The following is a 56,675-nucleotide window of genomic DNA, read 5'->3' on the forward strand; positions in this document are numbered from 1 at the left end:
GGCCACCGACGTGACGCTGCGCTTCCTTGCCCACACCGGCCTGATCGATGCGCCCCAGGACGCCGCGCCCCCGCCCGTGCCCCAGCGCTACCGCCTGCTTGAAGTGCACATGGTGAAGTCTGAAGACTTCCGCTTCGCCCGCCCGGTCATTGGCTTCGAGACCTTCGACAAAGGCGAGTTGATAGCCACGAACGGCGCCGAGGAAATTCGGTCGCCGTGTGACCACTGCACGATCTTCATGCCCACGCGCATGCCGATCGTTGGCCGCGAAGCGGTCTATTTGACGGTCCCCATCTAAACGCTGGCAGCCGCATCCCTGGGCGCGTCTGGGATATCCGTCTTAGGTATCCGACTTAGATATCCGGAATCAGGCGCTTGCCCAGGCTCACGACCTCGTCCAGTTGAAAGCCCAGGCTCTTGTAGAAGCCCTGCACGCCCAGGTTGCCCGAACGGATCAGCAGATTGATCTTCGGGCAGCCCATGGCGAGCAAGCGAGCTTCAAGGGCATGCATCAGCACCGTGGCGTAGCCTCGCCGCTGATGCGCCGGCGACACCGCCAGGTAATTCACCCAGCCGCGATGCCCGTCATAGCCGCCCATCACCGTCGCGACGATGGCGCCGTCAATCCTGCCCACCAAAAACAGATCGGCTTGCACAGTCGCTTTGCGCGCGATGTCCTTGACCGGATCGTTCCAGGGGCGCGTCAACCCGCAGTCGCGCCATAACTGGATCAGGGCGGCCTCATCGGCGGGGTGATAGGGCTGGATGGCCAATGCTTGAATAGTCATGCTTCGTTCCTGTAGCGAGGAAAACGAAGGCCTGGCGAACCGTCTCGTGCGTATCAAGGCAGGCAATCTGCACACCACAGACCCTGCAAACAAAAAGGCCACGAGAGGTATCGTGGCCTTCAAGGGAGAGCGCCGCAAACGCGGCGCCTTGACGTGACTAGCCACTCAACATAAGCGTCGAGTGACTCGTCGGTTGCCTGCCCGGCATGCGGGAGAAAAATGCAGTGCGTTCATGCGGGCCAGCATACACGAGGCCCTTGCGCGCAATCAAGGTGGATTCAGCGCAGCTCCGGCGCGGGCAAGGTCCCTTCCATCACCACCACCGCGTGACCCGCCACGCCAGCCCATACACCATCGGCGCGGGGTTCGGCATGCGCCAGCAACAGGCTGGCCCGGCCCATGTCCACCCCCTGCCCGACGCGCAATTCCAACTTCCCGCGCCCGCGCAACGCTGCGCGCAGCGCCGTGACGGCCGCCGTGGCGCTGCCGGTGGCGGGGTCTTCCGTCATGCGGCCGGTGAACATCCGCGCCTGGATATCGGTCGGGGAGTCGACCGTGTTGCCGCTGGTGTCAGTGGTGTAGACGTAGATCGACTTCGCCCCATCCAACGGCAACAGCGCCGCGTAGCCGTTCGAATCCGGCGACGCACGACGCAAAGCGTCGCGGCTGGCCAACTGCGCCACCAGGAATATCAAACCCACCGACACCACCTGCGGCGCATGCTCGGACATCTCGATGTCGGACGGCTCCAATTTCAGCGCACGCGCCAGGTCCGCGGCCGAGACTTCGCTGGCGCGTGACAACGGTTGTGGCGCTTGCAGCTCCACGCTTTCCACGCCCTTGGCGCCCGACCGCAGGGCGATGCGCACCAGGCCCGCAGCCTCTTCAAACACAAAGGCGTCCGGCGCCGGGCGCCCCGCCGCGACCATTTCGCGCGCCAGCACCACTGCGGTACCCACATTCGGATGCCCCGCGAACGGCACCTCGCGATCAGGCGTGAAGATCCGCACCCAGGCCGTATTGGCGCGATCTTTCGGCGGCAGTACGAAGCTGGTTTCCGAGTAATTGAATTCGCGGGCAATGCGCTGCATCTGCGCACCATCCAGCCCCTCGGCGTCCAGCACGACAGCCAGAGGGTTGCCGCAATAGGTCTGCGTGGTGAATACATCGGCCGTCACGTAGCGGTAGCGCATCAAAGGTCTCTCGTAGGCATGTGAATGGCAAGAGTATGCGCGCCGGTGCAAGGGTTGCGACAGGCACAGAAAGCCACGACTTTCGCCATAACAGCGCGGCGCGCGCGCAGGTCGAGTACCCTGTCCTCCTGGGCCGTCCTCGCGGCCCGAAGCGCGCTTTACTCCTGCAAGGAATGCACCATGGAAAACCCTTTTGGCGACGCCGACGAACCCGTTATCGGCCACCGGCAATACCTCATCTTGATCGCGGCGTCCAAAGACAACGCCTCTCTCGCCCAAAAGCAGCTTGAAAACCTGAAGAAGCACGTGGATGAACGCGCCGCGCCGCTATGGATCGACGCCAAGGGTATAGGCGTTTTGCTGACGACGGATATGGTGGCCTCGGAAATCTGGCGCGCCATGTTCCAGAAGGAACCGGGCCAAGACCTTGGCGATACGCGCAACATGCTGGTGCTGGAACTAGGCAAGGATTGGGCAGCACGCCGGGACGACAAGATCGAACACTGGCTGGCCTCGCACGTCGGAACCCCACTGGCGCCGATGCCGCGCGGCGCGGGCAAGAAGCGCTGATGCCTGATGCGCTGAAGCCTAGGCCGTGGCCGAGGCCGAGGCGCTAAAGCCTACAGGGTTAAAACCTGAAACGCTGAAGCCTGTAGCGCGCGCTCAGGCCTGATTGGCGATGCGATGGATGAACGCCAAGATCTCGAAGGTCAATTCGGCCGGCAGGTCCAAGCTGGGCAAATGGGCCGTGCCGGACAAGGCTTGACCGGTGCCGTTCGCCAGCATCGTCGCCACCTGACGGCTTCGTGCCTGAATATGTGGAAAATCGCAGTCACCCCACATCACCAGCGCCGGCTTGCGGATCTCATTTAAACGCCCGTAGGTGGGCAAATCATCTAGGCTTACTCCACCATACGGCGACTGCAATATGGCGGCATTCATTTCAAGAAAGCGCTGACGTGCAGCGCCCGCTACGCGCCCTTCCGGTTCACAAGGCCCGTCCAGGAACAACCGCGCCTTCAACATGTTCATGCGATCTTTGTCGCCGTCGGCCTCGGCCTGCTTCAGCACCGCCATCAGTGCTTTGACGTTGGCCGGAAACTCCGGCTCGGGCGCGCCTGGCACCGTCGGTGCAATCAACACCAGCCCCCGCACGCGGGAAGGATGTAGCAGCGCAGCGTCCAGCGCCACCCGCGCCCCCTGCGAGCATCCAACCAAGATCACCGGCTTGCCGTCCGCCAACGCATCAATCACCGCCATCAAATCCGCAACCGCCGAATAGTCTTCTGCCACGGCATGCGTCTTCCCATAGCCACGCCGGTCATACGCAATGCCCTTGTTGCCGGCCGCAATGCCCGACATCTGCACATCCCACATGCGGCGGTCGCAAATGGCGGCGTGCAAGAACACGACCGGGTCGCCGCTACCCTCCGCTTCCGCAAAAAGCGTCGCACCCCCGCAAGGGATTTGATGTTGTGTACGCATGGCTCACGCAACCACGGCGGGATCGCCCGCCGTATCGGCTGTTTGCGGCACGGACTCGCGATAGGCCACCGCGCACATTACCGTCACGATTACAAGCATGCCGATGCTGATCAGCATGCCGGCTACGCTGAACCCAACGCCAGACGTCGTCGGGTAACGCGCCACGTCCGCCACCATGGTCTTGGTAAAGCCCACGAACACAAGCAAGACAAACAGCGCAGTGACCAAGGGCCAACGCTTGAAACGCATGGCATCGCGCATTGCCTTGAAGCCGTATTCACCCGCCGCAACGGCACGCACCCAACTCAACGCCACCACCGCGCCACCATACACAAACGGTATCCAAAGCAAGCCCAGCACAATGAACAGCGCGATGAAGAATCCGGCATCGCCCACGCCATTCATCGCGAAGTAAAGCAATATTGGGATATCAGCGGACGCCCGCAATAACGCGCCCACCACGACCACAAAGAGCACCAGCAAAGCCAGATGCTTGGCCTCGGCGTTGCTGCCTCGCGCAAGCTGTGACGCGGCAGTATCCCGGCCAACAAGCATCCCCAGCCAGGCAAAGGTCACCCGCGCCAACGCCAGCAGGTTCACCATGGCCAGCAGTAGAAACACAAACTGCATCGTGCCCGCGGAGTTGGACAACAGCAACGCGAAAGGCAGCGTAACGATGAACGCGGCCAATGACCCAGGCGCGGTCGCCATCATTCGACGGCCTTGTTGACGGATGGCTTTGAAGGTCAACGCGATGAACTGAGTTCCAGCGAGTTTGCTAGCCACAGGCTTGCCTTTGGGGGACTGAGATGGAGCGATACGTTACACCAGAGTCCGTGATTTTCGTTGGGATTCAATGGTGGCTCCAACTGACGCAGGGAAACCGGTCAGTCAATGGGATTCATGTGCGTCGACCGCATCGTTGCCATGGTCAGAAAGCTGGGCATCAAACCACTTGTGCAACGCACCTACCAGGGGCGCTTCTTTCGCTGTGTATGTCAGTTGCGCTCCACCTTTGAGGTCTTGGTAGGCAATGTCGAGTTGCCCAGGGCTGGCGGCCTTCAGTTCAGCCAATCCCGGCATGTTTTGACCATGGATGTGACTCGGACCCGAGAAGTCTCCCTTCAAGAACTGCGCTTGGATCTCCTGCAAATGCTGCCGAATCCGCGCCACTTGATCAGCGTCTGACGCATCCTTCGCCACCACTCGTTGAACGCCGCCGTCCGCATTCTTGATGAAAATATGGGTAGTGGCTGACAAGCTGAAAGGCATCACATCTTTGCCCCGCTCGGAAACCTCTGTCTGACGCTGCGCGTCAGCCTTCACTTTCATGTGAGCGGCATGGTCCATCGGGGAATGATCCATCGGCGACGAATCGGTGTTCTGCGCTTGAGCAAAACCAATCAAGGCAGAAAAAGCGAGTGCCACGGCAATTAGCTTTCGCATTCTTGATCTCCGGGTAGTTGTCGCAATGCTGAGCAAGCGGTATTACACGCACCAATGATCACACGCACCAATGATCACCCGCCTGCGTTGACGGTATTGCGCCGACAACAGTAGAGCAACGTACCCGGAATGCGCCAACAATGAGAAAGGGGGTTAGTGATTTTCATCACTAACCCCCTTAGGGTATTGCTGGTCGGGACGGCGGGATTCGAACTCGCGACCCCTTGCACCCCATGCAAGTGCGCTACCAGGCTGCGCTACGCCCCGAAAGAAAAAGAGTATAGCAGAACAAAAAATTGTTTGCACGGATTGGTGCAAAAAAAGTGCTGAATACTCAAAAAAATTTGCGCCTCATGTTCGTCGCTTGCATCAGCTACATACCAGACGGCGCATGACGCGCAAAGGCACTGCGATGTGCAACGCGCGCTGCTGGATCAGCGGCGCGCGTTGCGGATGTTGCGTACTGTCGGAAGATCTTTGACGACGATGACGCGGTAGATCAGCTCAGCGCTCAGACCGCGGTGCCAACGTTGCTGTTGCTTGCGGTGTTGGCGGAGCTGGTCGCGTTCGCAGGCAAGCCCAAAGCATCGGCCAACATCGTCGAGACGTTGGCGAGTTCGTTGCGCAAGCCTTGCATTTCGGCACCGGACAAGCGCACCGCTGCGTCTTGATCGTGCGGCATGTCGCGCGCGTCGCCCAAGCGATTGCGTGCGCCGCTGATGGTGAAGCCTTGTTCATACAGCAAGGAACGGATGCGGCGGATCAGCAGCACTTCGTGGTGCTGATAGTAGCGGCGGTTGCCGCGCCGCTTGACCGGCTTGAGCTGGGTGAATTCCTGCTCCCAGTACCGCAAGACATGAGGCTTGACGCCGCACAGCTCGCTGACTTCACCAATGGTGAAGTAACGCTTGGCGGGAATGGGCGGTAGCGTAACGGTGGATTCAGTACGTGTCATAAGCGAATTTTATGCCGCGAGTAAGCCGGGTGCCGATAACAATTACCGACAAAGCGTATCACTCCGCGGCGTCGGGTGCAGCAGGGGTGGCCTGCTCCACCACGCTCTTGAGTTTTTGACTCGCGTGGAACGTAACCACGCGGCGTGCGGCGATGGGAATGGTCTCGCCGGTCTTGGGGTTGCGGCCCGGGCGCGGCGGTTTGTCGCGCACCTGGAAATTGCCAAAACCCGAGAGCTTGACGGAATCTCCGCGCGCAAGAGCGTCGCGGATTTCCTCGAAGAAGGTATCGACAATGTCCTTGGCTTCGCGCTTGTTCAGGCCGACCCGCTCAAAGAGCAGTTCGGCAAGCTCAGCCTTGGTCAGGGTGCGTGGCTCGGCAGCAAGCATACTGTTCCCCATGGTTCATGTACGCTGGCGCGCGCCGTGGGCACTGACCAATGCATCCTTGATGCGGGACAGGCAATCCGCCACACGAGCTTCGTCCAGGGTGACTTCAGTGTCCTGTAGCCAGAAACGGAAAGCAAGGCTTTTCTCCGTGACGGGCTCGCCGGCATGGGCCTTCTCTCGCCACACATCGAACACGCGCGCGTCCTGCACAACGGCCAGTTGGGCATCGGCCTTAACGGCTGCGAACACGGTGTCCAGCATCGATTGCGTAGAGACGGATGCGTCGACCCACAGTGCCAGATCGCGCACCACCACCGGCTGACGCGAGAGCTCGCGCACTTGGGGCAGCTCACCTTCAGACAGCGCGTCCACGTCCAGCTCAAACACGACAGGTGCATGCGCCAAGTCGGCTTGTTGCGCCCAACGCGGATGCAGTTCGCCGATCCAGCCCACTTGCTTGCCGTCCAGTTCGATGCGGGCACTGCGGCCCGGATGCAGTGCCGGATGGGCGGCGGCTTCGAAACGCAAGCGGCGGCCGCGTGCGCCGAATAGCGCCTCGACATCCATCTTCACGTCAAAGAAATCGACTTGGCGCGTGGCAATGCCCCACTGCTCTTCAACGGCCGGGCCCCAGGCAGCGCCCGACAAACGCATCGGCTGGCGCACACCTGCAACTTCCAGGGGACCATCTTGCGCGTCGGCGTCGCGCATGAAGACGCGGCCCAGTTCGAACACACGAACGCGCGACTGCTTGCGGTTGGCGTTGTGGCGGATGTTGGCGACCAAACCGCCGATCAGGCTTGAACGCATGACCGACAAATGGCTGGCAATCGGGTTCACCAGGCGCACGGGCGTGTCGTTGCCGGCGTAGTCGCGTTCCCAGTCGGCTTCGACGAAGCTGTAGTTGACGACTTCCTGGTAATCCTGCGCGGCGGTCAGGCGGCGCAGCGCGTGCGCGCCGCGATGCACTTCGGGCTGCGAGAACATTTTGGCGCGGGCCATCGGCGGCACGTCGGGAATGCTTTCGAAACCGTAGATGCGAGCCACTTCCTCGATCAGGTCTTCCTCGATCTCAAGATCGAATCGGTACGACGGAGGATTGACGATGAAGTCATCGCCTTCGACGGTGAATTCCAGACCCAGGCTGGCGAAAATCTTCGCGACCTGCTCCTGCGTGACGGGCACGCCCAGCACGCGGTGGCAACGCGCCAGGCGCATGCGCACCGGCGGACGCGCGGGCAGGTTGACGATCTGATCGTCCAAGGGGCCGACTTGGCCACCGCAGATATCAACGATCAGGCGCGTGATGAATTCAATGTGTTCGGGGATGCTGGCGTAGTCCACGCCACGCTCGAAGCGATGGCTGGCTTCTGAGCTGAACTTGTAGCGGCGCGCGCGGCCGGCGATGGCTTGCGGCCACCAGAACGCGGCTTCCAGATAGATGTTCTGCGTGTCCAGCGTCACGGAGGTGGCTTCGCCGCCCATGATGCCGGCCAGGCTTTCCACCTGATCACCAGCGACGACGACGCCCACCTTCGGGTCCAGCGCGACGGTCTGGCCGTTCAACAGTTCCAGCGTTTCACCTTCGCGCGCCCAGCGCACGGAGATGTCGCCGCCGATCTTGTCCAGATCGAACACGTGCGACGGACGGCCCAGCTCAAGCATCACGTAGTTCGAGATGTCGACCAAGGCCGACAGCGAACGTTGGCCGGCACGCTCCAGGCGCGACTTCATCCAGTCGGGCGTTGCAGCGCGGGCGTTCACGCCGCGGATCACGCGACCGCCGAAACGGCCGCACAGATCAGGGGCTTCAATCTTGACGGGCAGGCGCTCATCAAGCTGCACGGGCACGGCAACGGCCGTGGGCACGGATAGCGGAGCCCCCGTCAGCGCGGCCACTTCACGCGCCACGCCAAGGATCGACAGACAGTCGGCGCGGTTGGGCGTGAGCTTGAGCGTGAAGAGCGTGTCGTCCAGATCGAGCGCTTCGCGGATGGACTGGCCGGGCACCATGTCAGCGGGCAGTTCCAACAGGCCGGCGTGGTCTTGCGACAAGCCCAGCTCGCGGGCCGAGCACAGCATGCCCGACGATTGCACGCCGCGCATTTTCGCGACGCCGATCTTCATGCCGCCGGGCAGTTCTGCGCCCACGCGGGCCAGCGGCACCTTCAGGCCGGCAGCCGCGTTCGGTGCACCGCACACGATTTGCAGGCGTTCGCCAGAGCCATCGTCCACTTGGCAGACGCGCAGCTTGTCGGCGTCGGGATGCGGAGCGATCTCAACGATGTGGCCCACGACCACGCCGGTAAAGGGCGGTGCGGCAGGCGCGGTGTCTTCGACTTCCAGGCCGGCCATGGTAAGCCGGTGCGCGAGTTCGTCGGTTGCGATCGGAGGGTTGACCAGCGTACGCAGCCAGGATTCGGGAAATTGCATGATCAGCCGTCTGTTATTCGTTGAACTGGCGCAGGAAGCGCAAATCGCCTTCGTAGAACTGGCGCAGGTCGTTGACGCCGTAGCGCAACATCGTCAGGCGCTCAAGTCCGGAGCCGAAGGCAAAGCCGATGTAACGCTCGGGATCCAGGCCGAAGTTGCGCACCACTTCGGGGTGTACCTGGCCCGAGCCGGAAATTTCCAGCCAGCGGCCACGGTTGGGACCCGAGGTGAACATCATGTCGATTTCGGCGGACGGTTCCGTGAACGGGAAGAACGACGGACGGAAACGCACGACGAGATCATCGCTTTCAAAGAAGCAACGCAGGAAATCGGTGTACACGCCTTTCAGATCGGCAAACGAGATGTCCTCGGCGATCCAGAGCCCTTCCACCTGGTGGAACATGGGCGAGTGCGTGGCGTCGCTGTCGACGCGATAGGTGCGCCCAGGTGCGATCACCTTGATGGGCGGCTTGTGCATGCGGGCGTAGCGCACCTGCATGGGGCTGGTGTGCGTGCGCAGCAGCAGCGGCAGGCCGTCGGCGTCGTTCATGTCGACGTAGAACGTGTCCTGCATGGAACGCGCCGGATGGTCCAGCGGGTTGTTCAATGCGGTGAAATTGGTCCAGTCGTTTTCCACTTCGGGGCCGTCGGCCACGTCGAAGCCAATGGAACGGAAGATGGCTTCCACACGTTCCCAGGTCCGGATCACCGGATGGATGCCTCCAGGCGCGCGACCACGGCCCGGCAGGGTGACGTCAATGGTTTCTGAGGCCAGTCGGGCATCCAGTTCCGCCTGCGCCAATGCGGCGCGGCGCGAATTCAAGAGCTCTTCGACTTGTTGCTTGGCCTGATTGATCCGGGCGCCCATCTCGCGCTTCTGCTCGGGATCGAGCTTGCCCAGGCCTTTCAGCAGCACCGTCAGTGCGCCTTCCTTACCCAGGAATCGAGCCTTTGCGTTCTCAAGCGCGGCGGCATCCGTAGCCGCGGCGAACCGTTCTTGCGCCTGGGAGACCAGGTCGTCAACCAATAGAGTCATGAAATCCAGCCTTCAAAACGCAAACGGGGCTATTACAGCCCCGTTTGCAGCGATGCGCGATGAGTTAAAGCGCGCGATCAGGCAGCCAAGGCAGCCTTGGCTTGTTGCACGATGGCGGCAAAGCCGGCCTTGTCGCGCACGGCCAGGTCGGACAGAACCTTACGGTCCAGTTCGATCGAAGCCTTCTTCAGACCAGCGATGAACACGCTGTAGCTGACGCCATGTTCGCGGACAGCAGCGTTGATACGCGTGATCCACAGAGCACGGAACGTGCGCTTCTTGTTACGGCGGTCGCGGTAGGCGTATTGGCCAGCGCGCATGACTGCTTGCTTGGCAATACGGAACACATTACCGCGGCGGCCACGGTAACCCTTGGCGGCGGCAATGACTTTTTTGTGACGTGCGCGGGCAGTTACGCCGCGTTTGACGCGAGGCATATTAGATCTCCCTTATCAAGCGAAAGGCATCATGGCCTTGACGGAGGCCACGTTGGATTCATGAACGGCCGTCGAGCCGCGCAATTGACGCTTGGCCTTCGTGGTCTTCTTGGTCAGAATGTGGCGCTTGAACGCCTGACCGCGCTTGATGGAGCCGCTGCCGCGAACCTTAAAGCGCTTGGAAGCGCTTTTCTTGGTTTTCATCTTGGGCATGATGATTCCCTAAACTTAAACTCGTAGTTGATTTGACATGACGCGAGGTGCTTGACGCAGGTGGCTGACAGCCCAAAGGCTGGTACCGACACAACGGCAAAACTTGTAGACCTGTTGCCACTTCTTGGGGGTACTGCTGGGGTACTGCTGGGGTTCTACTGATGCACTGCTACCGGCAACGCCTGACCTACAGCGCTGCCGCTTGCCCGGAATTTCTCCCAGGGCTTCCTTCCTGGAACTTGGCAAACAAGCAGCCCAGATCCGGGAAAGCCTTTGATTATATGGTGATTTCCGGGCGGTTGTCGAGCCGAAATACGGAATAACCCGAGGCGGGTGCTCAGCCCGGCTTCCAAGCAACCTTACAAACCCGGCCGGCGGTACTGAACCGCCTGCGCGACATGGCTGGCACCCAGCACGTCCGCCCCCTCCAGATCGGCGACCGTACGGGCAACCCGCAATGCGCGGTGCAAGGCTCGGCCGGACCCGGACAGACGACGCATGGCCTGGAACAGCAGCGCCTGGGCGTCTGCCTGCATCACGCAGTACTGATCAAGCTCCGCGCCGCTCAACGCGGCGTTCAGCTTGCCCTGGCGGTCTTGCTGGCGCTGACGACATCGCCGCACGCGCTCGGAGACATGGCTCGAGGCCTCTCCCGCCGGCCCCGCCATCGACTCGGGATCCGACGGCGGCAGCGCGACATGCAAGTCGATACGGTCCAGTAGTGGCCCCGATATCTTGCCTACATAACGAGCGACCTGGTCCGGCCGGCATACGCAGGCCCGCACGGGATGTCCGCGCCAACCGCAGGGGCAGGGATTCATCGCGGCGATCAGTTGAAAACGCGCCGGAAACTGCGCGGCGTGCAACGCCCGGGCGATAACCACCCTGCCCGCCTCCAGCGGCTCACGCAGCGCCTCCAGGGTACGGCGGCTGTACTCGGGCAATTCGTCCAGGAACAGCACGCCATTGTGCGCCAGGCTGATCTCGCCGGGGCGCGGCCGGCTTCCCCCTCCCACCAGGGCGGCAACGGATGCGGAATGGTGCGGCGCGCGAAACGGCGGCTCGCCCATCAGGGTCTGCGGCAAGCCCGCCAAGGCGGCGACGGCCGCCGCCTCAAGCGCCTGTGACCGGCTCAATGGCGGCAGCAGCCCCGGCAAACGCGCCGCCAGCATGCTTTTACCGGCCCCCGGCGGGCCTACCATCAGCAAACTGTGCCCGCCTGCGGCGGCCACTTCCAACGCCCGCCTGGCGACAGCCTGCCCTCGCACATCCGACAGGCATGGCCCGGGTGGCGCTTGTGGCCATGCCTTCGGGATGGCGTCGGGCAGCAATTGCGCGCCCGAGGCATGCGCGGCGACATCGGCCAAACTGCGCGCTGACAAGACACGCAAGTCTGGCACCCAGGCGGCCTGTTCGGCGCTGCCCGCCGGCAAAATCAGCGTAGCGCCGGGAGCATCGCGAGCCACGCTCAACGCAATGACCAATGGCGCGGCAACCGGCACCAACGCGCCCGTCAGCGATAGCTCGCCCGCGAACACCAGATCCGCCAGCGATTGATCAGCCGCAGGCGGCTTGCCCGCCACGTCGCCACCGGCGGGCGCGGCCAGTTGGCCAGACGCCAGCAACAAGCCCAATGCGATGGGCAGATCAAAGCGCCCCGATTCCTTCGGAATGTCAGCCGGCGACAAATTGACCGTGATTCGTCCCGAAGGAAAATCGAATCCGCTGTTCAGAATCGCGGCACGCACGCGCTCGCGGCTTTCGCGCACTTCCGTGTCCGCAAGCCCCACGACGTTGAAGCTGGGCAGCCCAGGGCCCAAATGGGTTTCGACCCGGACGGCGTGAGCATGCATGCCGCTAAGCGCGCGGCTGGCAAGTACGGCAAGCGTCAAGACAGTCTCCGTGTATGCAAGACCGTCAGTATCGGCAATTCCGCCCGCGGGCCGCAGGCCCAGCGGGACAATGATGTCCCTTATCAAGACTGCATTGCCGCCAAAGCAAAACGACCGCACAGGGCGGTCGTTTTACTGCAAGCCGGCGAACCGGCTGGCGATGAATCACTTGTCCAATGCGGACAAACGCGATTCCATCTGCTGCACCTGAGCCGAAAGTTGATCAACGCGAGCGCGCGTACGGGCCAACAAATCAGCTTGCACGTCGAACTCTTCGCGGGTGACCAGATCCAGCTTCGAAAACGCCTGCGTCATCATCGCGCGCACGTTGCGCTCTACATCCGCGGCCGGGCTGCGGGCGATCAGGTCGGAAATATTCTTCTGGATGTCTTCCATCCACTGGGTGCGATTGTTCATGGCGGCCTCTCGTGTTCTTGATGGCTCAAGTGTAGTGCTTTGGCAGCCCGTCGCAGGCAGGCAGCGAAACGCCAGGCAAAAAAAAGGGCGGGCCGCATGCGGTGACCGCCCATCAAAGCACAGGAGAAAACCGGGCTGCCATGGCGGCAACCCCCTACCAACATCGTTACGGGCAACCCGCCTGGCTTATCGACTACGCGAATAAGTCAGACGACTGCTTGCACTGCACCAACAATTGCGACTTATTCTTCAAAGCGTTCCACCGACCACAACGCGCCTGGCGCCGGGCTTGCTCACCAATTTAGGTGAGCTTTTGTTGATTCTTCGTCAGGTGATGCTTCGCAACAAGCTGATGCGTGTAAACCCTGGTATCACGCATGACCGTAATTTTGGGCGCTTGAGAGCACGCATCGGCCCCCGTTTTTCGCACCGTCGCACCCCCTGCGGCCCCGGCCCGCATAGCTGCGCGCCACATCGCCGCTTGTCGCACAGCCAGCCCAATGAATGCAAATCGCCATACAAACGGCTACGGGCGCAGCATTAACTGGCTACAAATACCGAGTCTGAAACATATTTGGTTGCACACCCTGGGATCCCCACGTTACGCACCAAATTGAGGCCGCCTCATGGTGCACGACGCCCCATATTGGTGCAGTCAGGCACAACTCGAGCGCCTGCACCCCGTATTCCGCGCACCAGGAAACATGGCATGGATATTGCTTGATAGTCGTAGCCAACGTGCAACCAAGAGAGGAAATGCCATGAAACTCATCATCGCCATCATCAAGCCCTTCAAGCTCGACGAAGTGCGGGTGGCTCTATCCGGGATCGGCGTCCAGGGCCTGACTGTTACCGAAGTAAAGGGTTTTGGCCGTCAAAAGGGCCATACCGAGCTGTATCGCGGCGCGGAATACGCCGTCGACTTCCTGCCAAAGCTGCGCGTCGAAGCGGCCGTGCCTGACCACCTTGTCGATCAAGTCATCGAAGCGATCGAGCAAGCTGCTCGTACCGGCAAGATCGGCGACGGCAAGATCTTTGCCGCGCCCCTGGAACAAGTTATCCGTATCCGCACGGGTGAAGCTGGCGAAGCTGCGCTGTAAATAAATAAATAAAGACTCATTGGAGCCTGAAAATGGATAAAGCAGATATCTCCTGGTTGCTCGTCTCTACCCTACTCGTATTGATGATGGCCGTACCCGGTCTGGCGATGTTCTATGGCGGCCTGGTACGCAGCAAGAACGTGTTGTCTGTGTTGCTGCAAGTGCTGTGCACGTTCGTGCTGGGCCTGGTTCTCTGGTTCATCTACGGTTATTCGCTTGCCTTCACCGAGGGCAACGCCTTCTTCGGCGGCCTGTCGCGCGCCTTCTTCTCTGGCATGTTCAACCCGGCAGATGGCTCCTACGCCATGTCGAACAGCCTGACCGAGCTGCTGTTCGCCTCGTTCCAGGCTACGTTCGCCGGCATCACCTGCGCACTGATCGTGGGCAGCTTCGCCGAACGCGCCCGCTTCTCGGCGGTGCTGGTATTCACGGTGATCTGGTTCACGTTCGCCTACGTGCCGATCGCCCACATGGTGTGGTTCGCTTCCGAAACGGCGCCTGGCCTGCTGAACGCCAAGGGCGCGCTGGACTTCGCCGGCGGCACCGTGGTGCACATCAACGCCGGTGTGGCTGGCCTGGTGGGCGCCTATGTAGTGGGCAAGCGCGTGGGCTACGGCCGCGAAGCGATGCAGCCGCACAACCTGCCGATGACCTTCGTGGGCGCCGCCCTGCTGTGGGTGGGCTGGTTCGGCTTCAACGCGGGTTCGGCCTTGGCCGCCAATGAGAACGCCACCCTGGCCTTCTTCAACACCATGATCGCCACCGCGGGCGCCGTCCTGGCCTGGCTGTTCACGGAATGGGCCGTCAAGGGCAAGCCCTCGATGCTGGGCGCCGCCTCTGGCGCTATCGCCGGCCTGGTGGGCATCACCCCCGCAGCCGGCCTGGTTGGCCCGGTGGGCGCACTGATCATCGGTGTTGTCGCCGGCGTGGTCTGCGTCTGGGGTGTGAATGGCCTGAAGCGCCTGCTGCGTGCCGATGACGCGCTGGATGTGTTCGGCGTGCACGGCGTGGGCGGTATCGTCGGCGCCCTGCTGACCGGCGTGTTCAACGCGCAAGTCCTCGGTGGCCCCGGCCTGGCCGAACCCGGCATGATCGCCCACCAATTGTGGGTCCAGCTGGAAGGCGTGCTGCTGACCATCGTCTGGTCCGGCGTGGTGGCGTGGATTGCCTACAAGATCGCCAACGCCCTGTGCGGCCTGCGTGTGCCGGAAGATCAGGAACGCGAAGGCCTGGACGTGACGAGCCACGGCGAATCGGCTTATCACAGCTAAATCGGTATGGCGGGCCCGCGGCACTTGTTGCAGCGGGCCTTGCAGGAAAGCGGCGCCGGGGTTTAAACCCGGCGCCGTTTTTCATTGCGGATATCGACGGGCCTGCAAAACGCCTCGCAAGAAAAACGCCCCATCACGGGGCGTTCGGCGTAAGGCGATTCAGGCAGGGATCAGACCGGATCCAGTGCATCCAGGTCGACAGGCAAGGCGCGGTTCAGCGCCGTGGCCACCTTGATCCGCAGGGCATTCGAGTGCGCGCGGCGCACCTCGCGCTTCACGTCCAGCAATTGCTGCGGATGCATGGAAAATTCGGTCAGGCCCAGACCCAAGAGCAGCCGGGTCATGCGCGAATCGCCCGCCATTTCGCCGCACACGGCCACCGGTTTGCCGGCGCGCTCGCCCGCATTGATGGTGTTGGCCACCAGCCGCAAGACGGCGGGGTGCAGCGGGTCGTACAGCGACGCCACATCGTGGTCGCCGCGGTCAATGGCCAGCGTGTACTGGATCAGGTCGTTGGTGCCGATGGACAGGAAATCCAGCGCCTGTGCGAAAGGCTCGATTGCAATCGCGATGGCGGGCACTTCCACCATGGCGCCCACTTCCATGTGCGGCGCATAGGCCTGGCCGCGCGCATCAAGCTCGCGGCGGGCGGACTCAATGGCCGCCTTGGTCGCCACCACTTCATGCATGTGCGCAATCATGGGGATCAGCAGACGGACCGGGCCGTGCGCCGATGCGCGCAAGATGGCGCGCAACTGCGTGGCGAACATTTCGGGACGCGCCAGGCAGTAGCGGATTGCGCGCTGCCCCAAGGCAGGATTGGTGGCGACTGTTGCTTCGCCATCCAGCGTCTTGTCAGACCCGATATCCAAGGTGCGGATCGTGACGGGCCTACCCGCCATGACCTTGACTACCGAGGAATAGGCTTCGTACTGCTCTTCCTCGCCGGGCAGATCCGGGCGCCCCATGAACAGGAATTCACTGCGGAACAAGCCGATGCCATGCGCGCCCGAGGCCAGCGCCAGGGCGGCCTCTTCGGGCAGCTCGATATTGGCGTGCAGCACGATATCGATGCCATCCAGCGTCACGGATGGCTCGTCGCGCAGCAGGCCGAGCTCGGCGCGCTCGTCGGCGTACACCGCCTGACGGCGGCGATATTCCTGAAGAATGCGATCCGACGGGTTGACCACCACCGCGCCCGCCGCGCCGTCGATGATGAGCATGTCACCATCACGCACCAGCTCGCGCACGTTGCCCATGGCCACCACGGCGGGTACACCCATGCTGCGCGCCACGATGGCGGTGTGGGACGTGGGGCCACCCAGGTCGGTGACGAAGGCGGCGAAGCGGCCGCCACGCAGGCGCAGCATGTCCGCGGGAGAAATGTCGTGCGCCACAACCACCAGCGCGTCGTCGCCACCCATATGCGACATATCGGGCAGGATGGCCGACGTACCCGCCAGCACATGCAGCACCCGTTCAATTACCTGGCGGACGTCGGCCCCGCGCTCGCGCAGGTATTCGTCTTCCATGGCATCGAACTGTTGGCCCAGCATCTGCCCTTGCGTCGTCAGCGCCCATTCGGCGTTGTAGTGGCGTTCAGCAATAAGGCCTAGCGTTTGCTCGGCCAGCAAGGGATCGCCCAGCAGCAGGCTGTGCACGTTCAGCATGGCGCCCAGCTCACGCGGCGCGTCGGCAGGCAGCGTGTCGGCCAGTTGCCGAAGTTCATGCTGCGCCGACGCAAGCGCCTCGGTCAGGCGGCTGCTTTCGGCAGCCACGTCCTCGGGGGCAATCCGGTAGTGCGCCACTTCCAGCGCCGCGGCGCCCATGACGACCGCGCGTCCGATCGCATATCCCTTCGCAACGCCTTTGCCATAAAGACAAACGACGGGACTGGCACCGCCAGCCCCGTCGTGGGCATTGTTCAGGGTCGTAGACCGGCCAGCCTGGGCTATGCCCAGGCTGGCGGATTCAGGGGTTGTTCTATTCCTGCTCACCGAATTTGCTGTCGAACAGAGTTTCGATTTCGGAAAGCGCTTGCTCGGCATCGCTGCCGGAAGCGTCCAGTTTGACCGTCACACCCAAGCCGGCCGCCAACATCATGACGCCCATGATGCTCTTGGCGTTCACACGCTGCGCGCCACGAGAGATAAAGACCTCGCTTGAAAATTTGCTGGCCAGCTGTGTCAGCTTGGCTGCGGCACGCGCATGCAAACCCAATTTATTGCTGATGACGATGTCTTTAGTAGGCATAGGAAATATTATGACCGCGGATTAACGCCGCAGTGTTGATCGCAGCAAAGCGCCGAACACCAACCGCATTTTTTTGACTTGAATTGCCAGCCGACATATTAGGGCAAATTCCAGCGCAAATTCTGCCCGTCAGTCTACACGCAAGACGCCCTGCACTCCGCCCGCCAGGGCCTTCTCGCGCGTTTCGGCCAACGGAAGATTGCGGTAGGTCAATGCGCGCAGCAGCATCGGGGTGTTCAACCCCGCCAGAACGCAGCATTGGATGCCCTGCGCCTGGGCATCGGCCACGGCGCGCTTCGAGATGTTGGCGGGCGTGGCGCCGATCAAGTCCGTCAGCACAAGCACGCCTGCCCCGTGATCCTGGCCCAGGATGTCCTTCAGAACGGCGGGCGCCTGTTCATCGGGCCGGTCTTCGGGCTGGATATCGTGAATGGCCAGCATGCCGTCAAGGTCGCCCATGACGTGACTGGCGCATTCCCGCATCGCCGCGCCCAAAGGCGCGTGCACGACGATAACAATACCCGTGGTCATGACGGTTTCCAGAGAGATCAGGCCGCGAGAGCAGTCGTCGCCACGGCCTTTTCAAGCGCCTGGACGAACATGCCCGCGACATCGAAACCGGTCTGTTCGGCAATCTCTACGAAACAGGTGGGGCTAGTGACGTTGACTTCGGTGACGTAATCGCCAATGACGTCCAGGCCGACCAACAGCAGGCCGCGAGCGGCAAGCTTGGGGGCCACGGCTTCAGCGATTTCGCGATCGCGCGCGGACAATTCTTGCGCGACGCCACGGCCGCCGGCCGCCAGGTTGCCGCGCGTTTCGCCGGCCAAGGGAATGCGCGCCAGCGAATACGGCACCGGCTCGCCGCCGATCAGCAGGATGCGCTTGTCACCGTTGACGATCTCAGGGATATACCGTTGGGCCATGATGGTGCGCGCGCCGTTGTCGGTCAGCGTTTCCAGGATGGCGTTCAGGTTGGGATCTTTGGGCTGCAAGCGGAACACGCCGGTGCCACCCATGCCATCCAGCGGCTTCACGATCACGTCGTGATGCGTGTCGTGAAAGGCTTTCAGACGAGCCATGTTGCGCGTCACCAGCGTCGGGGCGGTGAACTCGCTGATCTCGGTGATGGCCAGCTTTTCGGGATGGTTGCGAATGGCGGCGCCGGTATTGAACACGCGCGCGCCTTGCGCCTCTGCATATTCCAGCAGGTGCGTGGAATACACGTATTCCATGTCAAAGGGAGGGTCTTTGCGCATGACCACGGCGCCAAAATCCGCCAACGGCAGATCTTGCGCGGCGGACTCCGTCCACCAGTCGTGGCCGTGCAGATCGGCGTCCGCCACCAGCGCGATGGGCGTGGTGACAGCCTTGACCGTGCCGGCCTCAATGTAGAGGTCGCCCTGCATGGCCACGCTAAGCGTGTGACCGCGCGCCACGAGGGCACCCATCATGGCAACCGAACTGTCCTTGTACGCCTTGAGAAGCGGCAAGGGATCAATAACGAACAATACATGCATCGCGACACCCTGAACGTACGCCGCCTTCCCTAGTGGGAAGGCGGCTTTTTTACATCGTAGCGCAGAGCCGCCCAATAAGCGAACCCGCCGGTCACACAATGGACGGCGGGTCGGATGGGAAGCGGCCTAGCCCTCTAAGGAAGGCCAAGGCTGGAACTTACGCCGCCGTCTCGGGCTTGCCCGCGGCGGGCACGGCCTTCTTCTTGGGCGCCAGCACCATGACCATCTGACGGCCTTCGAGCTTCGGCATGGCTTCGACCTGGGCAAGTTCCAGCAGATCGTCACGCACACGTTCAAGCACGCGCATACCAAGTTCCTGGTGGGCCATTTCGCGGCCACGGAAGCGCAGCGTCACCTTGGCCTTGTCGCCTTCTTCGAGGAAGCGGCGCAGGTTGCGCAGCTTGACTTGGTAGTCGCCCTCGTCGGTGGCCGGACGGAATTTGACTTCCTTGACCTGGATGACCTTCTGCTTGGAACGAGCTTCGGCTTGGCGCTTCTGCTCTTGGTACTTGAACTTACCGTAGTCCATCAAACGGCAGACCGGCGGCTCGGCGTTCGGCGCGATTTCCACCAGATCCACGTCGCTTTGCTCGGAAAGACGGAACGCGTCGGCAATCTTGACGATGCCCAGCTGTTCTCCTTCCAGACCTATCAGGCGCACCTCGGGGACGCGGATTTCACCGTTGATGCGATTGGCTTTTTCAGTGGCGATGTTGAAAGCTCCTAGAAATGTTAAGCAGCACTGCTATCAGGTTGATTGACGTCGCGACGGGCGGAGACATCCTCGGACAATCGCGCGACGAATTCGTCGTATGCGATGGCGCCAAGGTCCAATCCACCCAGACCGCGAACGGCTACGGTGCCATTTTGTTTTTCCTTGTCGCCGACGACAAGAATGTACGGCACCTTTTGCAGGCTGTGCTCCCGGATTTTACGAGTGATTTTTTCACCACGCAAATCGGACTCTACTCTAAAGCCTTGTTTTTTCAGGCTTTGTGTTATTTCAGCCGCATAATCGGCCGAAGGTTCGGAAATGCAGCATACAACGGCTTGCACCGGAGCCAACCAGGGCGGCATCGCGCCGGCATGGTTTTCGATCAACATGCCGATGAATCGCTCAAGCGAACCCAGGATGGCACGGTGCAGCATGACCGGCGGACGGCGCTGGTCGTTCTGGTCGACATACTCGGCGCCCAGACGTACCGGCATCGAGAAGTCGACCTGAATGGTACCGCATTGCCAGTGGCGGCCGATGGCGTCTTTCAGGGTGTATTCCACCTTGGGACCGTAAAACGCGCCTTCCCCCGGGGAAATCTCGAATTCGCAGCCCGTGCGGCGCAGGCTTTCCATCAGCGCCTGCTCGGCCGTATCCCAGACTTCGTCCGACCCGATGCGCTTTTCAGGGCGCGTGGCAACCTTGTACAGCACTTCGGTGAAACCGAAGTCGCGGTAGACCTTTTGCAGCAATGCCGTGAAGTCGGCGCATTCGTCCTGCAACTGTTCTTCGGTACAGAAAATGTGGCCGTCGTCTTGCGTGAAACCGCGCACGCGCATCATGCCGTGCAGCGAACCCGAGGGCTCGTTGCGATGGCACTGGCCGAATTCGCCGTAACGCAGCGGCAGTTCGCGATAGGAATGCAGGCCGGCGTTGAAAATCTGCACGTGGCCCGGGCAGTTCATGGGCTTCAGGCCGTAGACGCGGTTCTCGGACTCGGTCGTGAACATGTTTTCACGATAGTTGTCCCAGTGACCGGTCTTTTTCCACAGCGAGATGTCCAGGATTTGCGGCGCCTTGACTTCCTGGTAGCCGTTGTTGTTGTAGACGGAGCGCATGTACTGCTCCACCTGCTGCCACAACGCCCAGCCCTTGGGATGCCAGAAGATCAAGCCCGGCGCTTCATCCTGGAAGTGGAACAGGTCAAGTTCGCGGCCGATCTTGCGGTGGTCGCGGCGCTCGGCCTCTTCCAGCATGTGCAGATAAGCTTCCTGTTCTTCCTTGGTGGCCCAGGCCGTGCCGTAGATGCGCTGAAGCATCTCGTTCTTGCTGTCGCCGCGCCAATAGGCCCCAGCCACTTTCATCAGCTTGAAGACTTTCAGCTTGCCCGTGGACGGCACGTGGGGGCCGCGGCACAGGTCGATGAAGTTGCCTTCGCGATACAGGCTGAGCGGCTCGTTCGACGGAATCGACGCGATGATCTCGGCTTTGTACTTTTCGCCAATGCCCTTGAAGAACTCGACGGCGTCGTCGCGCGACCATTCTTCGCGCGTCACGATTTCGTCTTTCTTGGCCAGCTCGGACATCTTCTTTTCGATGGCCGTCAGGTCTTCGGGCGTGAACGGACGCTTGTACGAGAAATCGTAGTAGAAGCCGTTGTCGATCACGGGGCCGATGGTGACCTGGGCATCCGGGAACAACTCCTTCACGGCATATGCCAGCAGGTGGGCCGTGGAGTGGCGGATCAGGTCCAGGCCGTCGGCGTCCTTGGCGGTGACGATTGCCAGGCGCGCATCGCCTTCGATGCTGAAGCTGGTGTCGACCAGCTTGGAGTCGGCGCCTTCAAACGTCACGCGGCCGCCCAAGGCGGCCTTGGCCAGGCCCGTACCGATCGACTGCGCCACTTCGGCGACCGTGACCGGCCCCGGATATTGGCGTTGCGAACCATCGGGCAATGTGATCTGTACCATCGGGAGTGCTTCCTGGGGTTCTTGGGAACGAGAAAATCAATAAACGAAACGGAAACGAAAAACGCGGCCTGAGAGCCGCGTTTTTTGGTTGTCTTGCTGAGTCCTGCCGCTGACCTGACACGGTGGAACCCGACGCACGAAAAACTAACGCGACATAGGGCGAAAGTTCCGGGTCGTAGTTCGTGCCAGCGGGAAAAACATGATTCTAAGCCTGTTGAAACGCGCCCAAGGCGGCGCGATACATATTGAACAATCAAGTTTGAGCCATCGATTCACGCTGGAACCACGCGGGGAAAACCCCGGACACCAACGGAACGAGTGCAATTAACGTTGCCGATTGTAGCACCCTTTGCGCCCCTCCCGAATACCAGCAATTGCCACCCCTTGCCGGGTAGAAGGCCGAATGCGCGTCCGGAGGTGCAACGGTCTGATTTTCGCGTGATTCCTATCCGGACAGCCGCCCGAAAACGTAACCTTCCATCGCAAATTTACGACTGACCGCGGAGCGTGCTCCGGACTTCAACTCTAGCCGGCTGAACCCGCCACCAACGTCCTTTTTCCCGGCTTGTGGAGCATCGATGAAAGCTGTCCCAAAACTTGTGACCAAAGCGGCAACGCTTTCAAACCCGTCTCGCTGCGGCGACGGCGGCAGCCGCTCAGGCGGGCGTCGGCACCTGCTGCTGTCGCGCCTGCCCTCGGTCATCAAGGTTGCAATACTTGACGACCATCCGGTCGTGGCGCTGGGCGTCGGCGCGTACCTGGAAAGCCGGCCGGGCTTTCGGGTGCTGCATCGCGAAACGTCCGCCCGCGCCTTGCTGGAAAAACTGAGCAAATCGCCCTGTGACGTCGCCCTGGTCGACTTCTATCTGCCCCAGGAACCCTGGGACGGCGTCAATTTCCTGCGCCGCTTGCGGCGCTACCACCCTACCCTGTCGATCATCACGTTTTCGGCCGGCAACCGGCAGGAAACGCAATACGCCGCCTACCGCGCGGGGGCCAACGGCTACCTTGCCAAGCAATGGGGCATGATGCTGCTGCCCGAGATCATTCGAGGCGTGCTCAGCGGCAAGGATGATTTTCTTTCAGTGCAAGACGGCAAGATCCGCCCGCTTCTGCCGACCAACCCGCACGCGATGCTGACCACGTCGGAAGTCGAAATTCTGCGTCACATCAGCCAGGGGCTGTCGGTCACGCAGATTGCGGCGCGGCTCATGCGTAGCAAGAAGACCATCAGCACCCACAAGCGCCGCGCCATGCGCAAGCTGCAGTTGGCCGACGACCTGTCGCTTGCGCTCTACCTGCGCGAAAAGTTCGCCGAATGAAGCCGCCGCACGGCGACAATCCCGGGCCTCGATCTCAAATAATGCGGGAATAGCTGGCGGTGCTGCTGACGCTGCCCAGATAGCCGTCAAACACCATCGCGACGGCCCGCACAAAATACCAACCCAACCCGGTCACCTGCACATCCCCCGCCCGCAGGTTGACCAGCCCCAACTCGGCCAGATTGGCCATCTGCAGCAGTTCGCGGCTGAAATAGTCACCGAAGCGCAACCCGTGACGCGCTTCGACCGTGGCGAAGTCCACGCGCCCCTGGCACATGATGTCCATGATGACGTCGCGCCGCACCAAGTCGTCGGGCGACAGTGCCAGGCCCCGTTCGACCGCGAAATGCCCGGATTCGATCGCGCCGTAGTAGGCATCCAGCACTTTTGCGTTCTGGCTGTATGTGGTGCCGATGCGACCGATGGCGGACACGCCCAGCGCGATCAGGTCACGGTCGGGCTGCGTGCTGTACCCCTGAAAATTGCGATGCAGTTCACCGCGCTGCCTGGCGATCGCCAGCGCGTCGGTGTTCAGCGCGAAATGGTCCATGCCGATGTAGGTATAGCCCTGTTGCAAGAAGCCATCGATGGCAGACCCCAGCAGGCCGACCCGCGTTGCGCGCTCGGGCAAGTCTGCTTCATTGATGCGGCGCTGGGGCTTGAAGCGCTCAGGCAAGTGCGCGTAGGCGTAGAGCGCGATGCGGTCGGGGCGCAGCGCCACCACCTGCTTGATCGTGCGCGCGAAAGATTCTGTGGTCTGCAAAGGCAGGCCGTAGATCAAATCCATGTTGACCGAGTCATAGCCCAGCGCGCGGGCGCTTTGCATCAGCGTCCGGACATCTTCGAAGGACTGCACGCGATGCACTGCCTTTTGCACGCGCGCATCGAAATCCTGCACGCCGAAGCTCAGCCGGTTGAATCCCAATTCGCGCAAATGCGCCACGCGTTGCGGCGTGGCCGTGCGGGGATCGACCTCGATAGAGATCTCGGCATCCGGCGCAAACTGGAAAGCCGCCCGCAAGTCCTGCATCAGACGGGTCAGTTCGTTGTCGGACAGAAAGGTTGGCGTGCCCCCGCCAAAATGCAGTTGCGACACGGGAACGCCCGCGCCAAGCTCGTTGACGTGCAGCGCAATTTCGCTTGCCAGCGCATCCAGGTATCGGGCGGCGCGGTCGTGATGCCGGGTCACCACCTTGTTGCACGCGCAGTAATAGCAAACCGAATCACAAAACGGAATGTGCACGTACAGCGACAGGGGCTCGGTCGGACAGGTGGCGCGCCGCTGTCGCAGCGCCAGCCGATAGTCTTGTTCGCCAAAGTTGCCGTGATAGCGGTCGGCCGTGGGATACGACGTGTAGCGCGGCCCGTTCTTGTCCAGCCTGGCCAGCAACTGAGGGGGAAAAAAGGGCGCGGCGGCGACAGGCGCGGGCGGCGATTCGGATGGGCGTAGGGCGGCTTGCATACCCAGGATTATTCGCCCATGGCTGCCGCCGCATCTTGATCTGGCGCAAACGCTGTCCGCACCCGCGCGCGGGACTCGCCCGGACCTTAAAATGCCCCCTTTTCACGTTGCATAACAAGGACGCCTCATGGGCACTGAACTGGACGGCCGCCTGCTGGCCATGCGCCAGGCGCTGGCAATTGCCATCGCCCTTTCCACCCGCAGCAGCCCCCAAGCCACCGACATGGCACTGGAACTGCTGAACGATCTGAAGGCAAGCATGGACAACGCGCCTTCCGACAGCCCCTTCGAAAAGCCCGAATGGGTCGTCGGCGCGCACGACGAACTGGACGGCATTGCCCGCCTGGTTCGCGCTTTCACGCAGACGCCGGAGCCCGACGGCGACAACGAACCGCGATAGCCCGCCGCACGCTTCCTAACTGGCCTGACCACCAGATAGGAAGACGTGGAATCCCTCTGATCGTTTTCCCTGAAAACGCGATATTTCCCTTCTATTTCAATGGCGACGTGCCTATATTGGTGGCCTGACCACCAGGCCATATCAACGTCCCATTGATGAGCACCTTCCAGGCTGTAGCCGCCACCCGCCTTTACCGCATGATCGCCGACCAGATCGCTGGCCGCATCCGGGCGGGCGACTTTGCTCGGGGCGGACGCTTGCCGTCTGAACGCGAGCTGGCGGAACAACTGCAAGTCAGCCGGGCGTCCATCCGCGAAGCGTTGATTGCCCTGGAAATCGAAGGCTATGTGGAAGTGCGGGTGGGCACGGGCGTGTTCGTCACCACCGCGCCCGACGGCGCCGCGTTTCCCGTCCTGCCCGCCGGCGGCGTGGCCGTACCAGCCGGGCAGGACGACATCGGCCCCTTCGACCTGCTGGAGGCGCGCATGCTGATCGAACCGGAATGCGCCGCGCTGGCCGCGCACCAAGCCACCCCCGCGCAGATTGCCGTCATCCGCGACGCCCACGCCGCCATGTCATTGACCGAGTCGCCCGGCGACCACGACCGCGCGTTTCACAGCGCCATTGGCGCGGCCTGCGGCAACGCCGCGCTGGCCTCGGCCGTGGCGCACTTGTGGAACCTTAGCCAATCCAGCTCGGTGTACAGCCGCATGCAGGACTACTTTGTTACCACCCGAGCCTGGGCCGCCGCCCACGCCGAACATCAGCGCATCCTGACCGCCATCACGGCGCGCGATCCCATCCGCGCGCGCCACGCCATGCACACGCACCTGTTGGGCATCCTGGCCAGGCTGCGCGAAGACTTCGACTCACTTTCCGACCATCGAGGCGCCCCATGACATCGTTTTCCCTGTCCATCAATGGCCAACGGCTGTGGCAGTCCTTGATGGATCTGGCGCAAATTGGCGCTACCCCCAAAGGCGGCAACTGCCGCCTGGCGCTCACCGCGCTGGACGGCCAGGGCCGCGACCTGGTCACCGCCTGGATGCGCGAAGCAGGCCTGACCGTCAGGGTGGACCAGGTCGGCAATATTTTTGCGCGCCGCGCGGGCCGCAACAACGACCTGCCGCCCGTCATGACCGGCAGCCACATCGATACGCAGCCCACCGGCGGCAAGTTCGACGGCTGTTATGGCGTGCTGGCCGGGCTTGAAGTGATGCGCACCTTGAACGATGCCGGCGCGCAGACCGAAGCGCCGCTGGAACTGGCCATCTGGACCAACGAGGAAGGATCCCGCTTTGTGCCCGTGATGATGGGGTCAGGCGTGTTCGCCGGGAAATTCCCCTTGGAGACGGCGCTGTCGGCGCAAGACGCCCAGGGCATCGCCGTGCGCGACGAGCTTGCGGCCATTGGCTATGCGGGCACGGACCCGGTGGGCGGGCGCCCGGTGGACGCCTACTTCGAAGCCCATATCGAACAAGGCCCGATCCTTGAGCACGAGGAAAAGACCATCGGCGTGGTGACCGGGTCACTTGGCCTGCGCTGGTACGACATCACCGTAACGGGCATGGAAATGCATGCCGGCCCCACGCCGATGGCGATCCGCCGCGACGCGCTGTTTGCCGCCAGCTTTCTGGTGCAGGCGGTGATCAACATTGCCAACGCGCATCAGCCGCACGGACGCGGCACCGTGGGAGAAATCCACGCGCACCCCGGATCGCGCAACGTCATCCCGGGCCAGGTCCGCTTTACCGCCGACCTGCGCCACGAAGACGAAGCCACCTTGACGCGCATGGACCAGCAATGGCGGCGCGCCTGCGATGACATCGCGGTGGCCCATGGCGTGCAAGTCGATTTGAAAGACGTGCAGTATTTCCGCCCGACACCGTTCGACACCGACCTGGTGGACAAGGTGCGTCAGGGCGCGGCGCAGCGCCACCTGCCCGCCATGAACATCGTGACGGGCGCCGGACACGATGCGGTCTACATGGCCGCGGTGGCGCCGACCGCCATGATCTTCGTGCCGTGCAAGGACGGCATCAGCCACAACGAAATTGAAGACGCGCAGCCCGAGCATCTGGAAGCCGGCTGCAACGTCCTGCTTGACGCCATGGTGGCGCGCGCCAACGCCGCGCGCTAGCGGCCACGTTTCAAGCCGATCAATGCACCGCCCTTGCCGACGTCCTCAGGCACGCCGCGGTGCACCGCCGATTTCGCCGCAATGGTGCGCGGCCTGCCTTACCCAGCACCTGTACGAAGCATGGCTGTAGCGGCTTCACCTGTAGTACCCCTGAGAAACCCAGGTGGCACAAGGTTTGCTTGTCAAAGCACGGCATCCGCCGCGCAGCGGCGGTCACCTGTCAGTCCCTTTCCAGCCCGGAGGCTCGCAGTGAAATCGAAGAAATGGTTCTCCCTAAGCATCGGCGCATTGGTCCTTGCGGCCGCGCTACCCGCCACCCAGGCATTGGCCCAGACCAAGGGCGGCACCCTGAACATGATTGTTCAGCCCGAGCCGCCTGTGATCGTCACGGCCATCAACCAGCAAGGGCCCACGCAATTCGTCGCGGGCAAGATCTACGAAAGCCTGCTGACCTATGACACCAACCTGAAGCCCAAGCCGGGCCTGGCCAAATCCTGGGAGGCGTCGGCCGATGGCTTGACCTACACCTTCCACCTGCAAGACAACGTCAAGTGGCATGACGGCAAGCCGTTCACGTCCGAAGACGTCGTGTTCTCGCTGGCCGAGATGCTGCCCAAGACGCATGCGCGCGCCCGCGTCATCCTGAACAAGTTCGTTGACTCGGTCACCGCGCCCGACGCCAAGACCGTCGTCATCAAGCTGAAGACCGCCTTCCCGGCCTTCATGCTGATGTTCGAACCGGGCTTTGCCCCCATGATGCCCAAGCATCTGTACGCCGGCACCGACTTCATGACCAATCCGGCGAACCAGAAGCCGGTGGGCACCGGCCCCTTCATGTTCAAGGAATGGAAGCGTGGCGAATATATCAAGCTGACACGCAACCCCAACTACTGGAAGCCGGGCCTGCCGTACCTGGACGAGTTGGTGTTCAACGTAATCCCGGACGCAGCCTCGCGCGCGGTGGCCTTCGAACGCGGCAGCGTGGACGTGCTGCGCGGCGGCGACGTGGACAACGTCGACATCAAGCGCCTGCGCGCCCTGCCCAAGGTGGAATACACCACCGCCGGCTGGGAGATGTTCTCGCCCCAGGCCTACCTGCTCTTCAACATGCGCAAGCCGCCCTTCGACAATCTGAAGGTGCGTCAAGCGGTCATGGCTGCGATGAACCGGCAGATGGTGGTCAACAATATTTTCTTCGGCCTGGGCAAAGTGTCGACCGGCCCGTTCGTCACCACCGAAATGTTCTACGACAAGAACACGCCGCCCATGCCTTTTGACATGAAGAAGGCGCGCGCGCTGATCAAGGAATCGGGCATCAAGCCCGAGGACTACACGATCCGCCAACTGAGCTTTCCGTACGGCTCCACCTGGGACCGCCTGGGCGAATACACCAAGCAGGCGCTGGAACAACTGGGCTTCAAGGTGAACCTGGAATCCACGGATGCAGGCGGCTGGGCCAGCCGCACCGGCAACTGGGACTTCGACCTGACCACCAACTTCACCTACCAGTACGGCGACCCGGCGCTGGGCGTGCAGCGTCTGTATATCTCGTCGAACATCGTCAAGGGTTCGCCGTTTGCCAACGTGCAGGGCTACAGCAACCCCGAGACCGACAAGCAGTGGGAAGCCGCCGCCTCTGAAGTCGACCCCGCCAAGCGCCAGGAGATCTACTCCAAGCTGCAGACGACGCTGGTCAACGAAGTGGCCAACGGCTTCATGGTGGATATGGAGTTCCCCACCTTGTACCGCGCCAACGTCAAGAACCTGGTCAAGACCGCCATTGGCCTGAACGAATCGTTCGACGACGTCTACATCGAAAAGTAAGCGCAGCAAGACGCCGCCGCGGAGCTCCCCGCGGCGGCGGATCCCGGCCGCGCGGCGGGCAGGCCCTTGGCTGCCCACGCCAGCCTGAGAAGGACTTCAAGCATGAAATTCCTGTCTTTTCTGTTGTCCCGCATCGGCAAGGCCCTGGTGGTCGTGCTGGGCGTGGTGATCATCAATTTCTTCCTGATCCGCCTGGCGCCCGGCGACCCCGCCGCCGTGCTGGCGGGCCAGGCCGGCGCGGGCGATGCCGCCTACGTCGACCAGTTGCGCGTAGCCTTCGGGCTGGATAAGCCCATCATGACGCAGCTCATGCTGTACCTGAAGGGCGTGGTGCAACTGGACCTGGGCTTTTCGTATCGCAACCACGTGCCGGTGCTGGACCTGATCGTTGAACGCCTGCCCGCGACGTTCCTGCTGATGTCCTGCGCCTTTGTGTTTTCCATCGTGCTGGGCGTCTTCCTGGGTGTAGTCGCCGCCAAGGCACGCTACCGCAACAAACGCCGCTGGATCGACAGCTCGGTCATGACGGGCGCGCTGCTGCTGTACGCCACGCCGCTGTTCTGGCTGTCGCTGATGGGCATTCTGCTGTTCTCGGTGGTGCTGGGCTGGCTGCCCGCCTTCGGCATGGAAACCGTGGGCGCCGGCCTGACCGGATGGGCCCGCGCCTCGGACATCGCGCAACATCTGATCCTGCCCACCGTCACGCTGGGTTGCTTTTTCATGGCCGTCTACGTGCGCTTGACGCGGGCGTCGATGCTGGAAGTGATCGGCATGGACTTCGTGAAGACGGCGCGCGCCAAGGGGGTTAGCCCCAGCCGCGTGATTCGCGCCCACGTGTTGCGCAACGCGCTGCTGCCCGTCATCACCTTCGCCGGCATCCAGCTTGGCCAGATGGCCGGCGGCGCGGTGCTGACCGAAACCGTGTTTGCCTGGCCGGGCATCGGCCGCCTGATGTTCGACGCCCTGCTGCAACGCGACTACCAATTGCTGCTGGGCATCTTCCTCGTCACCTCCATCATGGTGGTGGTGTTCAACCTGCTGACCGACGTGCTGTACCGCCTGATCGATCCGCGCATTGGCGCCGGTGCGCAGCAAGGAGCCGCCGCATGAAGTCATTTGCCCAACGTTATATGCGCAACTACGGCGCGGTGGCTGGCCTTGCCATCATGCTGATCGTGGTGATCGTGGCGCTGGCCGCCCCGCTGCTGTATGAAGAGTCGCCCTGGATGATGGTGGCCGACCCCTTGATTCCGCCGTTCACCAATGCCGCCTACCCCTTCGGCACCGACATGCTGGGACGCGACATCACGGCGGGCCTTGTGTGGGGCGCGCGCGTGTCGCTGATGGTGGGCCTGCTGTCGACCGCGGTGGCGCTGCTGTTCGGGATCCTGATCGGGTCGGTGGCCGGCTACTGCGGCGGCCGGGTGGACGACGCGCTGATGCGCTTCACCGAGTTCTTCCAGACCATTCCGCAATTGGCCATGGCGGTGGTGCTGGTAGCCATCCTGAGCCCATCGGTGTATTCCATCATGGGGGCCATCGCCGTGGTGTCCTGGCCACCGGCGGCGCGGCTGGTGCGTTCGGAATTCATGACGCTCAAACAGCGCGAATTCGTCCAGGCCGCCATCGTCATCGGCCAGACGCCCGCGCGCATCGTCAGCACCCAGATCCTGCCCAACGCCATGTCGCCCATCATTGTGTCGGCCTCGTTCATGGTGGCGACCGCCATCCTGACGGAATCGTCCCTGTCCTTCCTGGGCCTGGGCGACCGCAACCTGATGAGCTGGGGCTTCATGATCGGCGCGGCACGCACGATGATCCGTGAAGCCTGGTGGATGAGCGTCTGGCCCGGCGTGGCCATCTTGCTGACGGTGCTGGCCATCAACCTGATCGGCGAAGGCTTGAACGACGCCCTCAACCCCCAACTGCGCAAGCGCGGCGAATAGGAGGCCGACATGACCGAAGCCACGCCTCTGTTGTCCATTCAGAACCTAAGCATTGCGCTGCCCCGGGGCGGCGACCGGCCCTTTGCCGTGCAGGATATTTCCTACGATATCCACGCCGGCGAAATCCTCTGCATCGTGGGCGAGTCCGGTTCGGGCAAGTCCATGAGCGCCAACGCCATCATGGGCCTCTTGCCCGACTACCTGACGCCGCAGCAAGGCCGCATTCTGTTCCGTGGCAAAGACCTGCTGCGACAAGACGAAGCCACCCTGCAAGCCATGCGCGGCAAGGACATGGCGATGATCTTCCAGGAGCCGCTGTCGGCCCTGAACCCGCTGATGACGGTGGGTGAACAGATCAGTGAAGTCATGCGCGTCCACAACGCCTATCCGGGCGCCGAACGCATGCGGCGCACGTTGGAACTGCTGGACTTCGTGGGCCTGCCGGACCCGGCCACGCTCTACCACGTCTATCCGTTCCGCTTGTCGGGCGGCCAACGCCAGCGCGTCATGATCGCCATGGCGCTGGCGCTGGAGCCAGCGCTGCTGATCGCCGATGAGCCCACCACGGCGCTGGACGTCACCACGCAGGCGCAGATATTGGCGCTGATTGCCCGCATCCAAAAGGAAAAAGGCATGGGCGTGATGTTCGTTACGCACGATTTCGGCGTGGTGGCCGAAATTGCCCATCGCGTTGCCGTCATGGAAAAAGGCATCTTAGTGGAGCAAGGCCCCGCCGACGAGGTCTTGAACCGTCCGCGCCACCCCTACACCCAGCGCCTGATCGCGGCGGTGCCGCACCGCCGTGGCGAAGAACGCGTGGCAACCGGCGACGACGCGCCCGTGCTGGAAGTGAAAGACCTGAAGAAAACCTACGTGATCGGCCATGGCTGGCTGGGCGGCAAGCGTGAAGTGCATGCCGTGGACGGCGTCAGCTTCACCGTGCGGCGCGGCGAGACGCTGGGCATCGTGGGGGAATCAGGGTCGGGAAAATCGACCATCGGAAAATGCCTGCTGAAGCTGGTGGGCATCAACGGCGGGCAATTGATCTTTAACGGCCAGGACATCGCCAAGATGTCGGAGTCGCGCTTTCGCCCGATGCGCCACGATATCCAGATGATCTTCCAGGATCCGTTCGCATCGCTCAACCCGCGCCACACCGTGGGACGCATCATCAGCGACGGCCCGGTGGCCAACGGCGTGCCGCGCGCGAAGGCCGAGGCCCGCGTGCGCGAACTGCTGTCGCTGGTGGGCCTGGATCCGTCCGCCTTTGACCGCTATCCAAATCAGTTTTCGGGCGGGCAGCGCCAGCGCATCGGCATTGCGCGCGCGCTGGCGCTGGAACCCAAGGTACTGGTGGCCGATGAATCGGTATCGGCGCTGGACGTGTCGGTGCAGGCGCAGGTGCTGCAACTGCTGCATGACTTGCAACAGCGCTTGCAGATTGCGCTGGTATTCATCACGCACGACCTGCGGGTTGCCGCTCAGATCTGCAATTCGGTGCTGGTGATGCATCGCGGCAAGGTCGTCGAGTACGGCTCGCCGTCACAGATTTTCGACAACCCCCAGGATGCCTACACGCGGCAGTTGATCGCCGCCGTGCCCGGCCAGCACTGGGACCCCACTCAGGCGACAATGGCCTGATCACAAACGCCCTGCCCCCCGCAAGACAACCCCAAGCCAACCTCAGGAGCATTCCTCGTGCAACGTCCCGCCGCCGTTCCCACCGTGCAGATCGATAACGAATTGGTCACCGTCACCGAATGGCGCTTTCCGCCCGGTGGCGAAACGGGCTGGCATCGCCATGGCATGAACTACGTGGTGGTCCCGCAAACCACCGGCCCCTTGCTGTTGGACACGCCTACCGGCCAGGTCACCAGCCAGCTCACGACGGGCATCGCCTACTATCGACCGGTTGGCGTTGAGCACAACGTCATCAACCCCGGCGATACCGAATTCGTTTTTGTCGAAATCGAAATCAAGCAGGCCTGACGCATCAGCGAGGATCATCATGAAGGCGTTTTTCACGGAAGAACAATTGCTGCACACCCCGCAGCAATTCATGCGGCTGGGCCGGCTCAGCGCCCCCACCGATCTGCCGTCCCGCGCGGAAAGCCTGCAAGGCGCGCTGGCGGCGCGCGGCATCCTCGTGGAAGCCCCTTCCGACTACGGCCGCAAGCCGCTTGAGAGCATTCATAGCGCCGATTACCTGAACTACCTGGAAACCGCCTACACACGCTGGCAGTCGCTGAAAGCGCCTGGCGTGGACCCCGGGCCGGAAGTCCTGCCCAACCTGTCGCCCTACTACAGCGGCCGCATCGAACAGGCCGGGCGTGGGCCCTGCCCTTCGCCGTCCATCGTGGCGCAAACGGGCTACTACCTAAGCGACCTGTCTTGCCCGATCGGCCCGCACACCTGGCGCTCGGCGCTGCGCTCGACCCATAGCGCGGTGGCGGCGGCGGACCATGTCGCCAGCACGGCGGGCATGGCCTACGCGCTGTGCCGTCCGTCCGGCCATCACGCGCATCGTGACCGCGCCGGCGGCTTCTGCTACTTGAACAGCAGCGCGGCGGCGGCCAGCCGCTTGCTGCAAACCTGGTCCAAGGTGGCGGTGCTGGATGTGGACGCGCACCATGGCGATGGCACGCAGAACATCTTCTACCAGCGCGCCGACGTCATGACCGTGTCGCTGCACGCCGACCCCAGCGCCTACTACCCTTTCTACACCGGCTATGCGGACGAACGCGGCCACGGCGCGGGCGAAGGCTACAACCTGAACCTGCCGCTTGCGCATGGCTCGGGCAACGATCCCTTCCTGGCCGCGCTGGACACGGCATTGACGGCGCTGGCCGGCTACGGGCCGCAAGCGCTGGTGCTGGCATTGGGCTTCGACACCTACAAGGACGACCCGATCAGCGTGCTCAAGCTGGACATCGACGCCTACCGCGACATCGGCGCGCGCGTGGCCAGCCTGCGTGTGCCGACCGTCGTGGTGCAGGAAGGCGGCTACATGGTCCAGGCCATCGGCCCCGCGCTAGACGCCTTCCTGCAAGGCATGGGCCAGGCCAGCGCCTGACGCGCGCATCCTTCCATGGCCTCCGTTCCAGACGCCGTCCTGCCCGCCCCCGCCGCGTCGCGCAACGCGGGCATCCTGCTGTTCTTCGCGGCGCTGGTGGCATTCGCCACGTTTGACGCCGGTTCCAAGCACATGCTGGAACGCTATCCCGCGCCCTTTCTGAACGTGATGCGGTATTTGGCGGTGATTGTCCTGGCGGTGTACATGCTGTGGCGCCACGCCCCCGGCCTGCGCTTGCGCGACGCGCCCGAGAAACCGCTGCTGGTGCTGCGCGGAGTAACGCTGGCCACGGTGGCCACGTGCTTCATGACCGCGCTGATCTGGATGCCGCTGTCGGAAGCCACCGCCATCTATTTCACCTCGCCGCTCATCATGGTGGCGCTGTCGCCCTGGCTGCTGCGCGAACGGGTGCGGCCCGTGCAGTGGGTGGCGGTAGCCGCGGGCTTTGCCGGCATGCTGCTGATTGTGCGCCCCGGCGCCGACCTGCCGCTGCTGGGCACACTGTTGATGGCGGTCTCGGCCGTGTGCTACGCGATTTTCCAGGTGCTGACGCGCAAGCTGTCGGGCAAGGTGCCCGGGCCGGTCCAATACGCCTATACCGCGATCATCTGCCTGATTGTCACGGCGCTGCCCGCCCCCTTCTTCCTGCCGGACCCCTGGCCTGGCGCGGCCGACGCCACGCTGATCATCGCACTGGGCGCATGCAGCGGCTTGGCGCAGGTGTTGCTGATTGCCGCGTTCCAGCGCGTATCGGCCGCCACACTGGCGCCCTTGAATTACTTCCAACTGCTGCTGGCGGTCTTGTTCAGCACGTTCTGGTTTCAACGGCCGCCAGACGGCCTGGCCTTGGCGGGCATGGGGCTGATCATGGCCTCGGGCGTGTTCCTGGCGCTGCGCCGCGCGGCATGACGCCGCCCTTCAACTGGTTTCGCGCTGCACCAGCGTAAAGCCCAAGTCCACATGGCGCTGGGCGACAGGCTCGCCGGCCAGGTGGCGCATCAACAGGTCGGCAGCCGACAGGCCGATCTGGTAGCGAGGCGTGGCGATGGTCGACAAGGGCGGCGTGGTCCAGGCGGTTCCGGCCAGGTCATGAAAGCCAATGATGGCCATCTGCTCCGGCACGCGCACGCCCAGCCTGCCGCACTGAAACACCGCGCCCTGCGCCAGGTCATCGTTGCAGAAGAAGACGGCATCGCAATCGGGATGCTGGGTGCGCAGCGTGTCTAGCAAGGACGCGCCCAGGCTGATGGACGATTTCTCCGGCGTCATGATTTCCAGCGTGGCGTCATAGCAGCCCGCATCGCGCAGCGCCTGCCGCGCGCCTTCGCAGCGGCGCAGCGAACGCGGGTCCAATTGAGCCCCGATGATGCCGATCCGACGGCGGCCGCGCTCAACCAGGTGGCGGCAAGCGGCGTAACCCGAATCGAACTGGGAAAAGCCCACGCTCATGTCCTCGCCATCGGCCAGCGTTTCGATGGTGTGCACCGTGGCAATCCGCTGCGTGCGCAGCAATGCCCAGGTGCCTGGGTTGTGGTCGATACCGGTCAAGATCACGCCGTCCGGGGAATGCTGCAGATACTTGCGCAGCAAGGCTTCTTCCGCGTCGGGCGAATACCCTGTCACCCCGATCAGCATGTGATAACCCTGCTGGTCCAGCACTTCCTTGATGCCGGAAATGATGTCCACGAACACCACGTTGCTCAACGACGGAATCAACACCACGATGGTTTGCGACCGCGCCGACGCCAACGCGCTGGCGGCATGATTGGGCACGTAGCCCAAATCCTGGCAGACCCGGGCGATGCGCAGGCGCAAGGCCTCGGCCACCTTGTCAGGCGTGCGCAACGCGCGCGACACCGTGATGGCGCTGACGCCCGCACGGCGTGCAACCTCTTGCATGGTGACGCGGCCGGCGTGTGAGCTGCGGGGTTTACGGACGGACATTGGGCCTCGTGGTCGAATGGGAAGCGCGTAGTCTGACGCAAAAAACAGGGCTTGCCAAAGCCGAAATGTTAGCGCTAACATCCGCAAAAGCATAAGCGAAAAAAGCCCCGGAAAACGGGGTAGGAGACAAACATGCAAGCTTCCCGATCCGGGCGGCCCGGCGGTTCCCCGTTGGCCCGCGCCGCCGACTGGTGTTTCAAGTTGCAGACCTGGCTGATGGTGGCCTGTCTGGTCGTCATGGTCGTGCTGCTGTTCGGCAACGTGACGCTGCGCTACCTGTTCAATTCCGGCATCAATGCGTCAGACGAGGTGTCCCGCCTGGCCTTCGTCTGGCTGATCTTCCTGGGCGCGGTGATTGCCCTGCGCGATCACCACCACATTGGCGTCACCATGCTGGTCGACCGCTTCGGCCCCACGGCCCGCCGCGTGTCGCACGTGTTCTGCCAGTTGCTGGTGTTGTGGGTGCTTTGGCTGATGGCGCAAGGCAGTTGGGTACAGACCGTGATCGGCATGGGCACCGTGCTGCCCGTGACGGGAATGCGCCTGGCGGTGTTTACCACCGCGGCGCTGTACGCCTCGGTCGCCATGGGCATCCTGACCGTGATCGACATCATCCGTGTGCTGGCAGGCGGCCGCTTGCCGGCGGAATCCAGCCCGGAAGACCCCGCCATCTGATCGCGGCCCTGCCCGCCCCCCGCATCCGCCTCACTGCCCCGCCCGGAAACTCGTAATGATCCTGACCGTCTTCCTGCTAGTGCTGCTTGGGCTGATCGCCCTGGGCATGCCGATTGCCTTCGCGCTGCTGCTTAGCGCCCTGGCGATGATGTTCCAACTGAATTTCTTCGACACCCAGATCCTGGCGCAGAACATGTTGACGGGCGCCAACAGCTTCACACTGATGGCGGTGCCGCTATTCATGCTGGCGGGCGAGCTCATGAACGCGGGCGGCATCTCACGCCGCATCGTGCGTCTGGCCAGCATGTTCGTCGGCCATATTCAGGGCGGCTTGGGCTATGTGGCCATTTTTGCCAGCGTGCTGTTGGCCGCGTTATCGGGCTCGGCCGTGGCCGATGCCGCCGCGCTGGGTTCCCTGCTGATCCCCATGCTGCGCGAAAAAGGCTATGACGCCGGGCAGGCGTCGGGGCTGATCGCCGCCGGCGGCATCATCGCCCCCATCATTCCCCCGTCCATCTCGTTCATCATTTTTGGCGTGGCCACGAATGTGTCGATCACCAAGCTGTTCTTTGCGGGCATCGCGCCCGGGCTGATGATGGGCATGACCTTGGTGGCGGTATGGACCTGGGTGGCGCGCAAGCACGGCAGCATCACGCCTACGCCGCGCGAGCCCTGGAGCAACCGCTGGAAAGCGCTGCGCGAATCGCTGTGGGCGTTGATGCTGCCCGTCATCATCATCGGCGGGCTGCGCGGCGGCATCTTCACGCCGACGGAAGCCGCCGTGGTGGCCGCCGTCTACGCGCTGGCCGTCAGCCTGTTCGTCTACCGCGAAATCGGCCTGCGGGACCTGGTACCGCTGTTCGTGAACGCCGCGCGCACCACGGCCGTGGTGATGTTCCTGGTGGCCGCCGCGATGGTGTCGTCCTACATGATCACGCTGGCTGACATGCCGCAGGATCTCATCGCGCTGCTGGAACCCATCATGGACCAGCCCAAGCTGCTGATGTTCGCGCTGCTGATTCTGCTGACCTTGATCGGCACGGTCATGGACCTCACGCCCACCATCCTGATCCTGGCGCCGGTGCTGATGCCGGTCGTCACCAAGGCCGGCATCGACCCCGTCTACTTCGGCGTCATGTTCGTCATGGTGGGCTGCGTGGGCCTGCTGACTCCGCCTGTCGGAACGGTACTGAACGTGGTGTGCGGCGTGGCCCGCATCAATATGGAAACTATCTGCAAGGGCGTGTGGCGCTACGTCGTGGCCTATACGGTCTTGCTGATTCTGTTGGTGATCTTCCCAGAACTGATCACCGTACCCGCACGCTGGATGCACTAGCGGCATAGAGAAAACCCCAAGGAGGAGCACCATGACCATTCGATTCAAGACCCGTCTACTTGTGCTGGCTACCGCGCTGTCCTGCGCTGTGGCCGGCGTGGCCGCGGCGGCCGACGTCAAGCCGCGCCTGATCCGCTTCGGCTACGGCCTGAACGAAGAAAGCGTCCAGGGCCGCGCCGCGCGCTTCCTGTCGCAAGAGCTTGAAAAAGTCAGCGACGGCAAGCTGAAGATGCGGACCTTCGGTTCCGCCACGCTGGGTTCCGATGAACAAATGCAGGGCGCCCTGGCCGGCGGCGCACAGGAAATGATGGTGGGTTCCACCGCGCCGCTGGCAGGCATGGTCAAGGAATTCGGCGTGTTCGACCTGCCCTTCCTGTTCAACAGCGAAAAGGAAGCCGACGCCGTGCTGGATGGCAAGGTGGGCCAGGACCTGTTGAAGAAGCTGGAAGCCAAGGGCCTGGTCGGCCTGGTCTATTGGGAAAACGGCTTTCGCAACATGACCAATTCCAAGCATCCGATCGTGCGCGCGGAAGACATGCAAGGCATCAAGCTGCGGGTCATGCAGAACCAGATCGCGTTGGGTGTCTTCAACACGCTGGGCGCGAACGCCGTGCCCATGCCGTTCTCGGAACTGTTCACTGCCCTGGAAACGCGCACGGTTGATGGCCAGGAAAATCCCATCACCACTATCCAAAGCAGCAAGTTCTACGAAGTGCAGCCCTTCCTGACCATCACGCGCCACGTCTACACGCCGTGGGTGGTGCTGGCCTCGAAGAAATGGTGGGACACCTTGTCGCCTGACGAACAGAAGCTGATCCGGCAAGCCGCGGCGGCCTCGCGTGATTTCGAACGCAAGGACAGCCGCGAGGATTCGACCAAGGCCATGGCGACGCTTGAAAAGGCCGGCATGAAGATCAACACCGTCAGCCCCGAGGAAGTGGCCCGCATGCGCCAGAAGGTTCAGCCGGTGGTCGACAAGTACACCCAGGAACTGGGACCCGAGCTCATCAAGCAGATGAACGACGAGATCCAGAAGGCGCGTAACTAAGGCCTGTTTACTGACGTCTCAATATTGGCGTCTTATTACCTGACGCCCAAGCGAAGCAAGCGAGTCACCCATGTCTCAGATACCCCGCAAGTTGCGCAGCCAGAAATGGTTCGACGACCCCTCGCACGCCGATATGACGGCGATCTACGTCGAGCGCTATCTTAACTACGGCCTGACGCGGCAAGAGCTGCAGTCCGGGCGGCCGATCATCGGCATCGCCCAGACCGGCAGCGACCTGGCGCCCTGCAACCGGCATCACCTGGCGCTGGCCGAGCGCATCAAGGCGGGTATCCGGGACGCGGGTGGCATCCCGATGGAGTTCCCGGTACATCCGCTGGCCGAACAAGGCCGGCGGCCCACGGCGGCGCTGGATCGCAACCTGGCCTATCTGGGCCTGGTTGAGATCTTGCACGGTTATCCGCTGGACGGCGTGGTGCTGACCACCGGATGCGACAAAACCACCCCCGCTTGCCTGATGGCCGCCGCCACGGTCGACCTGCCCGCCATCGTGCTGTCGGGCGGGCCGATGCTGGACGGCTGGCACGACGGCCAGCGGGTGGGTTCCGGCACCGTCATCTGGCATGCGCGCAACCTGATGGCGGCGGGCAAGCTGGACTACGAAGGCTTCATGACGCTGGCCACGGCATCGTCGCCGTCGGTCGGGCACTGCAACACCATGGGCACGGCGCTGTCCATGAACTCGCTGGCGGAAGCCCTGGGCATGTCGCTGCCCACCTGCGCCAGCATTCCGGCGCCTTATCGCGAACGCGCGCAGATGGCCTACGCCACCGGCATGCGCATTTGCGACATGGTGCGCGAAGACCTGCGGCCGTCACACATCCTGACTCGCCAGGCCTTCGAAAACGCCATCGTCGTGGCGTCGGCGCTGGGCGCGTCCAGCAACTGTCCGCCCCACTTGATCGCCATGGCCCGCCACGCCGGCATCGACCTTAGCCTGGACGATTGGCAGCGCTTGGGCGAAGACGTGCCGCTGCTGGTCAATTGCGTGCCGGCCGGCGAACACCTGGGCGAAGGCTTCCACCGGGCGGGCGGCGTACCCGCCGTCATGCACGAGCTGCTGGCGGCTGGCCGCCTGCACGCAGACTGCGCCACCGTGTCCGGCAAAACCATCGGCGACATCGCCGCCGCCTCCAAGACCCGCGACGCCGACGTCATTCGCACCTGCGAGGCGCCGCTCAAGCACCGCGCCGGTTTCATCGTGCTGTCGGGCAACTTCTTCGACAGCGCCATCATCAAGATGTCGGTCGTGGGCGAAGCCTTCCGCCGCACGTATCTGTCGGAGCCCGGATCGGAGAACGCCTTCGAGGCGCGCGCCATCGTGTTCGAAGGCCCCGAGGACTATCACGCCCGCATCGAGGACCCGTCCCTGAACATCGACGAGCACTGCATTCTGGTGATACGTGGCGCCGGCACGGTGGGCTATCCGGGCAGCGCGGAGGTCGTCAACATGGCCCCGCCTTCGCACCTGATCAAGCGCGGCGTGGACTCGCTGCCTTGCCTGGGCGACGGCCGCCAAAGCGGCACATCGGCCAGCCCCTCCATCCTGAACATGTCACCGGAAGCCGCTGCGGGCGGGGGCCTGGCGCTGCTGCGCACGGGCGACAAGATCCGTGTCGACTTGAACCAACGCAGCGTGACGGCATTGGTTGATGACGAAGAAATGGAACGGCGCAAACAGGAACCGGCATACCAGCCACCGGCGTCGCAAACGCCTTGGCAGGAGCTCTATCGGCAACTGGTCGGCCAATTGTCGACCGGCGGTTGCCTGGAACCCGCAACGCTTTATCTGAAAGTGATCGAAACGCGGGGCGATCCCCGGCATTCACACTGAACGCAGAAGGCTGAATGCCCCCGCGCCGATTCGGCGCGGAACCCTATCGTTGCAAAGGCTCGCTACCGGCACCCGTCGTCATCTTGGGTGCCGGGCGGCTGAGCACATACGCCGCGCTGGCCAGAAAGAACACGCCGACGCCCACGGCCAGCGGCCACGACGGATGCGCGCTCCACCAGAAAATGCCGTATCCCGCCATCATGCCCAGGCAAGCGAACGCTTTGCCCTTGCGCGACACGGCCTTCTGTTCGCGCCAGATACGCAGGGGCGGCCCGTAAGTCGGACTATCCAGCAGCCATTTTTCCAGGCGCGGAGACGAGCGCGAAAAGCAGCCCACCGCCAAAATCAGGAAAATCGTCGTCGGCATGACCGGCAGGAACGCGCCGATGACGCCCAATGCCAGCATCACGCAGCCCAACGCCAACCATAGAGCTTTGATCATGATGGTCAGCAGAATATCGCAAATGCCGCCAGCGCAGCCGGATTCACCCGCATGATGCGCGGCCTATGTGCGAGGCTCCGGCATTTGGGCGCTTAGCATGTCGATGAATTTCGGGCTTGGCGATCCGCCCGCCGCGCGCGCGCGGACAACCATCGCCCAGGCCTGGTCATATTGCCCGCGCCAGTAATAGGCGGTGGCCCAGGACGAATACAGATACCCCTTATCCGGTTCGACGGCCTCGCCTTTGCGGTACCACTCGTCGGAACGGGCAGTTGCCGCCACCCGCGCTTCAGGAGGCAGCGTCTTGTCTTCCGCCGCGCAGCGGGCCGCGATACGCCCGGCATCCGCATAGATACCCTGGAAGGTGGGTGGATCATGGCTGATCGCCAAATCCATCATGCTCATGGCCTGGCAGAACTTATTCTGGTCATGCAGCACGGCGGCAAAGCCGGTATAGACCTCGGGGTTGTTCGGATTCAACAGCCAGGCCTGATTGAAGCGGCGCATCGCCATGCCCAACTGGTCGGCTTGATAAAAACGGTATCCCTGGGACACCCACGCCCGCGACGCCTTGTCGGCGGATCCGAACGCCTGGACAGCATCCGCAACAAGCTTTTTATCGCTGGCCTCAAGTTCGGCGGCGGCGGATCGGTCCATACCCCCGTACATGGGCAATTCGTCGATGCGTGGCTGCGCTTGCGTTGCAGGCGGCGGCTTGATGGCGCAAGCCGCCAGTCCCAGGCAGGGAACCAGCAGTAGTGCCTTGAGCGATTTATTCATGGTGTGGCCGGTAGGAAAGATACGCCGGACCTTATCAGATATGGCGCGGCACTGGCGCACGCCGTGCCTGGCATGTCACTTGCTGAGTGGGACCCAGTTTCTATTCTTTGGGGGACCAGCATGAAATCCGACGACGTTGTGGAAATGGAACCGGTCGAGCGCGGCAACCGCTCGCTACTTCGCGATTTGAAAGACATAGATGCCAGACGCCCCGACTTTCCTGGCGAGCATGTGATCGTATTTGGCTTGGGCGCATTGCTGATGGTGGCCGGCCTGAAGGGCCGAACCTTCTTCAAGCGCACCGTGCTGACGGCTGCCGGTACCGCGCTGATGGGCCGAGCCGCAAGCGGCACGGGCGGCATCGCGAAACTGGCGCGTGTCGTCAAGAAATTAGGCTGAAGACGACCACGAGCCAAATACGCACCATGGAAGCGCTATGGGATTTTCTTCAATGGCCGGCGATGCTTACCTCGCTAGCCGCCGCCTGGCTGGTGGCGTCGCAAGGAAAAGCGAAACGCCAATGGGGATTCTGGGTATTTCTATTCAGCAACGCCTTGTGGATTGCATGGGGATTGCACGACGGGGCGTTTGCGCTGATCGCGCTTCAAGTTGGGCTGGCCGCGTTGAATATCCGTGGGGTGATGAAAAACAAACGAGCGGGCAGTGCGACGTAGGAAACGGGATCACCAAAAAGGCACATCGCGAACACTAAGTCCGCTTACATCTTTATCAATTCAGCCTCTACTCCAAAAGACTACGCCCATCCTAGAATCGGTCGACTGCCACTTTTGGCTGACGAGGAGCCATTTATGGATGCCCCCACCTTTAAGAAATTTGCCGCTGCCGTTATCTGCTGTCTGTACATGGGTGGCAACGCAGTCGCCGCTCCGCCTGAAGGGAAAGGAAAACCCGATAACGCAGGCCAAGGCCAGGGCAATAAGAACAACGGCAACGGCAACGGTAAAGGCAATGGCGGTGGTGGCAATGGCGGCGGTGTCAATGGCAATAAAGGCGGCTCGTCCAAGGGCGGAGCGGCTGATTCCCGTGACACAAACGTGACCCTGCGCCACGCCGGCATCACGATCTCGGTCGCCAGGGGCTACGCAGACGAGTACGGCTTGTCTGGCTACAGCTCATTGCCGCCCGGGATCCGTAAGAACCTGGCCCGCGGCAAGCCTTTGCCTCCGGGCATTGCAAAAAAGATGGTCCCCGGGCCGATGCTGGCACGCCTGCCCGTCTATCCGGGCTACGAATGGAGAGTCGCAGGATCCGATCTGATCCTTGTGGCAGTCGCGACCGCGATCGTCGCTGATGTGCTTTTTGACGTTTTTGATTGAGGCAAGACCCCGGCGAAACCCCACGCGAAACTGGCAGGGTACGGCGCAGATTGCAAAAAAGCCGCGAAGTCCAAGACTTACGCGGCTTTCACAGCATTGCCCAGCTCGCCAGCAGGGACTGGTCGTCCAAAATACCAACCCTGGCCCACGGCGTGCGGCGCACGTTCCACGATGTAGTCCACCTGCCTGCGCATTTCCATGCCTTCCACGACGAGTTGGATGTCCAGCTGATTTGCCATTTCGATGACTTGATCCAATACCGGGATCGCGCTTGCAACATCGCCAATTGACCGGACAAAAATCCTGTCCAACTTGATCCCGCTGACGTCCCACTGGAAGACATTCCCAAGGTTGGAATATCCCACGCCAAAATCGTCCAAGAAGATTTTGAAACCCGCTTTGCGATAGCGCTTAAACAGTTCTGCCGGTGAGGCGATCGAGAACCTCGCGGACTCAGTCACTTCAAGCACAATCCGCTCGGGTAGGACGCCACGCTCGTTTACACAACGAACGAGAAAATCAAGGAACAAGTCGTCTTCCAAATCTGCAGGAAAGACGTTGACACTCAAATAGAACGGCTGTGCGGCGGTCAACCGGTCCCGTACATCGTCAATCGCATTGCGGATGATGTATCTCGTGAAAAGTCGACGAAGTCCCATCGACTCAACCCATGGAATGAACGTGTCGGGCGGAATAGGCACCACTTCATCATGCGTCCAGCGGGCAAGCGCTTCGGCCCCAACCATTTCGCCTGTCGCAAGAGAACAAAGCGGCTGATAGCGGACATGAATTTTCTGTTGATGCAGGGCCCGGGCCAGACTCCCTCGTAAACCGTTTGATCCTCGCCACCAGAGGAACAGCGCTACGCCACTGGCCGCGCCCAATACTGTCCCTATCAGGGAGGAAACCAGGACAGAAGCGCGCGCATCCACGCTGGCAAAGGACTCAACACAGATGTCGGGCTCGCCAGGCGACGAACACCTTGATCCATGCCGAATGATCCCGAACCAGGTCGCTACCCGCCCCCTAACGCTCGCATCGTTCGTGCCAAGTGGCTGAGAACCAAATTCTTGGATCAGGCTTCCGTCTCTTGAAAATGCCCGTCCCCACAAACGGCCAGCGTGCTCCTCCACCTCGCCAAGAGCATTGGGGCTAATAAATACCGCCACGCGGTCGTTTGCCGCCAGCCCTCCGACGAACGACGGCTGAACTGGGTTTGTGAGATTTCTCCATAGGGTGATGCCATGGCGCACGCGCTTGCCGCCAGGAGGAAGAACATAAGGTTCCTTCCACTGCCCCCACACGGCCGAGCATCTCAATGCCCCATCAGAAATCCGTGCGATGTCGCCGGCGTACTTCGACTGAAATATGCGTGTCCTCATCCGTGCGAGGTCCTCGTCCGAGCAGGATTCCGCCGAAGCGCTCAGTTCAACAATCGTCGTGATTTGCTCATTGGCAATATCGAGCGCACGCCGGAGTAGATGCGCATTATTGTGATCGACGGCATCATCCGCGTGCGAAGCTTCCAGCGAATAGCCGATCAGCCCACAAAGCACCGCAAGCACCACGGTTGGCACAAAGACCAACAGCAACCCATATCGGCTCGGAAGACGCCGTGTCGTCATAATCATCCTTAGGAACCTAGGATGATTCTACGATCCGCATACACGGCGGCAATCATTCCATCAGGGCCACTTTCCTCGCTGTTTTTTTGTGCAAAATCGATGTGCACCGGCAGGTTTCCTTGATGCAGGTGCTGACCCACGTCACGCGTTGACGCCGGGACGAGGAATTGGGGGCCGCTGGCACGCTTTTTGGCGTGCAGTTGCCAGGCAGAATGCAAAAAAGCCGCAAAGTCATAGACTTATGCGGCTTTCGGAGCAGTGCTGGGCACTGCTTTGCAGGAATCTGGTAGGCGGTATTGGGTTCGAACCAACGACCTCCACGATGTCAACGTGGCGCTCTAACCAACTGAGCTAACCGCCTGCAAAGAAGAAGAATTATATAGTGCTTTTTTGAACTGTGCAAATCGTCATAATCGATTTTTTGCTATGTTCGTTGCGTGGTAATGGCTTTGCTTTCGCTAGCTTTCGCTGCCATAGCTGCGAGCATTTTTCTGCCCGCATCACCGCACTACTTTCCCTTCAATTTCGCATCCGCAGCATGTGCTGCATCAACGAAGACCGAGATTCTATCAGAACTTTTTATTCCTTGCTCAAGCTCAACACCGCTGCTTACATCGACCCCCCAAGGCCTGACCCGCTCGATTGCCTGGCCGACGTTATCGCCGTTCAAACCACCCGACAAGATCAACGGACGCGACACCGGATCCGCGCGCACCTCGTCCAGCAAGCTGTAGTCAAAGCCATGGCCGCTGCCGCCGTAACCGGCGCTATAGCTGTCGAACAGCCAGCCCGCCGCTTCGCCGAAAGCCCGGCAGTACGTGGCCAGGTTTTCAGCCGTGTCCAGGCCGGGCGCGCCCGCGCGGAAGGCGCGTAGAAAGCGATGGCTGTAGCGGCCGCAATCCTGCGGTGACTCGTCGCCGTGGAACTGCAGCAATTCAGGTTCCACCTCGTCCAACACCGCTTGTACCTCGGACGGATCCGGATTCACGAACAAGGCCACAACGTCGACAAACGCCGGCACGGTGCGGCGCAACTGCGCGGCGCGCGTCGGCGTCAGGCAACGTTTGCTCTTGGGGTAGAAGACGAATCCGATCGCATCGACGCCGGCGGAAACAGCGGCCTCGATGTCTTGTTCGCGGGTCAATCCGCAGATTTTGATGCGTGTGCGCATGGCATTTACCTGTCGCCCAACGGGACGCGGCGTATCAGTATATCGGGTGCGCCAGCGGCATTCAGGTGCCGGGCTGGCCCACCGAGGAGATCAAGGAATCAAAGCTGCCCTCGGCGACGCGAAACCACGGCACCTCTTTGTTGCGGAAGGCGGTCATGCTGTCGTAGAGCTTTTTGAACATGGGATCTTTGGCGCTCAATTCCTTGTAAGCCGCCATCGACGCCTCATAGCATGCTTGCAGCACCGGCTTGGGAAACGCCTTCAACTGCGCCCCCTTGGACACCAGCCTTCGCAGCGCGTCCGGATTACCGGCGTCGTACTTGGCGATCATGTTGGCGGTTGCCATGCGGCACGCCAAGGCCAAAGCCGATTGGAATGGCTTGGGAAGCTCATCGTAGGCGCTTTGATTCACGTACAGCGATAGCTGCAAGGTACCGGCCCACCAGCCCGGAAAATAATAATTGCGCGCGACTTTATACAGCGCCAGGTTCTCATCGTCGTACGGCCCGATCCACGCCACCGCGTCGACCGTCCCCTGCTCCAACGCGGCATAGAATTCCGCCACCGGCACATCCACCGGCGTGGCGCCCAGCCGCGACAGGACATGGCGCGCAAAGCCGCCCGCCTTCACCTTCAGCCCGCGCAGGTCGTCCACGGTTTTGATCTCGCCGCGAAACCACCCACCCATCTGCGCGCCCGTGTAGCCACAGGGGAAGTTCATGATGTTGTACTTGTCGAACAGCACCCGCGTCAGCGCCAGGCCTTCGCCCTCGCTCATCCAGGCATTCATCTGCCGCGTGTTCAAGCCGAAGGGAACGCCGGCATCAAAGCTAAGCGCGGGATCGACGTCAAAGTAACGGGTCGACGCCGTATGGCCGCAGTCCACCACGCGATGCTGCACGGCTTCAAGCACCTGGCCGGGTTGGACGAGATCGCCAGCCGGAAAAATCTCGATGGTGAAGCGGCCGTCGGTGACCTCGGCGACATACCGCGCAACGTCTTCGGCGCCCGCGAACAACGTGGGCGATTCATTCGGAAAACTGGATGCCAGCCGCCACGCGATCGTCGGCGCATCTTGCGCAAAGGCCGGTGCGGCGATCGTGGCGGACCCCGCGGCGCCCAAGGCGGCCTGCTTCAAAAACGCGCGGCGCTGCATGGCGAAATCCCCCCTGATAAGCGCGATTAAGGCGTCGTCCACGACAACGTCTTTTCACAACGTCTGTTCAATAAGATTGCGTGAATGGCGACAACAACAGCGCGCCACCATCCAGTTCTTCCAAACCGAACTCCGCCGGATAGTCAATGGCGGACAAGTACAGGCCGTCCGGCGAAAAGGTGGGCGCGCCTTGCGTGCGATCGCGCCAGGACAGCAACTGCGCCATCCACTCTACCGATTCCCTACCCTGCCCCACCTGCAGCAGCGCGCCCATGATGTTGCGCACCATGTGATGCAGGAACGCATTGGCCTTCAAGGTAAACACCAGAAACGGCCCGCGCTCCGCGATCTCAAGCCGGTGCATATGCCGCACCGGGTGCTTGGCTTGGCATTGCGAAGAACGAAAGCTTGAAAAGTCGTGTTCGCCCACCAAGGCCTGCGCTGCGGCACGCATGGCGTCCACATCCAGCGGTTGAAAACACCAGCCCGCCCGCCCAGCCCACAGGGCCGGCCGCACGCGGCCACGCCACAGCAGGTACACATAGGTGCGGGCGCGCGCGGAGAAACGCGCATGAAACTCGTCTGACACTTCTTGCGCCCATTGCACTGACACGCTGGGCGGTAGAAACGCGTTCACGCCCCGCACCCAGGATTCCATGCGCCGATCCAACGCGGTGTCCAGATGGACCACCTGCATGGCGCCATGCACACCGGTATCGGTGCGGCCGGCGCATATGGTGGGCACGGCTTCTTTCACACCACAGAATCTTGCCAAGGCAGACTCCAGTGTGTCCTGCACCGTTTGCCGATGCGGCTGTGTCTGCCAACCCTGCCAAGCGGAGCCGTCATACGCCAGCCCCAATGCAACTCTAGACATCATTCAAACCCGAGGACCGCTGACTCGGCGCGGTTCGTCCGTGGGTGGTTCATCCAGGTCGAGATTGATCGTATCGAGCTTGCGGTTCAGCGCTGCCGTGTCCAGCGCCGGCTCGTTATAAGCGTAAGTGTCCTCGTCGTCGTCATCGCGACGCGCGCCGGCTCGGCGCAGCAGCCATGCAATAACGAATGCGATCAGCGCCAGCAAGGCGGTGACGATGACGAGAAGGTTGTCGGCCAGCCAGCTGGGCATGTTTGACGTTGCGTCCTTTGTCGTATTGGCGGAAGCGCCGCCTGTCGCGTTGTCGGTGGTGGACGCGCCGGGCGAGCCAGCCGCACTGGAAGGGCCTGATGCGCCAGGGGTGGCTGCTACACCTGGTATGCCTGCCGCACCTGGGGTGCCTGTTGCACCTGATGTGCCTGCTGAGCCCGATGTGCCTGCTGAGCCCGATGTGCCTGCTGCGCCCGATGTGCCTGCTGCGCCCGGTGTGCCTGCTGCGCCCGGTGTGCCTGCTGCACCCGGTATGGCTGCTGCACCCGATGTAGCTGCTGCACCCGATGCGCCTGCTGCACCCGGTGTGCCTGCTGTACCCGATGTGCCTGCTGCACCCGGTGTGCCTGCTGCGCCCGGTGTGCCTGCTGCGCCCGGTGTGCCTGCTGCGCCCGGTGTGCCTGCTGCGCCCGGTGTACCTGCTGCACCCGATGTGCCTGTTGCACCCGAAGTGCCAGCTGCGCCCGGTGTACCCGCAGCGCCCGATGTGCCCGCTGTACCCGATGAGCCTGCTGCACCCGATGAGCCTGCTGCACCCGATGAGCCTGCTGCACCCGGAGTGCCTGCTGCACCCGGAGTGCCTGCTGCACCCGGAGTGCCTGCTGCACCCGGAGTGCCTGCTGCACCCGGAGTGCCTGCTGCGCCCGGTGTGCCTGCTGCACCTGGCGTTCCCGCGGCACCCTGCTGAGCCACAGCTTTGTTCAATTCGTCGACATTGCTTTGCAGCTGATTCACGCGACCTTCAACGTCCTTCATCGCGCGTTCATTCGATGTCCTGGCGTCCGCCTGCGCATCGGCTCGCGCGGCGGGGCTATCCGTTGCCAGCCCCGTGGACAGGCGCACTCGGTCTTGTGGCGGCGCGGCGCTGGCGACACCGGTGTCGCCCGGCTGCGCCACGGTACCCGACGCCGCATCCTGCCCCTTGACCACTGACGGATTGGCGCTGGCAGCGGCGCCGATTCGGCCGCGATACCTGGCAAACGCCTCGGCATGTTCATTGAAGATGCGGAGTGCCTCGGCCGGGTCAATCGCCCTGACCGTTGCCGCATCCGGAATCTTCAAGGTCTGGCCTGCGCGGACCAGGTTCATATTGTTCTGAATGAACGCTTCGGGATTGGCGCGCCACAACGCCACCAACATCTGATATACCGAGGCGTTCGGCACCTTGTTGCGTTGTGCGATGGCGAACAGGTGATCACCACGCTTCACATTCACGCTGGCAGCCGCGCGCCCCGTGCCACCCACCGCGGCCGGCGTCACATCAGCGCCCGTGCCGCGCAGCGGCACCAGAATGCTGACCTGTACCTGGCGCTGCCCCGAACTGGAACTGATGTCCAATAGCAGGTCGACCGCGCCACTTGCGGGAGGCTGTGTCGCCCGGACGCGAAGATTCTTGCGCGTGCCGTCCATGCCGTCTTCAACGCGGACCACCATGCTGGCCAGCGGCACTGGCGGCTTCAGGCCGGCGCGCTGCCAAGCAGCTTCGTCAGCCACCGACACCTTCAGCGACGACACCTCATCAGGCGTCAGTTCCTGCAACCCCACGACCGCCTGCAACGGCGCGCCCGGCACCGACACCACGCGGGAATGCCCGACCCGCATGGCCAGCGCCGAACTGCACATGCTCGACCCTATCGCCAAAGCGATTGCCCATTGAAGGGCTTTCAAACGGCGGGCATGCTTCACATGGCGCGAACGCTGGGTCATAAGCTGGAATTCCGTTCTTGTAGTCGAATTACGGGCTAGCGCTGGTCTCGCGGCAGATAGGCGGGAACAGGCCTCAATTCACGGGAAAAGTGTAATGGATGATGCCCATTTCACAAACCTGAAAGGCGCGTAGGCGTTGGCTCTCGAGCACATCCGCCACACCCTCACTACGATTGCGCAAACGTCAAGGGCACCCGAAGGTGCCCCTGCTTGTCTTGACGACCCAGCAGGCGCCTTTGCCAGGCGCCCGCGACGGGATATCAGGCTTCGGCCAGCGCGATGCGCAGCATACGGCGCAACGGCTCGGCGGCGCCCCACAGCAGCTGGTCGCCCACCGTGAAAGCACCCAGGTACTGCGAACCCATCGACAGCTTGCGCAGACGGCCAACCGGAATGTCCAGCGTGCCGGTGACAGCCACCGGGGTCAGCGCGGAAACGGTGGCTTCCTTGGTGTTCGGCACCACCTTGGCCCACTGCGTGCCCTGCGCGATCAACGCTTCGATCTCGTCCAGCGGCACATCGCGCTTGAGCTTGATGGTCAGCGCCTGGCTGTGGCAGCGCATTGCGCCGATACGCACGCACAGGCCGTCGATCGGGGTGGCGGGCGTACCGAAAGCAGCGCCGCGGCCCAGGATCTTGTTGGTTTCGACTTCGGCCTTCCACTCTTCCTTCGACATCCCGTCGCCCAGATCCTTGTCGATCCAGGGAATCAGGTTGCCGCCCAGCGGCACGCCGAAGTGTTCGTGGGGCAACGCGGCATCTTTCTGCTTGGCCAGCACGCCACGGTCGATCTCCAAAATGGCCGACGCGGGGTCGTCCAGCAAGGGCTTGACGGCCTGGTTGATCTCGCCGAACTGGGTCAGCAGTTCACGCATGTGCTGCGCGCCACCGCCGGAAGCGGCCTGGTACGTCATGGAACTCATCCATTCCACCAGGTCGTTGTTGAACAGGCCGGCCAGGCCCATCAGCATGCAGCTGACCGTGCAGTTGCCGCCGATGAAGTTGCGCACGCCGCGCTTGAGCGCTGCGTCGATGACCGGGCGGTTGACCGGGTCCAGCACGATGATGGCGTCGTCAGCCATGCGCAGGGTGCTGGCCGCATCGATCCAGATGCCGTTCCAGCCCGCGCCGCGCAGCTTGGGGTAGACCTCGGACGTGTAATCGCCGCCTTGCGCCGTCAGAATGATCGGCAGTTTTTTCAGAGCGTCAATGTCGTAGGCATTTTGCAAGGGGCCCGCGCCTTCGGCCCACGTGGGCGCGGCGCCGCCAGCATTGCTGGTGGAAAAGAACACCGGTTCGATCAGTGCGAAGTCGTTCTCGTCGCGCATGCGTTGCATGAGCACCGAGCCGACCATTCCGCGCCAGCCGATAAGGCCTACTGCTTGATTCATTTCAATCGCTCTATAAAGGTGGAGACAAGGTCCAGGTGAAAAAGGCGTGCAATTCAACAATTTATCAGAATGCACGGAGGGATGTTGCGGTGCAGCTAGAAATAATGGGGGTCGAAAGCCTTGAAAACCCCTTTCGCGGCGCCGTCGCAACACGGTCGAAAAAAGGGCCGCTACGCAGGCGGCCCTTCAAAAAAACGGGGCGCGCGCCGCAAGGGCGCTACCCCTTGCCAGGTATTCAGGCCAAGGCTTTCAGTACTGCGTCGCCCATGCCTGCCGTGCTGACTTTCGTCGTGCCCGGCTCGAAAATATCGGCGGTACGCAGGCCGTCAGCCAGCACGCGGCGCACGGCGGCTTCAATGCGGTCGGCTTGCGGAGCCAGATTCAGCGAATAGCGCAACAACATGGCGGCCGACAAGATCGTCGCCAAGGGGTTGGCGATGCCCTGGCCCGCGATGTCTGGCGCCGAACCGTGGCTGGGCTCGTACAAGCCCTGGCCGCCCGCGTTCAGCGAGGCCGACGGCAACATGCCGATCGAACCCGTGAGCATGGCCGCTTCGTCCGACAGGATGTCGCCGAACAGGTTGCCGGTGACGATCACGTCAAACTGGCGCGGGTTGCGCACCAACTGCATCGCGGCGTTGTCGACATACATGTGCGACAGCTCGACGTCCGGATACTCGCGCGCCACTTCGATGACGATGTCGCGCCAGAATTGCGAGGTTTCCAGTACGTTTGCCTTGTCCACGCTGCACAGCTTCTTGTTGCGCTTCTGGGCCGATTCGAAGCCGATGCGCGCAATGCGGCGCACTTCGGATTCGGCGTAACGCATGGTGTCGTAGCCTTCGCGTTCACCGGCGAACACGCCGTCGGGCGACGACCGAACGCCGCGCGGCGTGCCGAAATAGATGTCACCAGTCAGTTCGCGGATGATCAGGATATCCAGGCCGGACACGATCTCGGGCTTCAGTGACGAAGCGCTGGCCAGCTCGGGATACAGAATGGCGGGACGCAGGTTGGCGAACAGGCCCAGCGCCTTGCGCAGGCCCAAAATGGCCTGTTCCGGGCGGAATTCGCGCGGCAGACTGTCGTACTTCCAGTCGCCCACGGCGCCAAACAGCACGGCATCCGATTCCTTGGCCAGGTTCAGCGTGGCCGGCGGCAGCGGGTGTTCGAACTGGTCGAACGCGGCGCCGCCCACGGGGGCTTGTTTGATGTCGAAGGAAACGTCCAGCGCCTTGAGCACGCGCACGGCCTGCTCGACGATTTCCGGTCCAATGCCGTCACCCGGCAAGACTGCGATGTTGTGGGTCATTTAAATGCGATCCTGTGATCAGAATGGGTTCAGGCGATGGGACGGCTTTCCAGCCACGGGTGGCGGGCCAGGCGTTCGGCCTCGAAGGCGCGGATCTTGTCGGAATGGCGCAGCGTCAGGCCGATGTCGTCAAATCCGTTCAGCAAACAGTATTTGCGGAAAGGTTCGATGTCGAAGCCCATGGCGCGGCCGTCCGCGGCAATCACCACCTGGCGGTCCAGGTCGATTTGCAGCTTGTAGTTCGGGAAGGCTTTGACTTCGTCGAACAGGCGGGCCACTTCCAATTCGGACAGCACGATCGGCAGCAGGCCGTTCTTGAAGCTGTTGTTGAAGAAGATGTCGGCATACGACGGCGCGATGATGGCGCGAAAGCCGAACTGCGTCAGCGCCCAGGGCGCGTGCTCGCGGCTGGAGCCGCAGCCGAAATTCTTGCGCGCCAACAGGATCGATGCGCCTTGGTAGCGCGGCTGGTTCAGCACGAAGTCCGGGTTCAGCGGACGCTTGCTGTTGTCCATGCCGGGTTCGCCGTGGTCCAGGTAACGCAGCTCGTCAAACAGGTTGGGGCCGAAACCGGTGCGCTGGATCGACTTGAGGAACTGCTTGGGGATGATGAGGTCCGTGTCGACGTTTTCGCGGTCGAGCGGAGCCACCAGGCCTTCGTGAGTGGTAAATGCTTGCATGATGTCGGTACTCGGTGCGTGATCGCTTAACGGAACGTGCGGACGTCGACGAAATGGCCGGCGACGGCGGCGGCTGCTGCCATGGCGGGGCTGACCAGGTGGGTACGCCCACCCTGGCCTTGCCGGCCCTCGAAGTTTCGGTTCGACGTGGAGGCGCAGCGTTCGCCGGGCTCAAGGCGGTCGGCGTTCATGGCCAGGCACATCGAGCAGCCCGGTTCGCGCCATTCAAAACCGGCTTCGATGAAGATCTTGTCCAGCCCTTCGCGTTCGGCTTGCTGCTTGACCAGGCCGGAACCCGGCACAACCATCGCCTGACGCACGTTGGACGCCACACGCTTGCCGCGCGCCACGGCAGCCGCCGCGCGCAGGTCTTCAATGCGCGAGTTGGTGCACGAACCAATGAACACGCGGTCGACGCGAATGTCGGTCAAGGGCGTGTTGGGCTTCAAGCCCATGTATTGCAAGGCGCGCTCCATGCCGCTGCGGCGCACGTCGTCTTTCTCGCGGTCGGGGTCCGGCACGCGGGAATCCACCGGCAGCACCATTTCAGGCGAGGTGCCCCAGGTAACTTGCGGCTTGATGTCGCGCGCGTTCACTTCCACCACCGTGTCGAACTTGGCGCCGTCATCGGTGTGCAGGGTGCGCCAGTACTTGACGGCCTGGTCCCACACCACGCCCGAGGGCGCGAAGGGGCGGCCACGGAAGTAGTCGACGGTCTTGTCGTCCACCGCGACCATGCCCGAACGGGCGCCGGCTTCGATGGCCATGTTGCACACCGTCATGCGCCCTTCCACGGACAGCGCGCGGATCGTGCTGCCGGCGAACTCAATGGCATGGCCCGTGCCACCCGCCGTACCGATGATGCCGATGATGTGCAGGACCACGTCCTTGGCCGTACAGCCGAAAGGCAAGTCGCCGTCGACCTTGATCAGCATGCTCTTGGCTTTCTTCATCAGCAGCGTCTGGGTCGCCAGCACGTGCTCGACCTCGGACGTGCCGATGCCAAAGGCCAAGGCGCCCAGCGCGCCGTGCGTGCTGGTATGCGAATCACCACAGACGACAGTCATGCCAGGCAGCGTTGCGCCTTGCTCGGGTCCGATCACGTGCACGATGCCCTGACGCAGGTCATTCATGCGGAATTCGGTGATGCCGTATTTCTCGCAGTTGGCGTCCAGCGTATCCACTTGCAGGCGCGAGATGGGGTCGTCGATGCCTTGGGCGCGATTCAGCGTCGGCACGTTGTGGTCCGCTACCGCCAGATTGGCGCCCGTGCGCCACGGCTTGCGCCCGGCGATGGCCAGGCCTTCGAACGCCTGGGGGCTGGTGACTTCATGCACCAGGTGGCGATCGATATAGAGCAGACAGGTGCCGTCTGATTCCTGGTGGACGATGTGGGCGTCCCAGAGTTTGTCGTAAAGGGTTTGGGCCATGGATGCGCTCTGCAAATAGACAATCCGGCTTGAGCCTCACGCGGTTGAAAAGCAAATCGCTCCCGCGCCGGCCACTGCGGCATGAATGAATTATGCCCACGCTCCAAACCTAGTACAAGCGCACGATACATACTAGTACCACCACTACCATGATGCGCTGCTACGTCTCCCTTCAGCCCTGTGCGGTCTCATACTTTTGGTGGGTGAATGAAGTTAATCCGCCACACAATAGATGTAAATAAAATAGATACACAATTATCAAGCCGATATAATCCCGTTTCACTCAGGACACATAGCTTTCGAAATAATGCGTAATAAACCGTATTAATAAAAGCGATAGTAAAACAAACCTGCGTAGTTCGTGCAAATTCAGTCAAATTACGTGATGTTGCGCGACGATAAGTTATGGACCGCTGTTTGTTAAATACCAAGACTTAACAAATCTTGACTAGTCGAATATGACATTTACATACAACATGGCGGCCATTCATCCCAACCTGACCCGCGAATAATCACTATGGCTTCGTTTTTGCTCAAACGCACGACTACGATTTTTGCCCTGGCCTTTGTTCCCGCTGCATTTGCCCAAACTTCCGCGCCCGCTGCTCCCCCTGCCGCTGTGCCCTCTGCCAGCGCACCCGCAGTGACGCTGAATCAGATTGTGGAGCAGACCCTGCTCAGCAATCCGGAGATCCAGGCGAAGTACCACGACTTCCAGGCGTCTTTGGAAGGCCAGTCGGTTGCCCGTGCCGCGTTCTTCCCGCAGATCAACGCGCAGGGTTACCTGGGCCGGGAATATCGCAGCAACGTGCCCGACGTGGGCTCACAACGCTGGAGCCGTCCTGGCTACACCGTTGAACTGCGCCAATTGATTTTCGACGGCTTCCGCACTAGCAACGACGTCAAGCAAGCCGGTTTCGACAAACTGGCCCGCTTCTATGATGTGCTGGCCACCAGCGACAACACGGCCTTCGCGGCGGTGCAGGCCTACATTGACCTGCAGCGCTATCGCGACATGGAACTGTTGGCGCGCCAGAATTATTCGCTGCACGAAGAAACGCTGAAGCAAATCGGCGAACGTACGGAATCGGGCGTTGGCCGCCGGGTCGACCTTGAACAGGCAGGTGGTCGCTTGTCCCTGGCTCAGACAAACCTGATGACCGAGACTGCAAATTTGCTGGACGTGCAACAGCGCTTCCAGCGCGTGACCGGTGCCTTCCCGCCTGAAGCCATGCAACCGCCGCCCGACGTCACCGGCAAGCTGCCCGTCAAGCCGGGTGACTTCAACGAGTCGCTGCGCCGCAACCCCAGCTTCCTGTCCAAGCAGGCCGGGCTGCAAGCCGCGCAAGCGGGCGTCGCCTCATCCAAGGGCGCTTTTTCGCCCAAGTTTGAATTCGTGGCGTCTTCGGGCCGTGACCAGAATGACCCCACCCCCGAAAACCGCGACATCCAGAGCTCCAGCGTTCAGGTAGTGATGAGCTACAACCTGTACCGCGGCGGCGCCGACTCGGCCCGCGTGCGCCAGACGGCCGCACAGTCCTACGCCGCACGCGACATCCGCGACTACACCTGCCGCAACGTGCAGCAAGACTTGGCCGTGGCCTGGAACAACATCACCAGCCTGAGCCAGAAGCTGCCCTTCCTGCGTGACCACGAAGTGGCCACCACCAAGGTGCGCGATGCGTATCGCCAACAGTTCCAGATTGGCCAGCGTTCGCTGCTGGATTTGCTGGACACCGAGAACGAGCTGTTTGAGTCACGCCGCGCATTGACCAACGGTCTGTATGACCTCAAGCTTGCGCAGTATCGCTGGCTGGCGCTGTCGCACACGCTGCTGCCCGCCCTGACGCTGCAACCCGCGCGCAACGAGATGCCCGAGGAAAACGGCAAGCTGGAAGTAACCGACGAAGTGATCAAGCTTTGCAACTCGACGGTTCCCGACTCTGCCCGCCTGGCCCCGGTG

At 62.4% G+C, this 56,675-nt stretch carries 55 protein-coding genes and 2 tRNA genes (2 of these 57 only partly in view); 23 read left to right on the top strand and 34 right to left on the bottom strand.

Annotation, left to right across the window (positions count from 1 at the left end; genetic code table 11):
- Positions 1-298, top strand: partial view of a succinylglutamate desuccinylase/aspartoacylase family protein gene (locus M2361_RS11575; RefSeq protein WP_259249157.1) — the 3' end only. 656 nt of this gene lie to the left of the window's left edge; 298 of the gene's 954 nt are visible here — the last part of the coding sequence; its start codon lies off the left edge, out of view; the stop codon is at positions 296-298.
- A gap of 55 nt (positions 299-353) precedes the next feature.
- Here the strand turns inward: M2361_RS11575 and M2361_RS11580 are convergent, their stop codons facing one another.
- Together M2361_RS11580 and M2361_RS11585 are read right to left on the bottom strand one after the other, a co-directional pair.
- Complete coding sequence (locus M2361_RS11580) at positions 354-788, bottom strand: GNAT family acetyltransferase (protein WP_259249158.1); 435 nt, start codon at positions 786-788, stop codon at positions 354-356.
- 278 nt (positions 789-1,066) lie between these two features.
- Positions 1,067-1,981: a PhzF family phenazine biosynthesis protein gene (locus M2361_RS11585; RefSeq protein ID WP_259249159.1), complete on the bottom strand. Its 915-nt coding sequence runs from the start codon at positions 1,979-1,981 to the stop codon at positions 1,067-1,069.
- 180 nt (positions 1,982-2,161) lie between these two features.
- On the opposite strand from M2361_RS11585, the gene M2361_RS11590 reads away from it, so the two are divergent.
- Positions 2,162-2,551 carry a hypothetical protein gene (locus M2361_RS11590; RefSeq protein ID WP_259249160.1) on the top strand — a complete coding sequence of 130 codons (390 nt, stop codon included), beginning with the start codon at positions 2,162-2,164 and terminating at the stop codon, positions 2,549-2,551.
- 93 nt (positions 2,552-2,644) lie between these two features.
- Here the strand turns inward: M2361_RS11590 and M2361_RS11595 are convergent, their stop codons facing one another.
- From M2361_RS11595 to M2361_RS11650, 12 genes are all read right to left on the bottom strand, one after another.
- On the bottom strand, positions 2,645-3,466 hold the full coding sequence (locus M2361_RS11595; protein WP_259249161.1) for an alpha/beta fold hydrolase: 822 nt from the start codon (positions 3,464-3,466) through the stop codon (positions 2,645-2,647).
- 3 nt (positions 3,467-3,469) lie between these two features.
- Complete coding sequence (locus M2361_RS11600; RefSeq protein WP_259249162.1) at positions 3,470-4,252, bottom strand: hypothetical protein; 783 nt, start codon at positions 4,250-4,252, stop codon at positions 3,470-3,472.
- Between the two features lie 105 nt (positions 4,253-4,357).
- Positions 4,358-4,912, bottom strand: coding sequence for an aspartate carbamoyltransferase (locus M2361_RS11605; RefSeq protein ID WP_259249163.1), 555 nt, complete (start codon positions 4,910-4,912; stop codon positions 4,358-4,360).
- Between the two features lie 190 nt (positions 4,913-5,102).
- A tRNA-Pro gene (locus tag M2361_RS11610) sits at positions 5,103-5,179 on the bottom strand.
- A gap of 244 nt (positions 5,180-5,423) precedes the next feature.
- The gene (locus M2361_RS11615) at positions 5,424-5,867 is read right to left on the bottom strand and encodes a MerR family transcriptional regulator (RefSeq protein WP_100855160.1); all 444 of its coding nucleotides are present in this window, start codon (positions 5,865-5,867) and stop codon (positions 5,424-5,426) included.
- A gap of 58 nt (positions 5,868-5,925) precedes the next feature.
- Positions 5,926-6,267, bottom strand: a complete 342-nt coding sequence (locus tag M2361_RS11620) for an integration host factor subunit alpha (protein ID WP_006218744.1) — start codon at positions 6,265-6,267, stop codon at positions 5,926-5,928.
- 3 nt (positions 6,268-6,270) lie between these two features.
- On the bottom strand, positions 6,271-8,688 hold the full coding sequence (pheT, locus tag M2361_RS11625) for a phenylalanine--tRNA ligase subunit beta (protein ID WP_259249164.1): 2,418 nt from the start codon (positions 8,686-8,688) through the stop codon (positions 6,271-6,273).
- Between the two features lie 13 nt (positions 8,689-8,701).
- A complete protein-coding gene (gene pheS / locus M2361_RS11630) occupies positions 8,702-9,724 on the bottom strand; it encodes a phenylalanine--tRNA ligase subunit alpha (RefSeq protein ID WP_006218742.1) in 1,023 nt (340 codons plus the stop codon).
- 77 nt (positions 9,725-9,801) lie between these two features.
- Complete coding sequence (rplT, locus tag M2361_RS11635; RefSeq protein ID WP_100855158.1) at positions 9,802-10,161, bottom strand: 50S ribosomal protein L20; 360 nt, start codon at positions 10,159-10,161, stop codon at positions 9,802-9,804.
- 15 nt (positions 10,162-10,176) lie between these two features.
- Complete coding sequence (gene rpmI / locus M2361_RS11640) at positions 10,177-10,374, bottom strand: 50S ribosomal protein L35 (RefSeq protein WP_006218740.1); 198 nt, start codon at positions 10,372-10,374, stop codon at positions 10,177-10,179.
- Between the two features lie 359 nt (positions 10,375-10,733).
- Positions 10,734-12,266, bottom strand: coding sequence for a YifB family Mg chelatase-like AAA ATPase (locus M2361_RS11645; RefSeq protein ID WP_259249165.1), 1,533 nt, complete (start codon positions 12,264-12,266; stop codon positions 10,734-10,736).
- 165 nt (positions 12,267-12,431) lie between these two features.
- Complete coding sequence (locus M2361_RS11650; RefSeq protein ID WP_100855156.1) at positions 12,432-12,683, bottom strand: accessory factor UbiK family protein; 252 nt, start codon at positions 12,681-12,683, stop codon at positions 12,432-12,434.
- 761 nt (positions 12,684-13,444) lie between these two features.
- Between M2361_RS11650 and M2361_RS11655 the strand changes: the two genes are divergently transcribed.
- Both M2361_RS11655 and amt read left to right on the top strand, forming a co-directional pair.
- On the top strand, positions 13,445-13,783 hold the full coding sequence (locus M2361_RS11655) for a P-II family nitrogen regulator (RefSeq protein ID WP_006218735.1): 339 nt from the start codon (positions 13,445-13,447) through the stop codon (positions 13,781-13,783).
- A 32-nt stretch (positions 13,784-13,815) separates the two neighbouring features.
- Complete coding sequence (gene amt / locus M2361_RS11660; protein ID WP_259249166.1) at positions 13,816-15,054, top strand: ammonium transporter; 1,239 nt, start codon at positions 13,816-13,818, stop codon at positions 15,052-15,054.
- A 170-nt stretch (positions 15,055-15,224) separates the two neighbouring features.
- On the opposite strand, the gene ptsP is transcribed toward amt, so the two are convergent.
- From ptsP to thrS, 6 genes are all read right to left on the bottom strand, one after another.
- Positions 15,225-17,102, bottom strand: coding sequence for a phosphoenolpyruvate--protein phosphotransferase (gene ptsP / locus M2361_RS11665; protein WP_259249167.1), 1,878 nt, complete (start codon positions 17,100-17,102; stop codon positions 15,225-15,227).
- Positions 17,038-17,307, bottom strand: coding sequence for an HPr family phosphocarrier protein (locus M2361_RS11670; RefSeq protein WP_100855154.1), 270 nt, complete (start codon positions 17,305-17,307; stop codon positions 17,038-17,040). Before M2361_RS11670 ends, ptsP begins: the two co-directional genes overlap by 65 nt.
- 129 nt (positions 17,308-17,436) lie before the next feature.
- A complete protein-coding gene (locus M2361_RS11675) occupies positions 17,437-17,838 on the bottom strand; it encodes a PTS sugar transporter subunit IIA (RefSeq protein ID WP_050448596.1) in 402 nt (133 codons plus the stop codon).
- Positions 17,839-17,855: 17 nt separating this feature from the next.
- The gene (gshB, locus tag M2361_RS11680; RefSeq protein ID WP_259249168.1) at positions 17,856-18,827 is read right to left on the bottom strand and encodes a glutathione synthase; all 972 of its coding nucleotides are present in this window, start codon (positions 18,825-18,827) and stop codon (positions 17,856-17,858) included.
- Positions 18,828-18,984: 157 nt separating this feature from the next.
- Positions 18,985-19,539 (bottom strand): translation initiation factor IF-3, encoded by a 555-nt coding sequence (gene infC / locus M2361_RS11685; protein WP_259249286.1) that lies wholly within the window; start codon positions 19,537-19,539, stop codon positions 18,985-18,987.
- Between the two features lie 20 nt (positions 19,540-19,559).
- Positions 19,560-21,512 carry a threonine--tRNA ligase gene (gene thrS / locus M2361_RS11690; RefSeq protein WP_259249169.1) on the bottom strand — a complete coding sequence of 651 codons (1,953 nt, stop codon included), beginning with the start codon at positions 21,510-21,512 and terminating at the stop codon, positions 19,560-19,562.
- Positions 21,513-22,090: 578 nt separating this feature from the next.
- On the opposite strand from thrS, the gene M2361_RS11695 reads away from it, so the two are divergent.
- Positions 22,091-22,834: a response regulator transcription factor gene (locus M2361_RS11695; RefSeq protein WP_259249170.1), complete on the top strand. Its 744-nt coding sequence runs from the start codon at positions 22,091-22,093 to the stop codon at positions 22,832-22,834.
- Between the two features lie 34 nt (positions 22,835-22,868).
- On the opposite strand, the gene hemN is transcribed toward M2361_RS11695, so the two are convergent.
- Complete coding sequence (gene hemN, locus M2361_RS11700; RefSeq protein ID WP_259249171.1) at positions 22,869-24,296, bottom strand: oxygen-independent coproporphyrinogen III oxidase; 1,428 nt, start codon at positions 24,294-24,296, stop codon at positions 22,869-22,871.
- A gap of 127 nt (positions 24,297-24,423) precedes the next feature.
- Between hemN and M2361_RS11705 the strand changes: the two genes are divergently transcribed.
- The 10 genes from M2361_RS11705 (at position 24,424) to M2361_RS11750 (ending at position 34,588) form a co-directional block, all read left to right on the top strand.
- Positions 24,424-24,696, top strand: coding sequence for a hypothetical protein (locus tag M2361_RS11705; protein WP_259249172.1), 273 nt, complete (start codon positions 24,424-24,426; stop codon positions 24,694-24,696).
- A gap of 155 nt (positions 24,697-24,851) precedes the next feature.
- Positions 24,852-25,595: a FadR/GntR family transcriptional regulator gene (locus tag M2361_RS11710; protein WP_259249173.1), complete on the top strand. Its 744-nt coding sequence runs from the start codon at positions 24,852-24,854 to the stop codon at positions 25,593-25,595.
- On the top strand, positions 25,592-26,836 hold the full coding sequence (locus M2361_RS11715) for a Zn-dependent hydrolase (RefSeq protein WP_259249174.1): 1,245 nt from the start codon (positions 25,592-25,594) through the stop codon (positions 26,834-26,836). The genes M2361_RS11710 and M2361_RS11715 overlap by 4 nt, the downstream gene beginning before the upstream one ends.
- Positions 26,837-27,085: 249 nt before the next feature.
- Positions 27,086-28,660, top strand: coding sequence for an ABC transporter substrate-binding protein (locus M2361_RS11720; RefSeq protein WP_259249175.1), 1,575 nt, complete (start codon positions 27,086-27,088; stop codon positions 28,658-28,660).
- A 102-nt stretch (positions 28,661-28,762) separates the two neighbouring features.
- A complete protein-coding gene (locus M2361_RS11725; RefSeq protein ID WP_100855145.1) occupies positions 28,763-29,770 on the top strand; it encodes an ABC transporter permease in 1,008 nt (335 codons plus the stop codon).
- Positions 29,767-30,606: an ABC transporter permease gene (locus tag M2361_RS11730; RefSeq protein WP_100855144.1), complete on the top strand. Its 840-nt coding sequence runs from the start codon at positions 29,767-29,769 to the stop codon at positions 30,604-30,606. The genes M2361_RS11725 and M2361_RS11730 overlap by 4 nt, the downstream gene beginning before the upstream one ends.
- 9 nt (positions 30,607-30,615) lie before the next feature.
- A complete protein-coding gene (locus M2361_RS11735) occupies positions 30,616-32,247 on the top strand; it encodes an ABC transporter ATP-binding protein (protein WP_259249176.1) in 1,632 nt (543 codons plus the stop codon).
- 57 nt (positions 32,248-32,304) lie between these two features.
- On the top strand, positions 32,305-32,595 hold the full coding sequence (locus M2361_RS11740) for a cupin domain-containing protein (protein ID WP_050448609.1): 291 nt from the start codon (positions 32,305-32,307) through the stop codon (positions 32,593-32,595).
- 19 nt (positions 32,596-32,614) lie between these two features.
- The gene (locus M2361_RS11745; protein WP_259249177.1) at positions 32,615-33,679 is read left to right on the top strand and encodes a histone deacetylase family protein; all 1,065 of its coding nucleotides are present in this window, start codon (positions 32,615-32,617) and stop codon (positions 33,677-33,679) included.
- Between the two features lie 15 nt (positions 33,680-33,694).
- Positions 33,695-34,588: a DMT family transporter gene (locus M2361_RS11750; RefSeq protein ID WP_259249178.1), complete on the top strand. Its 894-nt coding sequence runs from the start codon at positions 33,695-33,697 to the stop codon at positions 34,586-34,588.
- Between the two features lie 9 nt (positions 34,589-34,597).
- On the opposite strand, the gene M2361_RS11755 is transcribed toward M2361_RS11750, so the two are convergent.
- Positions 34,598-35,623 (bottom strand): LacI family DNA-binding transcriptional regulator, encoded by a 1,026-nt coding sequence (locus M2361_RS11755; protein ID WP_259249179.1) that lies wholly within the window; start codon positions 35,621-35,623, stop codon positions 34,598-34,600.
- A 132-nt stretch (positions 35,624-35,755) separates the two neighbouring features.
- On the opposite strand from M2361_RS11755, the gene M2361_RS11760 reads away from it, so the two are divergent.
- The 4 genes from M2361_RS11760 to M2361_RS11775 all read left to right on the top strand — a co-directional run bounded on the left by M2361_RS11760 (position 35,756) and on the right by M2361_RS11775 (position 40,534).
- The gene (locus M2361_RS11760; protein WP_259249180.1) at positions 35,756-36,298 is read left to right on the top strand and encodes a TRAP transporter small permease; all 543 of its coding nucleotides are present in this window, start codon (positions 35,756-35,758) and stop codon (positions 36,296-36,298) included.
- Positions 36,299-36,353: 55 nt separating this feature from the next.
- Positions 36,354-37,634, top strand: coding sequence for a TRAP transporter large permease (locus M2361_RS11765; protein ID WP_259249181.1), 1,281 nt, complete (start codon positions 36,354-36,356; stop codon positions 37,632-37,634).
- Positions 37,635-37,665: 31 nt separating this feature from the next.
- Positions 37,666-38,682: a TRAP transporter substrate-binding protein gene (locus M2361_RS11770; protein ID WP_259249182.1), complete on the top strand. Its 1,017-nt coding sequence runs from the start codon at positions 37,666-37,668 to the stop codon at positions 38,680-38,682.
- 70 nt (positions 38,683-38,752) lie between these two features.
- Positions 38,753-40,534: an IlvD/Edd family dehydratase gene (locus tag M2361_RS11775; RefSeq protein ID WP_259249183.1), complete on the top strand. Its 1,782-nt coding sequence runs from the start codon at positions 38,753-38,755 to the stop codon at positions 40,532-40,534.
- 43 nt (positions 40,535-40,577) lie between these two features.
- Here the strand turns inward: M2361_RS11775 and M2361_RS11780 are convergent, their stop codons facing one another.
- Both M2361_RS11780 and M2361_RS11785 read right to left on the bottom strand, forming a co-directional pair.
- Complete coding sequence (locus M2361_RS11780) at positions 40,578-40,976, bottom strand: YbaN family protein (RefSeq protein WP_259249184.1); 399 nt, start codon at positions 40,974-40,976, stop codon at positions 40,578-40,580.
- 63 nt (positions 40,977-41,039) lie between these two features.
- Positions 41,040-41,756, bottom strand: coding sequence for a hypothetical protein (locus M2361_RS11785; protein WP_259249185.1), 717 nt, complete (start codon positions 41,754-41,756; stop codon positions 41,040-41,042).
- A 120-nt stretch (positions 41,757-41,876) separates the two neighbouring features.
- Between M2361_RS11785 and M2361_RS11790 the strand changes: the two genes are divergently transcribed.
- The 3 genes from M2361_RS11790 to M2361_RS11800 all read left to right on the top strand — a co-directional run bounded on the left by M2361_RS11790 (position 41,877) and on the right by M2361_RS11800 (position 43,093).
- Positions 41,877-42,155 carry a hypothetical protein gene (locus M2361_RS11790; protein WP_100855132.1) on the top strand — a complete coding sequence of 93 codons (279 nt, stop codon included), beginning with the start codon at positions 41,877-41,879 and terminating at the stop codon, positions 42,153-42,155.
- A gap of 26 nt (positions 42,156-42,181) precedes the next feature.
- On the top strand, positions 42,182-42,430 hold the full coding sequence (locus tag M2361_RS11795) for a hypothetical protein (RefSeq protein ID WP_100855131.1): 249 nt from the start codon (positions 42,182-42,184) through the stop codon (positions 42,428-42,430).
- Between the two features lie 135 nt (positions 42,431-42,565).
- Complete coding sequence (locus tag M2361_RS11800) at positions 42,566-43,093, top strand: RcnB family protein (protein WP_259249186.1); 528 nt, start codon at positions 42,566-42,568, stop codon at positions 43,091-43,093.
- Between the two features lie 77 nt (positions 43,094-43,170).
- Here M2361_RS11800 and M2361_RS11805 read toward each other — a convergent pair whose 3' ends face one another.
- The 10 genes from M2361_RS11805 to leuC form a co-directional block, all read right to left on the bottom strand.
- Positions 43,171-44,718: an EAL domain-containing protein gene (locus tag M2361_RS11805; RefSeq protein ID WP_259249187.1), complete on the bottom strand. Its 1,548-nt coding sequence runs from the start codon at positions 44,716-44,718 to the stop codon at positions 43,171-43,173.
- Between the two features lie 284 nt (positions 44,719-45,002).
- A tRNA-Val gene (locus M2361_RS11810) sits at positions 45,003-45,079 on the bottom strand.
- 147 nt (positions 45,080-45,226) lie between these two features.
- On the bottom strand, positions 45,227-45,889 hold the full coding sequence (locus M2361_RS11815; RefSeq protein ID WP_100855128.1) for a phosphoribosylanthranilate isomerase: 663 nt from the start codon (positions 45,887-45,889) through the stop codon (positions 45,227-45,229).
- 61 nt (positions 45,890-45,950) lie between these two features.
- Complete coding sequence (locus M2361_RS11820; protein WP_259249287.1) at positions 45,951-47,045, bottom strand: TRAP transporter substrate-binding protein; 1,095 nt, start codon at positions 47,043-47,045, stop codon at positions 45,951-45,953.
- 67 nt (positions 47,046-47,112) lie between these two features.
- Positions 47,113-47,922, bottom strand: a complete 810-nt coding sequence (gene truA, locus M2361_RS11825; protein WP_259249188.1) for a tRNA pseudouridine(38-40) synthase TruA — start codon at positions 47,920-47,922, stop codon at positions 47,113-47,115.
- Positions 47,923-47,925: 3 nt separating this feature from the next.
- Entirely contained in the window at positions 47,926-49,899 is a 1,974-nt protein-coding gene (locus M2361_RS11830) for a FimV family protein (RefSeq protein WP_404976337.1), read from the bottom strand.
- Positions 49,900-50,159: 260 nt separating this feature from the next.
- Positions 50,160-51,290, bottom strand: coding sequence for an aspartate-semialdehyde dehydrogenase (gene asd / locus M2361_RS11835; protein ID WP_259249190.1), 1,131 nt, complete (start codon positions 51,288-51,290; stop codon positions 50,160-50,162).
- A 235-nt stretch (positions 51,291-51,525) separates the two neighbouring features.
- Entirely contained in the window at positions 51,526-52,602 is a 1,077-nt protein-coding gene (gene leuB / locus M2361_RS11840; RefSeq protein WP_259249191.1) for a 3-isopropylmalate dehydrogenase, read from the bottom strand.
- 29 nt (positions 52,603-52,631) lie between these two features.
- Positions 52,632-53,282 (bottom strand): 3-isopropylmalate dehydratase small subunit, encoded by a 651-nt coding sequence (leuD, locus tag M2361_RS11845; RefSeq protein WP_050448627.1) that lies wholly within the window; start codon positions 53,280-53,282, stop codon positions 52,632-52,634.
- A gap of 26 nt (positions 53,283-53,308) precedes the next feature.
- Complete coding sequence (leuC, locus tag M2361_RS11850) at positions 53,309-54,712, bottom strand: 3-isopropylmalate dehydratase large subunit (protein WP_259249192.1); 1,404 nt, start codon at positions 54,710-54,712, stop codon at positions 53,309-53,311.
- Positions 54,713-55,229: 517 nt separating this feature from the next.
- Here leuC and M2361_RS11855 point away from each other — a divergent pair.
- Positions 55,230-56,675, top strand: partial view of a TolC family outer membrane protein gene (locus tag M2361_RS11855; protein ID WP_259249193.1) — the 5' portion only. 72 nt of this gene lie beyond the right edge of the window; only the first 1,446 of its 1,518 coding nucleotides appear in the window; its start codon is at positions 55,230-55,232; its stop codon lies off the right edge, out of view.

Origin of the sequence: Achromobacter sp. JUb104 (assembly GCF_024806975.1) — a bacterium.
Lineage (GTDB): Bacteria > Pseudomonadota > Gammaproteobacteria > Burkholderiales > Burkholderiaceae_B > Achromobacter > Achromobacter spanius.

Excerpts from the sequence above, each read along its gene's own strand:
- M2361_RS11580 (WP_259249158.1), bottom strand. The coding sequence starts at position 788 with ATGACTATTCAAGCATTGGCCATCCAGCCCTATCACCCCGCCGATGAG.
- M2361_RS11585 (WP_259249159.1), bottom strand. The coding sequence starts at position 1,981 with ATGCGCTACCGCTACGTGACGGCCGATGTATTCACCACGCAGACCTAT.
- M2361_RS11590 (WP_259249160.1), top strand. The coding sequence starts at position 2,162 with ATGGAAAACCCTTTTGGCGACGCCGACGAACCCGTTATCGGCCACCGG.
- M2361_RS11595 (WP_259249161.1), bottom strand. The coding sequence starts at position 3,466 with ATGCGTACACAACATCAAATCCCTTGCGGGGGTGCGACGCTTTTTGCG.
- M2361_RS11605 (WP_259249163.1), bottom strand. The coding sequence starts at position 4,912 with ATGCGAAAGCTAATTGCCGTGGCACTCGCTTTTTCTGCCTTGATTGGT.
- M2361_RS11615 (WP_100855160.1), bottom strand. The coding sequence starts at position 5,867 with ATGACACGTACTGAATCCACCGTTACGCTACCGCCCATTCCCGCCAAG.
- M2361_RS11620 (WP_006218744.1), bottom strand. The coding sequence starts at position 6,267 with ATGGGGAACAGTATGCTTGCTGCCGAGCCACGCACCCTGACCAAGGCT.
- pheT (WP_259249164.1), bottom strand. The coding sequence starts at position 8,688 with ATGCAATTTCCCGAATCCTGGCTGCGTACGCTGGTCAACCCTCCGATC.
- pheS (WP_006218742.1), bottom strand. The coding sequence starts at position 9,724 with ATGACTCTATTGGTTGACGACCTGGTCTCCCAGGCGCAAGAACGGTTC.
- rplT (WP_100855158.1), bottom strand. The coding sequence starts at position 10,161 with ATGCCTCGCGTCAAACGCGGCGTAACTGCCCGCGCACGTCACAAAAAA.
- rpmI (WP_006218740.1), bottom strand. The coding sequence starts at position 10,374 with ATGCCCAAGATGAAAACCAAGAAAAGCGCTTCCAAGCGCTTTAAGGTT.
- M2361_RS11650 (WP_100855156.1), bottom strand. The coding sequence starts at position 12,683 with ATGAACAATCGCACCCAGTGGATGGAAGACATCCAGAAGAATATTTCC.
- M2361_RS11655 (WP_006218735.1), top strand. The coding sequence starts at position 13,445 with ATGAAACTCATCATCGCCATCATCAAGCCCTTCAAGCTCGACGAAGTG.
- amt (WP_259249166.1), top strand. The coding sequence starts at position 13,816 with ATGGATAAAGCAGATATCTCCTGGTTGCTCGTCTCTACCCTACTCGTA.
- ptsP (WP_259249167.1), bottom strand. The coding sequence starts at position 17,102 with ATGCCGAGCAAGCGCTTTCCGAAATCGAAACTCTGTTCGACAGCAAAT.
- M2361_RS11670 (WP_100855154.1), bottom strand. The coding sequence starts at position 17,307 with ATGCCTACTAAAGACATCGTCATCAGCAATAAATTGGGTTTGCATGCG.
- M2361_RS11675 (WP_050448596.1), bottom strand. The coding sequence starts at position 17,838 with ATGACCACGGGTATTGTTATCGTCGTGCACGCGCCTTTGGGCGCGGCG.
- gshB (WP_259249168.1), bottom strand. The coding sequence starts at position 18,827 with ATGCATGTATTGTTCGTTATTGATCCCTTGCCGCTTCTCAAGGCGTAC.
- thrS (WP_259249169.1), bottom strand. The coding sequence starts at position 21,512 with ATGGTACAGATCACATTGCCCGATGGTTCGCAACGCCAATATCCGGGG.
- M2361_RS11695 (WP_259249170.1), top strand. The coding sequence starts at position 22,091 with ATGAAAGCTGTCCCAAAACTTGTGACCAAAGCGGCAACGCTTTCAAAC.
- hemN (WP_259249171.1), bottom strand. The coding sequence starts at position 24,296 with ATGCAAGCCGCCCTACGCCCATCCGAATCGCCGCCCGCGCCTGTCGCC.
- M2361_RS11705 (WP_259249172.1), top strand. The coding sequence starts at position 24,424 with ATGGGCACTGAACTGGACGGCCGCCTGCTGGCCATGCGCCAGGCGCTG.
- M2361_RS11710 (WP_259249173.1), top strand. The coding sequence starts at position 24,852 with ATGAGCACCTTCCAGGCTGTAGCCGCCACCCGCCTTTACCGCATGATC.
- M2361_RS11715 (WP_259249174.1), top strand. The coding sequence starts at position 25,592 with ATGACATCGTTTTCCCTGTCCATCAATGGCCAACGGCTGTGGCAGTCC.
- M2361_RS11725 (WP_100855145.1), top strand. The coding sequence starts at position 28,763 with ATGAAATTCCTGTCTTTTCTGTTGTCCCGCATCGGCAAGGCCCTGGTG.
- M2361_RS11730 (WP_100855144.1), top strand. The coding sequence starts at position 29,767 with ATGAAGTCATTTGCCCAACGTTATATGCGCAACTACGGCGCGGTGGCT.
- M2361_RS11735 (WP_259249176.1), top strand. The coding sequence starts at position 30,616 with ATGACCGAAGCCACGCCTCTGTTGTCCATTCAGAACCTAAGCATTGCG.
- M2361_RS11745 (WP_259249177.1), top strand. The coding sequence starts at position 32,615 with ATGAAGGCGTTTTTCACGGAAGAACAATTGCTGCACACCCCGCAGCAA.
- M2361_RS11750 (WP_259249178.1), top strand. The coding sequence starts at position 33,695 with ATGGCCTCCGTTCCAGACGCCGTCCTGCCCGCCCCCGCCGCGTCGCGC.
- M2361_RS11755 (WP_259249179.1), bottom strand. The coding sequence starts at position 35,623 with ATGTCCGTCCGTAAACCCCGCAGCTCACACGCCGGCCGCGTCACCATG.
- M2361_RS11760 (WP_259249180.1), top strand. The coding sequence starts at position 35,756 with ATGCAAGCTTCCCGATCCGGGCGGCCCGGCGGTTCCCCGTTGGCCCGC.
- M2361_RS11765 (WP_259249181.1), top strand. The coding sequence starts at position 36,354 with ATGATCCTGACCGTCTTCCTGCTAGTGCTGCTTGGGCTGATCGCCCTG.
- M2361_RS11770 (WP_259249182.1), top strand. The coding sequence starts at position 37,666 with ATGACCATTCGATTCAAGACCCGTCTACTTGTGCTGGCTACCGCGCTG.
- M2361_RS11775 (WP_259249183.1), top strand. The coding sequence starts at position 38,753 with ATGTCTCAGATACCCCGCAAGTTGCGCAGCCAGAAATGGTTCGACGAC.
- M2361_RS11780 (WP_259249184.1), bottom strand. The coding sequence starts at position 40,976 with ATGATCAAAGCTCTATGGTTGGCGTTGGGCTGCGTGATGCTGGCATTG.
- M2361_RS11785 (WP_259249185.1), bottom strand. The coding sequence starts at position 41,756 with ATGAATAAATCGCTCAAGGCACTACTGCTGGTTCCCTGCCTGGGACTG.
- M2361_RS11790 (WP_100855132.1), top strand. The coding sequence starts at position 41,877 with ATGAAATCCGACGACGTTGTGGAAATGGAACCGGTCGAGCGCGGCAAC.
- M2361_RS11795 (WP_100855131.1), top strand. The coding sequence starts at position 42,182 with ATGGAAGCGCTATGGGATTTTCTTCAATGGCCGGCGATGCTTACCTCG.
- M2361_RS11800 (WP_259249186.1), top strand. The coding sequence starts at position 42,566 with ATGGATGCCCCCACCTTTAAGAAATTTGCCGCTGCCGTTATCTGCTGT.
- M2361_RS11805 (WP_259249187.1), bottom strand. The coding sequence starts at position 44,718 with ATGACGACACGGCGTCTTCCGAGCCGATATGGGTTGCTGTTGGTCTTT.
- M2361_RS11815 (WP_100855128.1), bottom strand. The coding sequence starts at position 45,889 with ATGCGCACACGCATCAAAATCTGCGGATTGACCCGCGAACAAGACATC.
- M2361_RS11820 (WP_259249287.1), bottom strand. The coding sequence starts at position 47,045 with ATGCAGCGCCGCGCGTTTTTGAAGCAGGCCGCCTTGGGCGCCGCGGGG.
- truA (WP_259249188.1), bottom strand. The coding sequence starts at position 47,922 with ATGTCTAGAGTTGCATTGGGGCTGGCGTATGACGGCTCCGCTTGGCAG.
- M2361_RS11830 (WP_404976337.1), bottom strand. The coding sequence starts at position 49,899 with ATGACCCAGCGTTCGCGCCATGTGAAGCATGCCCGCCGTTTGAAAGCC.
- asd (WP_259249190.1), bottom strand. The coding sequence starts at position 51,290 with ATGAATCAAGCAGTAGGCCTTATCGGCTGGCGCGGAATGGTCGGCTCG.
- leuB (WP_259249191.1), bottom strand. The coding sequence starts at position 52,602 with ATGACCCACAACATCGCAGTCTTGCCGGGTGACGGCATTGGACCGGAA.
- leuD (WP_050448627.1), bottom strand. The coding sequence starts at position 53,282 with ATGCAAGCATTTACCACTCACGAAGGCCTGGTGGCTCCGCTCGACCGC.
- leuC (WP_259249192.1), bottom strand. The coding sequence starts at position 54,712 with ATGGCCCAAACCCTTTACGACAAACTCTGGGACGCCCACATCGTCCAC.